Genomic DNA, 55,308 nt, shown 5'->3' on the forward strand with positions numbered 1-55,308 from the left:
CCAACAAGGTCGCTGTCTCTGACGATATACTCGGTACCGCCGTATTCGCTTGGACGTTCGACAATCTGATAATGTTCATGTTCACTATATTCTAATTTTCCAGTTTCTTTGTTTTCATCTATTAATTGTAAATCTGTTGCAACGCACATTGCATCAATAACAGATTCAGCAACAATGTCTTCGTCAGGACAATCCTCATGATTATATGGTTTTCTTGGACTCCACCAGCAAGGATTTATATTATCTAATATTTTGGTGTTTCTGTCGAAGCATTCAAGGTAGTCTATTAGTTCTCCAACTGTTTCAATTTTATCTTCCATTATTATACCTCCTTGGATATACGGCAATCTTTTTTACTGAATCTATAATGAACATGACGGAACATAGAAGTTCCTATCCAGTCATTTTTTAATGTTGGCATGTAATAGCCAAATTTATCGCAGAATTCCATTATTAATTTTGGTGGGATTGGATGTTCATATCTGCCTCTGACTTTTACAACATCTTGATCCACATCAAATTCTATCATATCTGCATGACCATTGAAGAATTCTTTTATTTTTTCCTCATATCTTTTGACATCTTTTTCATATCTTTCTTTAGCAGCATACAATTGATAGTGCCAGTTTTGATATTTGGTTGTTTCTTCATTGGCTTCTAATACTCTGAATTCTCTTAATAATGTTGCAATATCTTTACCGAACATTTCCGCCATTATCTCTTTATCAAAAGCATCAGGTATTTTCAAGATAGTTACGCGAACATAAGCATGCATTAATTGATTACTTATTTCAACTGCGTAATAGTCATCTGGTTCACCATCATTTGCTAGTCTTCCGAGATACATGCTATATAGGAATGCTATGAATGATTTGTCATCTGTTACTTCACTTAATTTCATTTAGATTCCTCCAATGGAATTGCAATTAAGGTTTTTTTAAAACCATTTTCTTTTAAGTGTTTAAATGCTTCTGATGGTTCTTTTATGCTTTGAGCGAAATCATCGAACATTACTCTTGTAAGGTAGGAACAAACACGTCCCATTATTTCTTCCACTTCTTTATCATCTTCTTTAAACATATGCTAATCTCCCCATTCTTGAAGTTCTTCTCCTTTATAATGGATTTCAAGTTCCGGATAAGCTTTTTTCAACTCTCTTAAATGTATAAGAGTCAGCATCTCGGCTTCATACTTATAAGATTTACTTAGATTAGTTAATTTCCATCCATAGAAATTGTCTATGATAAATTCACGAACAGTCATTAAACCTAAAAATATTACAACACTTGCTCCGATTATGCAGACTAATGCACCTATCCACATTAATACTTCAGAAATCATCATCCTCAACCTCGTCTGTTTCAGGAATTTCATCATTGTATTCAATCTTATTCAAGATTCTGACTTTCATATCATCTTCCACTAATTCCATTCCAAATGGTACAACCATAATATTTTCGAATTCTTTGCTGATTGCTTCTCCAAGTTGTTTGCTTATGTCCTCAATATCTTTGAAGATGTCTTTACCATCATTGCTTGGTAGTCTTAAGACTACTCCGCAAAGTACATCATAATAACTCATTCTCTAATCCTCCGGTATTGCAAATGGATAGTCTTTATGTCTTAACTCGAATTCTACAGATTTTGTTCCTGCGAAATAATTCTCAAGTGTACGTTTGTGCATTACTTGAAGATTGAAATCTTCACAGGCTTTATTAACAATATCCATATTCACTTTAGTTTCATGGAATCTGATGTAAACCATCTTTTTATCTTTAAAATACAGGCCAATTGTGAATTGCCCCATGTTTTCGTGTTCTTCTTCCCATTCGTCTAATTTATCACTAAAACTTGTCCATGCGTTAGTGTACGCTCTTTTTGCTTTGCCTATTTCTATTAAATAATCAGTCATAATTTTCACCGCTTCTTCTCTTTAAAAATGCTTCCAATTGGAGCATAACATTCAACATATGCAGGTAGACAATCTTCCACAAATTCACCCCAATTAGTGCATTCCATTTCTTCAGGGTAATACCAGTCACAATCTTTATGTTGTTTATCTGGTAAACAATGAAGATCATCTGCATCTATTTTCATAATCCCACAACTTTTTTAGCTTGCTCCAAATCTCCTTTGTAAATATGCAACGAACTTGAATTATAGGAAATCCCTTTAAAAGATAATAAAGGATACTCATCTCTTAATACATCAACTAATTTTAAACCTAAATAATTCAAAAATAGCATGTTACTTGGGAATGCTCCGTAACAATCGTTTGATCTGAAAAAACAATGAATGATTAATTCATTGTTTCTGATTGTTGCTTGAATAATTTGGAGACAAGGAATATCATTCATATCACAATCTCTTGTTGCTGAATAAATATTTGCTACTGCACGATTACTTCCAGAACTTCCACAGAATCTTTGACTTAATCTGTTTATCATTAATTCAAATTGATTTACCATAAAATCAGAATCTCTATCTGTCATGTTGAAGATACGATTTGGGTAAGTGTAAGTGAATTTATCTTCACCTGTTTCAAAATTTTTATTAGCTCTTATGCTAACATCATCAATTGAAGTTACATAATCATATAATGCAATGTCTTTCACAGGATACCCATCTATATTGAATACTCCTTGTTTTAACATGTCAAGGAACATTTCTGTTGTAATATTTTGTGCTCCGAATTGATTTAATACGTTAGGAATAAAACAATGATTGATTAATGATTCTTTGAGTATATCTCCATCATCTTTTTCATGTGTTTCCCCATTTTCTAAAATATCTTTTAGGAATGTTTTCCAGATAGTTTCAAGACTCATCTTCCAACCTCTTTTAATGTTAATGTTCGACCACCTATTAAACCGAGAATTAAAAACATTAGCCACATGGCCATTGCTGTGAAACCATTATTAGTAATGTTCCAATCAATGGAATAGGATAATATTGTTGTAATTACCCAGAATATGAATATTCCAAGGTATAGTTTGTCATAATCATTCATGATTTCACCTCACAAAATCTATGTTCATTTTTACCAGGTATTCTTTTAACACCTACTTTTTCACATATATTGTTCACTTGGTTTTGTTTCCAACCAGTACGGATTAATTCATCACGGACTAATTGTGCATCTTTTAATGTGGAGTATATTCCATAATAATAAGTTGACCTGTGTCTTTTCTTTTTAATGTAATAGTTTGCTCCTCTTTTTTCAATGTATTTCCATTTAGGGTCGCATCTTATTTCATCAGGATATTCCTTATCAAATAAAGTTTTGAGATTAGTTTCATGCTTTATTAAGCATTCCTCTAATCCCATACCATTTCTTAAATCTTCAGTTATTCCTAATGGAATCATGGCTCCCTCTCCCAATCACTACAATACTCATCTTGATTTGTTTCTTGCTGATGATGGTTACACCAAGTAATGCTGGAACCATCAGACTTCACTTGTGGAGATATATAGTCACATGATCCGCAGCAAGGAACTTCTGCTCTTTTAGCTTCTAATTCAATGCGATATTTTGTGACATGGATTTCATGATAATAACAATCCTTATGTTTATCACAGAATTCCCATGCCAATTCTTCATTGGTTACAAAGGCCACATGCTCATCTCGGTGGTCTAATTTGCGTTCGATTTCAAATACAACAGAGTGTTTAATGTTATATAATCGTCTGTTTAATTCACGAATTTTCTTATTTTTATCATTCAAAATTCTACTTAAGTCATTAGCCACCGCTTCTGCAGGACAGTAATATGTCCTGTCATGTTCTTCATCTACGATGATGTAGTGGTGGTTGTTTTCCAGTTCTGCATAGTATTCTCCAGTACTCATTTCATTTCACCACCTAAATCATTTAATTCAGTTCGGGTTTTTCCTTTAAGTCCAGGAATCAAACTTATAACCTCTTCACCTAAAGAAGTGATTTGATATAATCTGCCTTTGTGTGCTTCTTCATTAATACAAACCACAAGTTGTTTATCTTTCAATTCTCTTAAAGTTGTACTAATATGATTTCCACGTACATTGCAATGTTTAGCAATGTATTTTGGAGTCATATTCTCATTATTATGTAAGACAGTTAATGCTCGTTCACGATAACTTGATGTGATAACATATGCTGCCAAACCTAATTTTTCCTCTTTGCTTATCATACTTTATGCCTCAATTGGTTGGTCTAACCAACAATAATCATATTCATCAAATTCCACAATCCGGTTTATATCCCAGTTGCAAGCAAGACAAATGTCTCGCTCGTGTTCTGCTTCTTTAAAATCTTTAAAGAAACCAAAATACTCTCTTTTACCATTTATTATTTTCGCAACAAAATATCCTCCCTTGGCTTTTATGATGTATTGTCTTCCTCTGAAGCTTGGATTCACATTCCAATGTTTCCCAATATAATAGGCTCTCCATAGTTCAGCTTCTTCTAAACTATGGAAAGTACCCCAATAAGTTAATACTTTATCAATTCTTTTTCGTATCTCAAAACACCCATTCTTTTTAGGATAAATGTAATTAGGCATTTTTACAAATGTTTGAGTTGATTTTTGATAAATATATCTTACCATTCAATCCCCTCGCATGTTACTGTAATTATTGGTATTTCAACACCGTCTTCCATGAGCTTTCTACGTGTTGGTCTTGGCAGTTTTTCTGGCATTAAGTCCGCTACATTAACATAAACATCAGGATTCATAATCAACCTCACTTTTTTTCTCTGAAGTGGAATTTCCAAACATGTTTCACATTATATTCAATAAGAGCAACTTCTTCACCAGTTATTGGAGTTAATACTTCCTGATGGGTTATTCTGATACATTTAACTTGGAATGTTTCTTCAAAGTCACGTAAATGTTTTTCAAATGCCATTGTGGTTGTGATTGTGAAGTGATCCATTGTTAATGTGTCGATTAAGTCAATTGGTTGCATTAACATTAATCCTTCATGCTCTCTGAACCAGTCTTCTACTGCTGTTTTAAATGCTAAGTCTTTGCTTAGCAAGTCACTTTTCGCTTCTAAATATTCACTATATAAACTCATAATTTCACCTTTCATTCCACATCCAACAACAGCCTACTTTTTCTATTAAATCATCTCTCAGTACACATGTATTCTTGTCATAGCAATGTTTACAATTGAGACATGATTTTGAGTCATTATTCTTTTTCATTATTAACACCTGGAGTAATTCTTGAACCAAGGTAAATTCCATTATCCAGTTCAAACCATTCATCAGATTCACTTGCAAGGATGCTTTTAATAAAATTAGGACGGGTATTTCCCTCATATTTCACTTGAATATATTTTCCTTCAATCTGATTGAATCCTCTGATTTCCAATAATTCCAATAGCATTGGGATTTTAATTGGATTCAATTCAACAGTACATTCTGATTTAGTGCTTAATTCCAATTCCATTTTAAGTTTAAAATCTTTACCATCTGCTAAATCAGGCTCAAAAAAGCCAAGCAAACAACTGGTTATTCTTGCATTGCATATTGTGCTCATTGTTTCATCTCCAATTGTAATACGTACTTCTCAAAACTAATACGATTATCTAATAACTCTAAATCCTTACGGATAAGCGCAGTATTCTGTTTAGCTAATTCATAATCATCAGTTAAATCCTTATAGGTTTCATCGATGTGTGCTTGAATCTGCTTTTCAGTTGGAGCTTTAGATAACTCATATTCCTCTTTAACATTATTCGGATGTAATTTAACATCATTACTTTTATGCAAGAGTTCTAATTTCAATGATGTTTCACTATTCACCGCATCTTTTAACTCTTTAATTTTAGCTTCTTTCTCATCTAATAACTTTAAATAATCTCTAAATTTATCTACGTTAGACATCTTATATCACTCCACAAAGATGTAAACTATTCACAATTGCAATTATGAACATTATAACTGTAACACACATGAAAACAGTTAAAATAGAATCCCCATATTTATAATGGAAAGAATCTTCAAATTTCATTTCCATTATTTCCAAACAAATTGCAACTTTCTCATATAATGTTTTCTCCTGGTCTTTTGTGATGATCTCACGATATTCATCTGCTGCATCACTACCCAGATAGACCACTAATTCAGATGGTGCATTTTCCAAGTATTTTTTAGCATCACGTGCAAATACCATGAAACTTTTACAACCAAGACCACCATCCCATCCTAAAGACGCAAGAGTATTGGAAAGCTTATCTTGTTCTGGAGATAATAAAATTACACTTTCCTCTTTTTTAGAGGATGGATTGTAACTAATTATCCCATAGATTCCAGTATTGAATTTAACAAGTTTGAATGCAAGGTTGTCATTCATTTCCTGTAATTCAATTATCTCATACTCATTTGCATCGTATTCAATTTTCATAGTCATATGGATCAACTCCTTCAACATGATATTTTGGGAAATCTTTCAGTTCAACAAAACCATAATCGTTGATTAACACTTTTTTGATGTCAAGCATTAAGGCCATGCTAATGCTGTATTCCCAGATGCTTTTAACACCATTAAATGTGTCCATTATCTCATGATTTTTACTAGTATAGTTGATTAGTTTGTTTCTGATAGTGTTGCAGATGTTTTCAAATTCTATTTCAGGGTAGTATTTTTCATGAGCAAGTAGTATTCTTTGGTTTTCATGAATGTCTCCTTCCCATAAGCAATATACATGCATTTATTCCACCTCGATGGCTTCTAAAAAATAATCTTCAAACAGATAAGTATTGTATCTTAACAGATTCTCAAAAGCTGAATCTAAAATATAAGTGACACAGTAATCTGTTTTGCTCCGTATACCTCTACCATAGGATTGCATGAGTGGTATGATAGTATGGAAATTGTACCATTCCTTATCTATATCACATCTTGCTTTGACTTCATCTTTGTATACTGGACGTGGTACTTTAAAAATGAGTTGGGCTGTGCAGAGGTCTCCTTTGAAATCAACTCCTTCTTTAATGGATGGGCTGATTAGGATATTGAAGTCATCTGAAGATTTGAACAATCCAATATTCTCATTCCTGCTTTCACCATAAGCAGGGATTACATCAAAGTTCATGTAACTTAATTCATTGCATAACCAATCTGTCTGTTCAATAGAGCTGGTGTGAATTAGGATTTTTTCATCCTGGTGTTGTTGTAAGATTTCACTAACTCCATTCAAGACTTTATCATTCATCCATGCTGGGATGTATTTGCCGTTGACTCTTTGATTATATTTGCTGTTGAAATTGCCAAGGTAATGTTTGTATATTGGCCTGTTTTCAACAGGATATGGTGATTTTTCATAGATGTAACAAGTTTCTGTTGGGCTAATTCCAACCCATCTGCAGAATGATTCGTGGTTAGGTAATGTTCCTGTGAAGAATAATCTGAACTCTCCTAAATCTAATAATCTTTGAGTATATTCTTTACCGTATAATGGTTTGAATTGAATATTATTGCGTTTACTGTCAAACCAATCGTCATGTTTTGGGAGTTTAATAAACCATTCACCAGAACTTAAGTTGGTGATTTTATGTTGGATTTTCAGTATTTTTTGTTCATATTCAGATTCAATTGCTTTGATGATGTTGTCATCTGCACGGCCTTGTAAGTTACCCACTTCTTTAGCTTTCTTTTCATTGAGTTTTGTGATTATGTCTTCATGTATTTTAATCCAGTAATCAATTGATTGTAAATCATCGCTTTCCGCATCGAAAACATAGATGTCATAGTTATCGTATATTTCATCTGGATTTAATGAGAATTGGATGATTCCTGTCATGATGTTTTCGAAGTTGTGGCATTCATCGAATATTATGATGTCTCTTTTTTTGAATCTTGGAATTACATGACTATTGAAGTATAAGCTGTGGTAGTTTGCGTTTACATAATTATTGTTTTGTGCGTTGAGGAGTGCTAATTTGTATGGGCAGTCGCTGCATTTCCAGATCATCATTTCTTCTATGATGTTATCGTATTCTTCTTCGGATATGTTGTCATGAAAGATGAATGATCTTCCATGTTCTCCGTTGAGTAATGCTTTTTTATCTGCAATTGTCCCATTTTTATTTACTTCTTCAACATAACAATTATCACATGAACGGTTAAAGAAACATTGGTAATGTTTTTTTCCTTTCAATTCCACAAGCATTTCTTTAAAATCTTGCATGTATTGTGTTTGAAGGTTGATTGTTTTGGTGCAAATATATGCCGAATAGAATAGATTTGCTATTGTAGTTGCAATTACACTTTTACCAATTCCAGTTCCAGCATTAACAATTATGTTTTTGTAACCGCTGCGAAATGCTGCATCTATTTTTTGCAGTATTCGTATTTGCTCAGGATATGGTGGATATGGTAATGTCCAGAATTCAGCATAGTTATTTTCAAACCAATCCATGTCATCTGCCATGTTTAGTAACCTCCTTTACAAGTCATACATTTTTACCATATCTTCAATTGTAATCTCTTCAGGAGGATGTAACACTTTAATCCCCTGACTTTCAAATTGGGAATCAAAACGAGAGTCTAATGTGAAAATATAATATTGATTATTCACATTATTCATGAATTTTTTATAAGAGTTTATTTGTCTTAAAACAGCTCCAAAACTTTCAATTTTTGGTTTTACTTCAATTACATGACTTATAAAAATATCTTTATAATCCACAAACTCACATTCATATCTTCCAGTAATTTTTAAGTCAGCATATCCTGCAATAAATGTAGGAGATGACATAATTGGTACCTCAGACAAAACTCTGGTCTCTGCTAAAGAATATTTTCTCTCCCATGACTTTACGACATTATCAAAACTCAAGTATTGAGAGTAATTATCTTTATCCATTAACCATAGTACCATTGCATCATGCTTTGGAGTTTTCAATTGTTTATCATCCAAATCCCATAACTTCTCAGTTGTTTTAAAACGATTCTTTTGTCCAGTCATTTAATAACCTCCTTTGTTTGTTTTTAAATCTTTTAACTCTGCGTAATGTTTTCGAATACTCCTGCGAAGAACACTTCTTTTGATTCTATTTGCTTTTGGTGTGAAATTCAAATAGAAGTCATCATATTCTCGTTCAGGATTTTCTCTTTTCAATTCTAAAGCATCTTCATAAATTTCTTTCAATTGTTTTTCCTCTGCTTTCTCAGATTGAATTTTTCCACGTAATCTTTGGAATTCTTTATCTAATATGCAATGCTGTGGATGAGTGCATAACTCATGACCAACTCCAGGACAATAGTAACAAGTGAATTCATCAACAGTTTTGTTCTGAATTCTATCCCACTTCTGCTGGGATATTTCCTTGTTGATTTTTTTGTAGTCAATCATGATCTTCACCAAAATATCCTAATTTTTTTCATTGCCATTTCATTGCCAAAAAAATTTGGCAATAAAGAACTCTTTTCATATTGCCCAGTTTCGCAAAATAAGTCAAGAGAAACCTTGTTTAAAAATCATTGATTTTTCATTGCCAAAATGGATTTTTCATTGCCAAATCTGAAACAAGACTTCACACAAACCTACAAGCCAAACCAGACCTTCTCAATGCTTATTCAAATTTTGATTGCCACATTGCCAAAAATATGTACACGAAGAATTAAAGTTAATTGTAATTTCACATACCTTGAAAAATCAATGACAATTTGGCAATGAAAAAAATGTCAAAAATTGAATAAGCAATTATCATCCTCCTTTAACATAATAAACCAATTTCCATGCTTTTTGTTATTGCCATTTTTAATTGGCAATGAAAAATGGGTTTTGGCAAAGTGGCAATGAAACAAAAAGACCATGAAAACAATACCCAAATTCAATAAAATCACCTCGTTTATTGCCACTGCTAAAACTAACCATTATCAAAATCCAACCAAAAAGGTTTCATAACATCATCACTCTGATTCAAAATACTGCAATCCTCATCATGAATAACATCATTTAAAAGAATATACTCAACAATATCATCAGGGTATTCAAACTCTAAACGACGCTTACTGTTTTCAGTTAACACCAACATCTCATTCTGATGAATCTCATCAACATTCTCAACCAGAGCATACATATTACTCTTCCCATGTTTACCAACAACTTTCAAAAAACCTTCCTGATTCAACTCCGTGAAGTACCGGTATAATGATCTCTTCGCAATACTCACATTACCCTCTTCAATATAATCATTAATAGTGAAACCAAAATCCTCACCAGAATCATATTTGAATGTGGAATCCGCCTGATAAATCCAGTTATCACTATTTTCAACAATATCATCAAGTAATTCAGCAGCTTTTTTAGATAAATTCCTTGTAATACTTGCCATATATGGTCTGAGTAAAGTAACAAAGTATTGTAAATCTTCAGGATTAGTGAAGATGACTTTTTCACCATTAATATTATGCACTTCGCGATTAGCACTATTAAAAGCAGTAATCACTTTCAATATTCCATTGTACTTGTCATAATCTCTTTTGTAATATTCAGATGCACCGATTAAATTTAGGATAGCGTCAGAATAAGGATTGACAATGTTAATGTCGCTGAATTTATATCTTAAACCAAGAACCATTTTCTGAATTTCTGTTTTAAAAGAAAGCATAGATTGATATATTTGTTCTGTTTTACCGCCTTTCAATTCCAAATAGGATTTACGAGCATTGAATACTGCTCGATTATTTGTTCTAGGTGTGAAAATAAAACTACGGGATAGTTCCTGTGAATCAAAACTATAATTTGGAACAGTAGTATATGTTAGACAAGGGAAACCTTTCAGGATTAGATCAACAACTTGGAATTCCCCATCGACTTTAATAGTAATTGGCCTTGCAAGGTAACCATCAGTCTGCAATTCTTTGAGAAGATTTTTTGTATCTTCAACTTCATCCTGGTCACTATTACCTCCAAGGTCACCATACACTACAATTTTCCCATCATAATATCGTTGATTTTCTTCAGCACGACGGAACATAGAAGCCATAGTAGGTTTCTTCTCATATCTTATGAACTCTTCAGGAATCATGGACAAGGCCACATTCTCAATATGAGTTTTACCGCTACTTCCATCACCCAAACCAATAACACTTATTGGATTTTTAAGGATAACTTGACTACAGTAACAAAGGAAAGTAATCATAATATTTGTTCTTTCTCCTGCAGTATACCAGTCAACTAATGATGCAGCATAAATCAAAGGTTTAACCTGATTGTTGAATAAATCCAAACCCTCCTCATATGATTGCTTGTTTTGAGCTAACTCTTCTTTTTCATTCTGTTTTTGAGCTTCGATTTCAACTTCAACGTACTCATCAACAAAACTATTCATCACAACCTTTAATTCATCGAATATTTGAGTAACACCCAATTTATTCAATGTATTTTGAGGATTGAGATGTTTTTTGATTTCAACACCTACGGTTGACCTTTCAGTAATACTGAGAGGAGCATCTCCTTTCAATTCATTAATCAACTTCTTTTCATCATTGAAAAAGTAATACTTGCAGCCTTTCTTAAAAGGAACTGGTTTGATGGTGAAACCATCTTCCAGTTTAATCCCATAGTCAAGACTCCACAACATTTCTGTTTCAGGTGCAGCTTCTAATCCCATACGCTATTTTCACCTCCTGGTCCAGTCAATAAAATAAACAAATAAACCACCAAGAAGAGGTTATTTATTCAATCTTGGTGATTTTGAAAGTAGGATAATCGCTGTTATCGACTTCTACTTGTTCAATAGTGACTCTTTTACCATCAATGAAATCTGCAACATTTTTCAAATTGATTTTTTTGAAGATGTTGATTTCATCACCAGTTTTTGGATCAATAAGTGACTTTGGGTCAATGATGTTCATGATTCCAGTTAACCAGTTCCAGAGGTTTCTGTGGAAGTCAAATCTTTCAGTTGGTTTTTGAACACGGGTTGCAATACCATTGTCTTTGAATTTAGGACAGTTAAGGTAAATGTCTAAGTATTCTCCAACTTCTGGTTCTTCATCTTCATCGAGTAATGGGTTTTCATGTTCGTCGATTAATCTGAACCTGATTTGTGAGTATTTTTTGACTTCGTCATCTCTTTCCACTATAGGGAATAATTCAACACTTGCTTCACCGCTGAAAGCTTGACCTGCTACCATGTCAGATAAGTAGTATCTTTTGTAGTCTTCTAAGTCGTTTTCTTCTGTTCCAGTTTCCATTCCAAATAATTTGTTTAAATCAGTTTTTGCCATTTATAATTCCTCCATTTATATCTCATTTATCAATTTAAAAAATAACTCTCTTGACAATCCATATAATGCAAATTCGCCATCTTTACTATTCCTATTTTTGAAATTAGTTTCAAATTGTGCAGGAGTTTGTGAAACATTATCGAGTATTATAATTGTATTATAGATTTCCTCAATTTTTTCTTCTTCAAAACTTCCTAAGCTTGTAGTGCTTTTATTTGGCCTTGTAAATATGGCTCGGTATTTCTCGGATTTATTATTTTTTTTAATCTCAAAACTTCCGTTTCTAAGCATATATGGTCCGTATATGTCACCAGTTTTATCTTGTCTTGATGGTTCCAATGTCATTGTTAATCAATCCTTAAATAATTTTTTTAAAAGTTCATTTCTTGTCTCAGTTAATTTTTCATTCATCAAATCCATGTCCATAACCATTATAGAGCAGATAGAATCTAAATCTAAACATTTAGTGGTTAAATGTTCATCAGATTCAATTAGAATATCTCCACCTTGATTGGTTATTCTGTCTTGATTATTGCATGGAACGTTAGTACCACTAACTAATTCGAAAACCATTATCTGATTTTCGTTTGTTAAGGTATTGTGCATTTTTTCAATGTTTTCATAGTCCATTTTACTTTCACATCCGCATAAAAAATTTAAAATAAAAAGGTTGGAAATTATTGATAGCTAGGCATTTCCTCCGCAGGAGTAGGTTCAAAACCAGCTAACTTCATAATCCAAGACAAAGCCATACGATACACTTTTCCTAATGCACGTGTCTGAGCCATTGAATATACATCAGGCTCATTTTTCTGGAATCCTGCACTAGTTGCTATTGCTTCCGCAGTCGCAAGTAAAGTTCCACTAACCAATTTACCATTTTCAATAATAGCATTTTGATAAAGGCTAACTCTTGCTTTGTATCCGTATTTTGCTTTGGTTTGAAAGGGTACCACACATTCTGTGATTGGAGTTATACCTAACATTGTTCCAAGAGTGTTCCATCCTTCAACAGTAACATAACCTTTTTCTTTATTAGATTTGTTTAATCCATAGAGTACAAGGTCTTGTTTTTCAAGGACGTTTGAGAGAATATTTGCAACATGGGTTGCTACTTCAATTTTAACATCCATTCCATAGTTTGGATTTAAAATATCCGCTTCTCTAATTGTTGGAACTGAAGAACTTTCTTCAACTGTTGCTGGTAGAACTACATTTGGTTCCGCTTTTTTAATTGGTTCTTCAATAAATTCTGCTTTAGCTCTTTTTGGAGCATCGTTTAATTCTATAATTTCTTCTTCTTTTTCTATTTCTCCCATTTCTTCCAAGGTTTCTTGAATAGTGGGATTTTGAGTTGGTTCTAAACCCATTCTAAAATTCCTCCATATAAATTTCTTCTTCACGTATCAACGGAGTTTCAGACTCCATTATACGATAACAATAAAATTCCAGTACAACATCTTCAGGGATAGTTTCCGCATTTTCAGGTAATCTACCCCCTGTTAAATGTACAATGAATAGAATATCTCCTGGTCTTAAAGTGAAAGGACTTGGATTATATGCAATTCCTAATATTTTAGCCAGACTTTTATTTTTCATATGAGAAAATGCATCCTCGCTTAAAAATTGGAACTCATCTTCAGTTAACTGATGACATTTCATATCCCAGTCCTTAAATGGAAACATATTCGGAGAATCGGAATTACTGATAAATTTCATTTATTTTCCTCCTAAAATCTTGTTCATTACTTCTTTGTCCATACCTTCGAGATTAGCAGTTTTTTCTGCTAATCTTTCATCGAAGGTTTTTCCATCGTTGGGATTGTTTTCATCCCAACATGATTCGATTAAAATTGTCATGTCTTCACATGATTGCTTAAAATTCTTCATTATTACACTCCTATAAGATATCCTTCAATACTGGTCCATGAATGGATTCCATTATCTGTTGGATATGATTGTTCATAGATCACTTGGGTAATTGGTAGATTGTTGTCATCTACTGCTTCTTCGATAGCATCATGACAGTTTCCTAATGTGAATTCATCAAGAGAGATTCCTTGTCTTTCAATGAATTTGCAAGTGGAATATGCATCGAATAATGAATCATGAGTGTTAACGTCTTCAAGGCAGATTGTTTTCATAGCTATCTACTTCCCAAATACTCTTATTCTTCTTTTCACAGAATCAATGCAATTATGAAAACCAATGATTTTATGGTCCACTACAGGCCTAATACTTCGAGTGTAGGTGTAGTCTTGATTCTTGGCCATGTAATGATACTTTGCATAGTTATCATAATGTTGAAATTTTTCAATGAGCAACTCATAGTATTTGACAGATTCATAGTCATCTGGATTATCTTGTTTTAATTGGTTGATTTCCATTTGGACTTCTTCTTCTTTGATTTTCCAGAACATTGCTTGCATTTCACAGTAGGTTTTCTTAAGTTCGCCTGCTGTGTTAGCTAATTCTTCATCATCATCAGATTCGATAAGTGATTGAATGTTCCTTTTTAATTGAAGATATCGTTCAGTTAACTCTTCATGCTCTTGTTTGTATTCATCAAGGTCAGTGATGATGAATGGTTTGAAATCTTCCATAAACAGCACCTCTCTCAAAATTAACATCCATTTGCAATGAAGTTTCGCATTCCTCCACTTTCTACAGCAGCATGACCTGTGACTGCGAAGATTAATGCTCCGCTGATTAAGATGCTGAATCCGATTGCAAGGAGTATTGCAGCTGGGTGTAGTAACACCCAACTTTCAAAATTCATTAATGGAGAAACTTGATCTTCTACTTTGCCGAGTCTTGCAGGAGTTTTGTTCATGCTTCCACCTCTTCGTTACTGTAGTCCATCATGATTAAATGGCCTTTTTGAGATTTGCATAAGGCGAAGTCTCCGGCTTGTGCTCTGTTGCAGAATTCGTATTGTTTTTGAGCAGGTTCAATTCCACGATTGGTTTTAACAAAAACATGGGTACTGTCTGTTTCTGCTCTGAGGATTGGAAGCCATTTCATTATGCTTCCTCCTCAAAGTAACAGTCAAAAGAACGTAATAGTTGTTCTTCTGCTTTGTCAGCTGCTTCTTCGGCTTTCATGAAATCATCTTCTTCAAGGGGTTCCATGGTGTAGCCGAGGAAGTGTATGTTTTCGTCGAATAGTTTTGTGACTTTCATGCCTCCGATTTCTGCGAGTGCAGCGATGAATACTTCTGTATCTGCGATTGCATTATTAGGTTTTTCAGCTACGCATAATCTTTCGAATCCTGCATGTGAGTCTTCAATATCAATTGGTGCTTTGCTTGTTTTCCTTGCTTCTTGGATAGCTTCTGGAATTTCGTATGCTGCGCCTATAGTATTGTTGTCAGAATCTATGACGTGGAATTTACTGTCATCTTTGAATTCTAAAAAGAGTTTGTTTGGTGCTTGCATTGTTTAAGCACCTCCGAGTAAGGATTTGGCTAATAGATGGCCTGCTTCTTCTTGAGCTTCTGGGGATAAATCCCATAGGGTTACGTTTTGTAACTTTTCAGTTAAAGCAGCATTTTTAGCTTTGATTTGAGTGTTCTCGTGTTTTAGTTCTTCAAAAATAGGTTTGCATTCTTCGTACTTGATTGCTTTGTCAAGTAGTTCGAATACTCTTTCTTTGTCTCCGATGGCTACGCCATCGATGTATAATTTCTGATTTCTAATTTCCATGCTTTCACATCCGCATTTTTTGAAGTAATTTTTCATGTTCGCCAAAACATGAGTAATTGCTTCTTGTTTTAATATTGGACTTATTAGTATATAAACTTATTCATATATTCTAATATACTAATATTCTCATAAACTATTATATAATTATATGAATAACTATAAATAGTTTAAATTACAAAAATAACATTATAAAATTATTAAAAATAAGAATGGGGGATTTTTCAATATGGAAACTGATAAAATAACATTTATTACTGATGCAGAGTTAAAGAAAAAACTCAAGATAATTGCAGCCAAAAATGACACAACTATCACAAACATCTTGAATGATTTCATCAGATCATATGTTAGTGAAAACGAGTAATCTTGAAACACATTAAATTTTTTCAAAAACAACTACCTAAAAATCATTTAAAAGCCAAGCTAACACATTATAACTTCGCATTCTGTCTGCGACTATTTCAATAAAATTTAAATAGCATTTAAGATAAATATATCTAATGGTTATAAGAATACTTTCACATCCGCGTGACTTATTTTTAATAACCAGTGTTTAAGGGCTTGCGATGTGCGCCAACACAATGACCAAGTCCTCAAAACACAAATGTTACAATTATAATATCTATTTTTTCAAATATTTATAATCTTGTTTTACAATATATTTTGGGGCAATTATATTGTAGATTTTCACCACCAGGTTAGGTGATCTAAAAAAATAATTTTTTTTAATTGAGTACTGTTTTTGATGGTTGATTATAGTTTAGTAATTGAACTATTTAAATGTATTGTTTTAGTTTTATTAAGTTTTGTTTAATATTTTTTAATATTTTTATTAGTTTGTTTATCGATTTTTGCAAAAACACATGGGTCAAACATCCAAAAAAACAAATAAAAAATAGTGAAACGTACAAAAAAAAATAACACAAAAAATAGCCGAAAAAAAATAAAAAAAATAAAAATATGGAAACACTTATTCCATATCCAAATACTGATTTAAAACATTAAGAACACGTTCCTTATGAGTATACAAATCAGAAACATCTTCAATATCTACCTTCTCACCTTTCTTACCACCATTTGATGTGAGAGTGATTTCATCATAGAATTCAACTCTAAGATGATCCGGATTATTGAAGTGTAGACGTACAATAGGGAATCTTTGATTATCATCAAATAAAATATTGCAATAATGTTTTCTATCTCTCATTGCAACACGATTAACGTCCAAAATCTCTGAAGCAATAGACCTGACAATGAAATAAGCTTCTTTTTCGGAATCAGTAGTGATAATTCCTTCTTCATTAATTGACTCTTCAGCTTCCACCGCATTGTTATCTTCTTGCTGTGTTTCATTGCTTGCAACAGCATCAGATAAAGTTTTGTTTACTTTTTCATTAATGATTTCATTAACGGCCACAGAAATGATAGTACCGAATTTCTCTTTAACATTTTGAGTCAGTATACCATCATATACTTGTTTTGCAACAGCTTTAATGAATTCATCAGATGGTGCTTCGAATTCAGAGAGCAAAGTCTTTTTGATGAGGTTGCGGTATTTCAGATTGTCTGCACGTGAGACCACTTCATCCACATCAAAGTTCACTTTCTTGAATTTCTCCAATTCCTTGATGTCTTTCTTATTCAGACTTAGTAAGTTGATGTCCAGGAATGGTTTTTCATCCATTCTGTTGTTGTCATCTCCAGTTGTGAAGAATTTATATTCAACACCATTTGTGAGGATTCCAATTTGGATATCTGTTATGCTGAAATAACGATATAGTTGTGAGATGTTGTCTGTGTTCAGTTCATTTGCTGCGGATTTGCATTCAATGAAAACAATTGGTTCTCCTTCTTCAAGTATTGCGAAGTCAACCTTTTCGCCTTGTTTGGTTCCAACATCTGCAGTATATTCTGCTTTGACTTCTGCAGGGTTTGTAGTGTCATATCCCATCAGACGTAAGAATGGAGTAATCAAAGCAATTTTTGTTGTTTCCTCACTATCAATGTGTTCGATTTTTCTAGGTATTGTTTTTGTGAATTCTTTCAATTCATCTTCAAATGTCATGTGTGTCACTCCATACTATTTTTCTAGTATGTTAATATGTATATTGTTTGTGAATATAAATACTTAATAGAAATTTCTATCATTAATTCATGAATAAGTCTAGTTTAATAGAAAATTTCTATATTAAATATAAATTATTAAAGTTACACACATAATATCATCCACATCCATAAAGTGGATTATTAAAAAAATAGAAAATGATGATGTGAGAGCATGGGTTTATTCAGCAGAAACAAAAAAGAGAAAAAAATTAAGTGGTTTGTGAATAAAAAGGTTGGAAATTATCAATTAGAGGACAATTATATTAGATTATCAACAAAAATTCCAAAAATAGAGCATATTCTTTTTTATAAAGACATAATTGACATTAAAAAAGGAGCAAAATGTGTCAGGATTGCAAGTAAAAGTGAAAAATATACTATTTCTTCCCCGTCATCTGGTTGTGAAGAGGCTGTTGAAGAGTTATATGTTAAAATATTGGAAAAATTGAGCTAATTTCATATTATATGCTGCATGAAAAATATAGAGGAGTGATTAAATTTAGTTATAAGAGTGTACTTTATAGGAAATACCTCTATAATTTTCCCATGCAAACATATAATTCATAAAATGTTTAAACCAAGAGATGTAACCAGTAAAAAAAAGGAAAAAATATTAATTTCTTCAGAATATATGGAGTGATTAATGAAGATTTTTGAAAAAATTCACACATTTTTCAATATTTTTTCTTATTTACCAGTTACATTACCTATTTTGTACTACCGTTGACTTTTTTGTAACACTCTTATTTTGATGGTTCACCAATCTTTTCAAGGATACTTCTATGTGAAATTGGTCGACTATCTATATCTGATAATCTATCTTCAATACTTGATATTCTATCGTTCATTTCCTTGACTTCTGCTTCTTTCTGCTTATACTTGAACTCTAACTCTTGATATTCCGGACTCTTCAAATCAATATTATTGACTTTCATCTCAATAAGCAGACATTGGAAATGTTCAACATATTTCTTCAACAATATTGTTGGATCATCCAGGAAATATGCTGCACGAGTTGAAGATTTGGTCCTGCCCTGGAGTGCATCAATATCGGATTCACTCATACCAGATTTCTTAAGATGGTTGGAGTGAAACTTTCTCATCATGTGACTGCGGAACCTGTTGAATCCATCACTAGCTTTACCCATATCAAATTGGTCATTGCATCTGTAGAATGCAACTGGAAGATAGTTCTCTGCTTTGTTGAATAATTTATCCTCATCAGCTAAGTCAATTAACTTAACTTGGCCATCTTCTGTTGTTTGAATCCTATCAGTCAGCAAGTATTCAACAATCTTAGACACGGCTTCAGGGGTACAAAATGTATAATAATACTTGTTTGTTTTTTCCCTTTTAAGCTTGAATGTTGGAATAACATTCTCCATATCCTTTAAGACATGTAATGCTTCTACAATGTCATCTTTTTTATGGAATGGATATGTTGCTTTTTTGAATTGGCCTATGGTCATTTCAATTGTTTCTTTTCTTGCGCAACCTGAACTTGTCATGAAGACCAGGACTGCTTGGAACCATAATGGTGAAACATGCATGATTTTTGATATCTCTTCATGAGTTGGAAGTTCATCAAAAGTTGGGTCTCCTGGTTTGTTGAAGCTGCGGCTATTTGGTTTGGTAAGGTCTCCGATTTCAATTTCATAATATTTGTACACGGATTTTACTTCAACGAAATATTGTTGTGCGGTGTTTTTCCGGTATTTCTGTATTAGATGGGAACGGTAGTTTAATAGTCTTTTTTTGAGTTTTCTTCGTTTCCATATAATATTATTGTCTTCTTCTGTCTCTGCTTCTTCAATGAGTTCTTGCATTGTTTTTCCACAGAATTTAGAGTAATGGTTTATTGACCTGATGTATGACTCTTGGGTTTTTGGACTGTGTCCTTTGACAATGAAGAAATCTTGAAGAAATTCTTTATTGTTCATGTTCATAATTTCTATCTCTCATTTCTATTTTAATGTTGAGAGAGAGCATTTGAAAAGTATTATCATATTTCAGGTCATATGGTATATATATTCTACGAAATATGATAAATCATCAAAAGTTTATCATATTCATAGTAATATAGTATAAATAGTTATTCTTAATCAAATAACCAGTCAACAGAGAGATATCTTTCACCGTTATCCGGTAAAATTGCTATTATTCTTTTACCTTTGTTTTCTTCTTTTTTAGCCAAATCAAGTGCAGCCCATGTTGCAGCTCCTGATGAAATACCGGAAAAAATACCTTCCTCTTTTGCAAGTGCAAGCAAAGTATTTCCAGCATCCTCGTTTGCAACAGGAATAATCTCATCAATGACATCAGCATCATAAATTGACGGTACGAATCCTGCACCGATACCCTGGATTTTGTGAGGTCCTTTTTCACCTTTACCTAAAGTTTGAGAGTCTTTTGGTTCGACTGCTACGATTTTAACACCAGGAACTTCCTCTTTTAAAACTTTACCGATTCCGGTGATTGTTCCTCCTGTACCTACACCACCTATGACAATGTCCACTTTACCTTCAGTATCCCTTAAAATTTCCTGAGCAGTAGTTTCTGAGTGGATTTTTACATTAGCAGGGTTGTCGAACTGACCTAAAATAATGGATCCTTCAGTTTCTTCGTTGAGTTCATTTGCTTTTGCAATAGCTCCTCCCATTCCGTCTGCACCCGGTGTCAGTACCAGTTCAGCGCCTAAAACACTTAGGAATTTTCTTCTTTCAATGGACATGGTGTCAGGCATGGTCAATATTAATTTGTAACCTTTGGCCGCTGCAGCAAATGCAAGACCGATTCCTGTGTTTCCGCTTGTAGGCTCAATTATTGTTGCGCCAGGTTTTAAAAGACCTTTTTGCTCTGCATCTTCAATCATTGCAACAGCAACTCTGTCTTTTACACTTCCTGTCGGGTTGAATGATTCAATTTTTACGTCTACTTCTGCTTCCATATCTTTTGTTAAATTGTTTAATCTTACGATTGGAGTGTTACCGATAGCATCAGTGATACTGTCGAGCACTCCTCTTTTTAATTCAGGTATATTTGCCATATTTTTTTCTCCTATATTATTTAATTGTTTTTACTGGTATATTAAAAGGGTTATCTTAAGAGCTAATATAACATTCGTTATAATAACTATTGTTATATAACATTGTTTTTATTTATAAATGTTTTGGAAAAAATAGACTTAACCGATGAAATTATCAATTAATGAAATTACATCATTTTTCTTTTCAAAAAATATAATATGGCCTGCGCCATCAATAATCTCCAGACGTGAATCTGATAAGGCATCATGGACTATTTGTGATTCTGATGGAGGATTCAGTCCCTCATATTGACCTACCAGAAGAAGTGCCTGAATTTCAACCTTATCAATATCGCTCATCATATCATAATGTGCAAGAGAGGCATAGATGTTTTTTCTCTCTTCATTGGTCAGTTCCACTTTGCCTCGGTTTCCTCTGTAATATTCCTGAATCTGCTGGGGAGTAGTGTTTGGGGGATAGACTCTTCTTGCAATTAGCCTTCCCATTTCCTTTAAATCTATATCCGCATTGCCGTCATTTTCCTCAACAGCCTTTTCCATTAGAGATATTTCCCCTTTGCCTCTGACTCCTATCAGGACAATTTTAGAAAGAAGTTTAGGATAGAGTTCTGCGGTTTTTAAGGTAATGTATGAACCCATTGAAAGGCCAACTACAACAGGTTTATCAAGATTGAAATAATCAATCAATGCTGCGAGGTCTTTTGCATAATCATCCAAATCAAATTTTTCAGGCTTGTCACTTTCGCCGTGGCCCCTTACATCATATGAGATTACATGATAATTTTTTTCTAATAGTCAAATAGAGGATTCATGATTTCCTTACTTACAAAGATTCCGTGAATTAAAACCATGTCAGGGCCGGTTCCCTCTTCCTTTAATGCTACATCAATACCGTTTATGCTGATTTTATATTCCATATTAATACCATTAAAACTAGACGTTTTCACTGTAATAGTCACAGATTTCAGTGCACGGACAGATTTCACATTGAGGTCCTATCGGTTTGCAGATGTTCTGGCCAAACTGAACCATCAGGTCATTCAGCTTAATCCACAGCTCCTCAGGAGCGATTTTGCAAAGCTCAACTTCAGTCTCTTCAGGATCTTTTGTATCGACAAGACCCAAACGGTTTGAGATTCTGTGAACGTGAGTGTCTACAGGTATTGCCGGAAGCTCGAATGCAAACACCATAACGCAGTTGGCTGTTTTTCTTCCAACACCCGGAAGCTTTACAAGTTCATCAACAGTATCAGGGACTACGCCTCCGTACTGGTCGATTAGAATCTGTGAGACTTCCTGAATACGTGCCGCTTTTACATTATAGAAACCTGCTGGCCTGATTAACTCCTTTACATCATCAATTGGAGCTTCAACAACGGCATAGATATCGGGATATTTTTCAAACAGATTGTTGGTGGCCTGGTCTGTGTTTTCATCACGGGTCCTTTGGGATAAAATTGTCCTCACCAACACCTTATAAGGGTCATGGTCGAGAAATGTCCTTATTTCAAATGTATTTTCAAGCTGATTGATAAGTTCAATTACGCGTTCTTCTTTATTCATCTTTTAACTCCAGTTCAAATCCTAGTTCTGCCATAGCTTCGATAAAATTCGGGAATGATACGTCAAAGACATCTCCGTTTGTTATTTCAATGTCATGCTTAAGGCCTATTAATGAAAATGCCATTGCCAGCCTGTGGTCTCCATGAGAATCGACACGGCCTGATGTTACGCCACCTGTAATGCTCATTCCATCCTCGTGCTCTTCGATTTTACATCCCAGTTTTTCAAGTTCCCTGCAAGTTGTATCGATTCTGTCAGTTTCCTTGACTCTTGCATGGGCAACACCTCGTATATGGGTTGTACCTTCTGCCATAGCTGCAAGAACTGCAACTGTTATCAGCAAATCGGGAGCGTTTGACAGATTAACGTCAATAGCTTTCAAATCGCCGTTGGAGGCGATTTCAACATAATCTTCGCCCCGAATTACAGTAGCGCCCATATGCTGAAGAATGTCAAGGATGAATTTGTCGCCCTGCTTGGAATCTCTAAACAGATTCCTCACAACAGCTTTACCTCCGTTGATTGCTACCAATGCCAGAAGGTATGATGCTGAGGAATAATCCCCTTCAACCGTATAGTCGCATGCAATGTAATCCTGTTTTCTGACAATGAACTCATCAATCCTGCAGCTTTGATGGTCCTTGTCGCAGGATTCATGCTTAAGATAATATCCGCTTAGTGTTTTAACGCCGAATTTCCTCATTATATCCAGGGTCATATTGACATAAGGCTTTGATTTGAATTCAGGCAAAACATAAAGCTTAACACCTTTTTTTGACAATGGTGAGGATATTATGATTGATGAGATAAACTGTGAGCTGACATTTCCCATGATATTGGTTTCACCACCCACATATCCTGGTTTTATTAAAATAGGTGCCTTTTCATTGTCTTTTAAAGATTCTGTTTCGATTCCCAAAGGTCTTACGGCATCCATCAAAAGCCCCATCGGACGTGTCTGAAGCGAATCATCACCAGTCAGAACAACATCATTGTCAGAAAGTGCTGAAACGCTTGTCATCAGTCTCAATGTAGTACCGGAATTTGCCAGATCAATCGGAGAGTCTGAAGAATTGTGAAGATTACCCCCCGTACCAACAACTTCCAGATAATTTTCTTTTTTGTTTATTTCAGCCCCCAATGCTTTGCATACCCTGATTGAAGCTAATGTATCTTCCGAATATAACATGTCATAAAGTTTTGAAGTTCCTTTAGCAAGTGATGCTAGAATTACTGCCCTGTGAGAATAGCTTTTAGAGGGAGGCGCCTTGACAACCCCTCCAATTTCTGAAATATTTTTTACCCTAAGAATCATTATATCATCCGAAAAGAAAGTAAAGTTATCTAATTTTCCTATAATAAAGTTTATTTAAGATTATTAATTAATCTTTTGGAACATGATTAAAATCCTTTAAAAATTAGTATGATTGTTTAAAAATAAGTGAAGTAGAAATCCAATGTCTACAACATGTTTGCACATGTTGGAACAGATAGACATTGAATAATATAATCATTTAAATTTTAGAATTTAAGTACCCGAAGTGGACTTTAAACTCTTTGCGAGAGAGGAGTTAATTAAAACAAATGTTTAAAATTCCCTCACAGGTAATATTATTTTGTTCTGAATAATACCGCCCTCAATTGTTCAAGAGTTTGATTAGATATAATATTAAATTTAATGAAATATATGCTTTTTATTTACGATATTCTAAAATCAAAATTGTTTTTAATTTATAATATCTATTTTTAAAGAGTTATGTGAAATTTAATCAACTTATATCAATATTTGAATTACATTCAAATTTTATATTATTTAGTATATCACAAATCATTATTAGAAATATCTCCGTTGATCTCAATTTTTCTTTAATTACACAAACATTTATCGTTTCAACCCGTCCAAAATTAAATTTCAAAGTTTTTCCAATATTAGATTTAATAGACTTCACAAAAACTTAGATTAATCATATACCAACACTTTTAATTAGAAATGATAAATAGATACATATGAACGAAATGGACAAAATGCTTTCCGGCCTTGAATACTGCTATGACGACGAAGAGATATCAATGATGAAACTGCATGCAATTGAAAATGCAAACATATTCAATTCCCTTGCTGAAGACGACCTGGACAAACAGCATGAAGTATTGAGTGAAATTTTAGGTTCCGTTGGTGAAAAAGTATGGATTGCAAAGAGATTCTGCTTTGACTACGGCAAAAACATACACATCGGAAATAACTTCACAGGAAACTTCAACCTCACAATACTTGACATCAATGAAGTGCATATCGGCGATAACGTTATGATCGGACCGAACACTACAATTACAACTGTTGGTCATCCCCTGTCTCCTGAAAAAAGACGCAGACATTTGGGACAGGCAAGCGAAATTAAAATAGGCAATGACGTTTGGATAGGCGCCAACGTTACAGTACTTCCGGGAGTAAATATTGGAAACAATGTCGTTGTGGGTGCTGGTGCGGTTGTTACAAAAGACATTCCAGATAACAGCCTTGCAGTCGGAGTTCCGGCAAAAGTAATACGAGAAATTGAAAACGATTTAAAATAATATGGAAAGGAGATGAGACGCACCCGAGAGGGTTTTTATTGAAAAATAGAAAATTAACCCCTTAATCATCACCATTGTATAAACCCTATAAATAACAAAAAATAGTATTTTTATCTCATCTCCATATTCTATATTAGTCAAAAGTTATATAAATACTTTTAATAGCTCTAAAACAATATTTAAATCAGTTTAGAAAGTTTTAAAGAGATATTAATCTTGTTTTGAACTTGAAATTTTCATGAAAATTGTAAAATACGAATCAAAAAAAGCTATTAATACTTTAAAAAATACTATTAATATGAACAAAAAACAAATAAACTCAGCCGCTTTAATAATTAATCTGACAATTATTGTTTTAGAAGTGATTGGGTTTGCATTGGCTATTAATGAACTTGGAATTGACACTATAATATATTATACTGAAGACAGCAATTTCCTCATTTTAATAGCTTCAATTCTTTTTTCATATTACCTCATAAAGCAAAAAGAACCACCAAAATGGCTTTCAATACTTAAATACATTGCCACAGTAAGTGTAACAATAACATTTCTCGTTGTAATATTCATATTGTCATGGATGTCACATTTCAGCTTCATTGAACTTTTAACAGAGGGTTCAATGCTGTATCACCACACATTATGCCCAATTCTTGCAATATTATCATTTACAATGCTTGAAAAATACAGCTTCACAAAAAAAGATACGATAAGAGCCCTATACTTTACCGTCATCTATGCTGCAATAATGATTCCGATGAATATTTTAAAAGTTGTTGATGGACCTTATCCGTTTTTAAAAGTGAATTCACAGCCGATTCCAGTATCGTTAATGTGGATAGTCATTATTTTCGGATTTGCCTTTTTGATAGCTTTAATTTTAAAAAAAGTAAATGAGAAAGTAATTATCTAATTACTTCCACAATCATATCCAAGTTTTCAGACTGCAAGATGTCAACCTTTTTACCGGATGCTCCTACAATCTCCTTTTTAATGTTGAGCATGTCTTCAGGAACTACAATATCGCCGACTGCAAGTTCGTGATTTTCCTCTAAAACAGAACCGATTTCATCAATGTCTGTTGATTTAAGATAACCGATGATTTTACCGGCATCTCCTTTAAATGTAGGTCCGATTTTTGACATGTCAGGTTCCACTTCAATGATTTTTTCATGGACTTCAGGTTTTCCGGAACTTATTGCCAGATTATTGATTTTTAATGTTCCTTTCAAGTCGTCCTCGAAGTCATTGAAGATTTCAACCAGATCATCATCTGAAGTGTAGACATTGACTTCGTTAAGCTCAGCGTTTAAAGGTATTTTTGAAGCGGACTTGAATCTTCTTACCTCATCAATAAGCTCAACAGTGGTTTCTCCTTTGTTTTCCATCTCTTCACTAATGAGTTCTTCATATACTTCAGGCCATAAGGTAGTGTGAATTGACTCGTCTGAGAAGTACTGATAAACCTCTTCGGTAAAGAATGGTGCGATTGGAGCTAATAATTTTAAAGAAGTTTCAACAACTGTCTTTAAAGTGTATTTTGCAGCACGCCTTGATTCATCTGAAACATCAGTGTAAAGTCTGTATTTTACCGCTTCAATGTATTCGTCACAGAAATCATGCCAGAAGAACCTTTCAATAGAGGTTATTGTGTCTGCAAAGTTGTAATCTGCAAATGCCTTGTCAACTTTTTTATTTAAGTTGTTGAGTTTGGATAAAATCCACAAATCGATTGGACCTAAATTATCCTTAACTTCATCGTATGAGACTTCTTCATCGAATATCTGCATGCTTATGAATCTGAATGCATTCCAGAATTTTCTGAGGAATCTGTATCCGTGCTTGATGTCTTTCCAGTCAAATATTACGTCAGACCCAGGTACGCTGTTTGCAGCCCATGTTCTAAGAGAATCTGCACCGTACTTTTCGATTACCTCTTCAGGTCCGACAACAAATTCAGGTCTTGATTTTGACATCTTGTTTCCGTCTTCACCGAATACCATACCGTTGATTACAATATCATTGAACGGTTTCTGGCCTGTTAATGCAAGGCATCTAAGTGTAGTGTAGAATGCCCATGTACGGATAATGTCGTGACCCTGAGGACGGATATCTGATGGGAAGTGATTAATGTAGTCTTCATCAGGCCATCCTGCAATAGATAAAGGTGAAATTGATGAATCCATCCAGGTGTCGAGCACATCCACTTCAGGGATAAATTCTTCACATCCGCATTCACATGCATGTTTAGGTTTGTCGACTGTCGGATCAATCGGTAAATCTTCCACATCAGGCAAAATGACTTTTCCGCAGTCTTTACAGTACCATACTGGAATTGGAGTTGCAAATATTCTCTGTCTTGAAATACACCAGTCCCATTCCATTGAATCTGCCCAGTTTACCATACGGGATTTCATGTGTTCTGGCACCCATTTCATCTCATCAGCTGCAGTTTTGGTTTTTTCGATTAAATCACGTACTGCAACAAACCATTGTTCTTTGAGAAGAATTTCAACAGGAGTTTTACATCTCCAGCACTGACCTACATTCTGGTCAACCTGTTCCTGTTTTAGGAGATATCCTTCACTGTCCAAATCTTCAATTGTCTGTTTTTTACAGCTTGGAAGGTCCATTCCTTCATATCTTCCGGCAGCTGCAGTCAGTATGCCTGAATCATCTATGATATCGATTACTTCCAAATCATATTTCTGAACCCAGCTTACGTCTGTTTTATCCCCAAAAGTACAAATCATTACTGCACCTGTACCGAATTCAGGGTCTACTTCTTCATCTGCAATGATTTTGACTTTCTGGTGTGATAAAGGCACTTCTACATATTTGCCTAAAAGGTGAGTGTATCTTTCATCTTCAGGATGTATTACAACCGCTACACATGCAGCCATCAGTTCAGGACGTGTTGTTGCAATGAGAATACCTTCATCTTTAGGATCTGCCTGTTTTCCGGACTCCTGTGAGGATGCAATGTCTTCATATGAATCTTCAACTGCAGGAGGGAAATTGACATAGTTTAAAAATGTGGTGTTGTCTGAGTATTCAACTTCTGCAAAAGCAATAGCTGTCTGACAGCGAGGACACCAGTTTACAGGGTGTTTTCCCTGATAAATCAGTCCTTCTTCATACATTTTCAAAAATGAATATTGGGTTTTTTTCATGTACTCAGGAGTCATTGTAACGAACTCACGGGTCCAGTCCTGTGAATAACCCATCGCTCTCATCTGTGATTTCATTTTTGCAATGTTTTCAGTAGTTAAATCAACACAATACTTTCTGAACTGAGTCCTGGAAACATCATTTTTCTTAATTCCGTGAGTTTCTTCAACTTTCACTTCAGTTGGAAGACCGTGGCAGTCCCATCCCTGTGTAAATAGAACGTCGTGACCTTTCTGTCTTCTGTATCTTGCATTCATATCAATATAAACCCAGTTAAGGACGTGACCTAAGTGGATAGATCCTGTTGGGTATGGTGGGGGAGTGTCAATAACATATCTAGGACGAGAACCATCTCCAATGTATTTGTAGATGTCTTCATCTTCCCATTTCTTCTCCCATTCTTTTTCTTTTTTAAAATCATAGTCTTTAGGAATCTCTTCGTTTGACATATATTTTCTCCTAAATAAATTAAGTAAAAATAATATTATTAATTATATAGTTTATTATTTAAAAAAGTAATTATGAAAAATGAGATTCGAGATTAATCATCTTAAAAATAATCAAACATTATCAAAGAGAAAGCAAAAAAATTAACTTTTATAGGAAAATAATGAAAAATCCAAGTTATCTATTTTTCCATCTAACCAGTCAAAATATATTTGTTTCAAATTAGGTGTTCTTTTCTCAACCATTTTTTTATATTTTAAAAAACTTGCGTATTCATTAGGAAAATCTTTTTTAAGATATGATTCATAACTTTCACGAGTTTCAAGAGATATTCTTTCTTTACGATATAATATTAACAAAATATCTATATCAATTAATCCTAATCCTCCATCAAATTTTTCCATTATTTCACTCATCATATCCTCCTTACAAATTTATATATAAATAATATAAATTATTTTTTAATAACTGACTCCAACAGTTCTTCCTGAGATGGAGGCTTTCGTATACTCTCATCTTCATCACCAAATCGAAATGACGGAATAGGATTTAACCTGCTGAGAATATTTTTTAATTTTAAAAAATTTCTAAAATCCACCATAACCAATACAGCAAATTAAATTTTAATTTTAACAATATATAAATCATCCAGTACTAAATTAAATCAATTTTACGCAGTTACAACAATTTTAATTAGTGAAAACAAATTTATTTAGCAAGAACAATGAAAAATAGATAACTATATTATACAATAAAATCATATTATTAATATTATCAATCTAATAAAAGGACTGTGAAAAAATGAACTTACTATGGTTTTATATTGCTGTTGTGCTGGCTTTAAGTGATATTTTGCACACACAATTAATGTGGAAAGTTTTAAACAATTTCTACATTATATTAGGTGGACTTATCCAGCAGACTACAAAAACAACATGGCAGACATGGTTAGCTCATGAAACAATGGAAGCGGGATTTCACTTTATTGTACTGTCAATATTATTCTTAAATCCTGTTATAGGAATTGAAGCAGCCCTTATTCATTTTTTCATTGATGTAAGTCACACCATATTAATACGCAATATGGGTGAATTAGAACACAGAGCTCTTCACTTTGTTATCGAGTCTCTGGTTTTCATGTTAATTTATGGATTATAAAAATAAATGATGGAGTTATTAAATGCCAGTTATTACATTTAAATATCAGGATTTAAAAGATTTAGGAATAGATATGGAAAAAGATGAACTTATAGACACCTTACCAATGATGTCCAGCGACATTGAAGATTACGATGATGAGGAAATCAAAGTCGAATTCTTCCCTAACAGACCTGACAACCTGTCTGTTGAAGGAGTTGCCAGATCTTTTAAAGGGTTCATCGGTCAGGAAATTGGTTTTCCGGACTATAAAGTAATATCTTCAGGAGAATACGTTACTGTCGACAGCGACGTTGCAGCAATCAGACCATATATAGGATTTGCAAAAATAGACAATGTTGACTTTACTGGCGATAAACTCAAATACATCATGGATTTCCAGGAAAACCTCCACTGGGTAATCGGAAGAGACAGAAAAAAAGTTGCAATCGGTATTCACAATGCAGACGTTGTTGAAGCTCCATTCAAATACATTGCAACACCGAAAGATGCAAACGCATTTGTTCCTCTGGAAAAAGACTTTGAAATGACTCCTGACGAAATCCTAACCAAACATGACAAAGGAGTAGATTATGCTCATTTAATCGAAGACTTTGATAAATACCCTTTAATTCTTGATAAAGATGACAATGTCTTATCCATGCCTCCAATCATAAACGGAGAGCTGACAAAAATTAAAGAAGACACCAACAATATTATTGTTGATGTAACTGGAACTGATGAAAGAGCTGTTAATCAGGCTTTGAATATCATCTGCTCATCATTTGCTGAAGTAGGAGGTCAAATCAAAAGCATGGAAGTCAGATATGAAGACAAAACCATTACAACTCCAGATTTGACTGCCCAGGAGATGAACGTTCACGTTGATACTGCAAATGAACTTATCGGCGGAACCGATTTAAATGCCGAAGACATTAAAGGACTGCTTTTAAAAGCACGTTTTGATGCAGAAATTCTAAACGACAATGAACTTAAAGTTTTAATTCCGGCATACCGCGTTGACATTTTGCATGAAGTGGATATTGTCGAAAACATTGCCGTACAGTACCACATCAATGAAATTAATGCTGAACTTCCGGACATAAACACTGTTGCTTATGAAAACAACTGGTTTAAGGCTGAAAGCACTATCCGTGAAGTTATGATTGCTTTAGGTTTCCAGGAAATTATGAGCCTTATGCTTACAAATGAGGAAGCACACTATGAAAAGATGAATCAGGAAGAAAAGCCTCACGTTCAGGTTGCAAGGCCAATTACAATCGACAGAACAATGATTAGAACAAGTTTAATAAACAGCCTCATGGAATTTTTAGAGGACAACAAGCATGAAGATCTTCCTCAGAAAATCTTTGAAATAGGTGACGTTTTATACCTGGACGATACAAAAGAAAACAAAACTGTTGCTTCTAAAAAACTAGCAGGACTGATTTGTCATTCAACCGCTAACTTTACTGAAATCAAATCCGTTGTAACAAGTGTTTTATCCAATTTAGGATATTCAATGGAAATCTCTGACAGTGAAAATAAAACATTTATCTCTGGAAGAGCTGCTGACGTTACAGGATCTGCTCAAAACGGTTCAGTTAAAGGATTCTTCGGTGAAGTGTCACCTGAAGTAATAACAAATTTCACTCTGGACTATCCGGTAATTGCATTTGAAATTGAATTTATCAACTAAATTCTTTTTCAATACCACAATTTTCTCATGTCAGTTTCCATCTGGGAGTAGTTATTAACAACATGAGTTCCACTGTAATCATAAAAAACAACTATAAATATTAACAGGATAATTATAACCGCTATTAAAATTATTGTCCATCGCCTCAATTATTCACCAACCATTGTCAAAGTTACTGTTCTTGAACGTCTCGGCCCATCTAATTCTATGAAAAATACTGACTGCCATGTTCCCAAATCAAGTTTTCCGTTTTTAACAGGCAATGACTCACTTGAAGAGAGAAGAAATGATTTCAAATGAGACCTTGCATTATTGTCAATTCGGTCATGAGAGTAGGAATATTTATCAGTGATTAAATTATCTAAAGTAAACTCCAAATCAGACAAAAGTCCGCTTTCATTTTCATTAACAACAATTGCGGAGGTGGAATGTCTGGAAAAAATAGAGACTATTCCCTCGTTGATGTCTAAAAGATCATTGATTTTGGAGGTAATGTCAATAATTTCAAAGTTTTTATTTGTATCAATTTTAAAAGAATTAGATTTAACTGTCATCGGTTAATTATATGTTAAAACTTATATAAAAAGAAAAAAAAAGAAAATGAAATTTTAATCAAATTCATTTTTTGTTCTGTAACCATATATCAAACATCCCATTAAAGCTACAATACTTAGCACAACAAGTCCTGATGTATCTGTAACTTCTTTTGAGATTTTACTTGGAGGAACTATTTCATATGCTTTTCCTTCTTCGGATACTTCACCCTCACTGGCATCTCCAGCATTTACATCACCATCAGTTCGAACATCCTGACCATTTTCAGATGAGTCCTGACGGGTTCCTGATGCATTAGTACCATAGACTCCGGAATTTTTATTATTGGAGTAATGTGCACTATTGGAAGTACCATTTTGTTGGTTTCCGTTTCCTTTTGCTGTTCCACCAGTATTTGAATCGGTTGAAATCTGTGAACTTGAACCGTCAGCTCCACGAAGACCATCAGTTGACTGTGAAGTTGATGAGTCCTGATTATCATCTTTTTCACCGGATGCTGTCCTATATGTAAATCTGACAGGTTCACCCCCAATCATGACGTCAAAATCATATTCCTTATCAGGATCCAGATTTGCATCAACAGTGGCTTTACCGTTTATGAATTTTGCAGCATACTCATTACCGTCAACATTTACGGTTGTATCAAATGTTCCAAATTCCTTTACGGCTTCCCCTTTAGAATCATACAACTGAAGACCAATACCCTTTTTAACTGATACTGTTCCCATTTTCATAATTCCTGAAAGAAGCATCGGGCAGACGAAAGTATTTGAATCATCAGTTGAATCAAACCAGTTGTCACCTAACTTGAATACAGGCAACTCCGGATTGTTTTTAGCCTGATACATTTCGTTATGCGCCAATACATTATATTTGACTTCAAGTCTGCCGGGAGAATTCCCCTTTGAGGTTTTAAAACCTGAACCGAAGAGCAATCCATTCCCGGTTTCATATACTCCACCAGTTTCTTTTATTGATGGATTTTTACGGTTGCTGGTAAATGAATTTGAATTGATAATGTCATAATTTGATGTGGAATTGATGAAAATACCGTTGAGATTCTCATAAACGTTATTATGCTTGATTATGTTGCCGTAAGACATGTTCTGTAAAGTTATTCCATTCAAAACATTATGATGGATATCATTATAAACAATACTGTTGTTGTTTATGTTGGAAGTTTCGATTCCGGATCTTGCATTATTGAATATTGTATTATTCTTAACAATGCTGAATCCAACATCCTTAAGCTGAAGTCCATCACTCTGGGATTTTGAAATTGAATTGAAACCTACAAGGACATTGTTAGAATTTTTAACAAGCATTCCCGCTTTGTTCCCACCTGTTATCACATTATTTTTAACTGCCGTATTGTCAGATGAATCAACAATAACCCCATAGTCACTGGAAGTGGATATGATTGTTATTCCTGATAAAATACTTCCACCACTATTTCCTGTGAAGTAAAATCCGAAGGTCTTGTCTATTCCCAGTTCCTGAGCCTTACTGCTGATTTTATCACATGCATAAATCTTAGTGTTAACTTTTGAAACGATATTCAACTTCTTATCTACTACTAAAGAGATGTTTTTGTACTCTTTTGAAGTAAATTCAAAGGCATCACCATCTTTTGCATTATCGAACAGCAACTGAATATCATCATTCGACAGTTCATCAGAAATTTGATATGAATTACCTTGTGAAGTTAAATTATTATTGTTTATTTCAGTAGCATTTACTGTTGAAACTAGTAATAAACTCATTAAACATATAAATAAAAGAATAATTGTCTTTTTATCCATATATAAAACCCTCATTACTATTTAATCAAAAATAAAATTTAAAATTATGAAGTGAATTAAATTTATTATTGATTAATATTTATTATATTTACATTTAACACATATAAAGTTTATTAAATTATCTATAAAGTATAATCTATTGTTATAATATATTCTAAACTACATTAACAATGTTATATAAAAATAGTTTAAATAATAAAAAATACAAACTATAATTGATTGCTTATCGATAAAAAGTCAATAAGCAATTTAGAATAATTTGAAAAAAGATGATTATATGAACAAAAAGGGTTTGTTTATTACTACATTATTAGTTTTCGCTATTGTTCTAGGTTCATCTGTAGCATTTGCAGAAGATACATCTGATATTGCTATAAATGATGAATTAGGATTAACTGAAAACTCTGACATAATTCAAAGTACAGAAGATTCAAAGTTATCTTCAAGCTACGACATTAAAGCAAATTCAGATAGTGCAACTATTCAAAATACTATCAACAATATGAGCGATGGAGATACTTTAAACTTCGAAGAAGGAACATATAACGACATTTGTATATATGTAGACAAAAGTATTACAATCAACGGAAATGGCGCAACATTAATCGGATATGAAAATCCTAACGAAAATACTACTCCAGATAAAGTTATCACACCTACACAGGCAGGAGGATACGGAATAGGAAATTATGCGACATTATATATTATGAATACCACCAATGTTGCAATCAGCGGACTGACCATAGTCGGCCAGAATGCTGCATACGGCCAGGCAGCAGTTTACGCTACCCAAGCTAAAAACTTGACAATTGAAAAATCAGTAGTAACAGGCGGATACTGGGGAATTTATTTAAACTCATGTGCTGACGGAAGCATAACCGGCAACACAGTTCAAAACCAGGAAGCAATTGGTATAATTAACTTCGGATCTGCAAAAACACTTATTGCAAACAACAAAGTAATCAACGCTAAAAACCACGGAATCGATGCAAGACACGGTACCGGACCTAATGTTCAAATTATAAACAATACAGTTATTGCATCCAAAGAAGGAATTTATTTAATGCATTCCAAAGGCCACACTGCAACTGGAAATACAATAATCAACTGTACTACAAGCTCTATCACATGTTACGGATCAGGTCAAATTACTATTTCAAACAACACCATGAAAAAATCCAGAATCGGAATTTTGCTTGGTGGAGGATACTATGACATCAACATTGAAGAAAACACCTACGCTTTAGACAATTTACCTTTCCCACCTACATTCGTTTACTATGTAGCTCAGGCGGACAGCACCCATCAGAGTGCAGCAAGTATTGTAGGAACATATACCGACAGTTCTTCAACAGATGTTCCTTACACTTCAGATGCTGAAATTGCAGTTCCAGTTAAAGTAAACCCTGATTATGCGGCAATTGTAAATCCAACAGGAACTACATACACAGCTGCAAGTGGAATGACCGCAAGTGAAATCCAAAGCATTATCGATTCAATGGCTGACGGAGACACCTTATCCTTTGAAGCAAATGCAGTATACAATGACATTTCAATTTATGCTGATAAAAACATCAAAATTATCGGTAACAATGCTACTTTAATCGGATACAACAACATCAACGCTTCTAATGTACCTGCAAAAATCAGAAACTCAACTGCTGATGGAGGATATGCAATCGGAGAATATGCAGTATTGTATGTTGTAAACACAACCGGTGCAGTAATCAGCGACTTAAATATCGTTGCACAGTATCCTGGATATGACACAACCAAAGCAACCACAAGTACCGAAGAATATAAAACCGTCGGATTACATATTGAACAAAGCAAAAAATTCTCTGCAGTCAATTTAGATATTACCGGCGCATCATGGGGTATTTTTTTAAGAAGTTCACCTGACGGCCTTGTAGCAAACAACAATATCCATGACGTCTACACTACCGGAATCATGAACTTCGGTTCAAGAAATACAACAATCATGAGCAATACAATTACAAATGCTTTTAACCACGGTATTGACGTAAGACACGGAACCGGACCTAACGTAGTTGTCTTGAACAACACCATCAGCGGCGCTAAAGAAGGAATCTATCTTATGCACTCCAAAGGCCACAGTGTTTACGAAAACACAATCAGCAACTACAAAATCAGTGCAATTACCGCTTACGGATCTGGAAATGAAGCTATCTTCAACAACACCATCGGCACAGGAAGACTACACTTCCTGCTTGGTGGAGGATACTACAATGTAACCATTGGAGAAAACAAATATCCTGCTTCATCAATGTACTACCCATTCCCACCAACATTCAGGGAATTCATCGCATTTGCAGATTCCAAATACCAAAGTGCAGACAATGCTGTTGGTCTTTACAGTACCAATACAACTACCAAACTTGCTGCTGAAGACATAAACATGACTTCCACAAAAGGAACTGTTAAAGTAACATTAACAGACGGTTCAGATAGGCCATTATACAACGAAGAGGTTATCCTATCATTAAATGGTGCAAATTACACTGCTAAAACAGATGCAAACGGTGTTGCATCCTTTGAAATCACTGCAAAAGACGGTGAAAACACAGCAACATTTATCTACAATGCAAAAAGCTATTTAACAAGTTCGAATGCAATCACAACAATTAATGTTGTAAGAAATGCAACTGCAATTACCGCAGCAAAAGTTACCAAAACATACAATGTTGCTAAAAACTTAGTTGCTACATTAAAAGATGATAACGGAACCGTTTTAGCTAATAAAACCGTAACTATTACCATCAACGGTAAAACCTACACAAGAACTACAAATGCTAAAGGTCAGGTAACATTAGCATTAGCTAATTTAGCTCCTAAAACATCATACACTGCAACAGTTAAATTTGCGGGTGAAGACAATCTCAAAGGATCAACTGCAAAAGTTACTGTCACAGTTAAAAAAGCAACTCCAAAATTAACTGCTAAAGCTAAATCATTTAAAGCAAGCGTTAAAACCAAAAAATATGTTGTAACTTTAAAAACCAACAAGAACAAAGTTCTTAAAAATGTTAAAGTTACTATTAAAGTAAACGGTAAAACCTACTCTGCTAAAACAAACAGCAAAGGACAGGCTACATTGAAAATTACCAAATTAACAAAAAGAGGTACTTTCACTGCTACTGTTAAAACCGTTAAAAACACTTACTACAATGCAGTTACTAAAAAAGTTAAAATTACTGTAAAAAGATAAAGAGATTGAAAAATCTCTTTTAAATTTTCTTTTTTTAAAAATTAAATATTAGCGCATTTTCAATTTTGAATATGCATAAAAAATTATAAATATTCCAATTACCAGCAATACAATCTGAGGAACTACAGCAAATATTATCCTTGGAATGAGTCCGAGCTCTGTCAAAAGCCAGAACACAGCATAAATAACAATCAGAACTCCGAATAAAATAGCTACTTTTAAAAGCAGTTCCTTTAAATCATAAATTGGAAGTCCACCATTGGGTGAAAAAGGCATCTAATCACCTCACAATTCTTTTGTGCCTTCAGGTGTTCCTACAATAACCTTGTCAACCATCTGTGAAAATATTCCATTTTCCACAACACCAGGAATTGAATTCAAATCGATTTCAAGATGTGACGGAGATTCTATTTCATCGAATTTTGCATCGATTACAAAATTGCCGTTATCGGTTATTACAGGACCGTCTTTTCTTTGAGCCATCCTTATTTCACAAACAGCACCCATATCTTCAAGGGTCTGAATTACCATACGGGACGCATCAGGCAGGACTTCTACAGGAACCGGAAAGTCTCCTAATGCCTCAACGCATTTTGACTCATCAACAATGACAATGAACTCCTTTGCAGCATAGTCCACGATTTTTTCTTTTGTATGTGCCGCTCCACCACCTTTGATTAAATTAAAGTCAGCGTCAACTTCATCGGCACCGTCAACGGACAGGTCAATATCATGCTCTTCAAGAGTGGTTATTGGGATATTCCACTGTTTAGCTATCAACAAGGACTGAAATGATGTTGGAATTCCCATTACATTAATTCCCTCATCTTTTATTCTCATTCCCACTTTTTCAATGAAATAATGTGTTGTTGAACCTGTTCCAAGTCCTAAAACCATTCCATCCTTTACATATTCAGCAGCTTTGTAACCTGCATTCTTTTTACTAGAATCATTACTACTCGCATTTTTCATCTATACCACAAACCCCAAAGTCAATTTGTTAAGCTTATAACCTTTTTTGCATTCATTATTATGTTTTCCTTCATGGTTTAAAACAATGCATTTGTCATTTTCCACTAAACCTTCAGGGAAACACAAATCCCTAAACTCACAATCCTCTTCATCACAATCAGGAGCGTTGAATGTAAATGTGGAACCTTCAAAGATACTTTTGGAAGTTGTAAGCAGGTCAATTTTGGCTCTGTCAACCTCAACAGGAACAACAATCCCGTCACCGTGAATAGGGCATTTCTGCTCATTGTCACGAACTTCAGTAATTACATATTTCCTGTTTTCCTCCAGACTTCCAATGCAGGAAGATTTAAATCTACATTCTTCACATTCATCAGCAGGACCTAAAAAAACAAATTCCTGACCTTCCTTTGCTAATTTTTTACCTATTAATGTAATCATTAAATCACCCCTGTTTTTTGTGCAAGTTCATATGCCGCTTCTTTTGAAATTCCGTTATCTCCTAAAATTGTATATCTTTCAGGCCTTATTTCATGAGCCATAACCAATGCATCTATGATATCTTCGTCAGAAATTCCAACTTCTTTTGCAGTTGTTGGAGCCTGTACTGCTTTTAGAGAATCTCTGATAGCTTTCCAGTCCCCTCCATGAAGATACATCATCATTATTGTTCCAATACCGCATTGTTCACCATGCAAAGCAGGTTTGTCCAGAATTTTATCAAGTGCATGGGAAAAGAGATGTTCAGATCCGCTTGCAGGTCTTGATGAGCCTGCGATGCTGATTGCCATTCCTCCGCTGAACAGTGATTTCATTACAATTCTTGCACTTGGTTCGAGATTAGGTTTTATATTAGCCACATTATCAGTAATCAGATGAGCTGACATTATAGACAATGCTGCAGCTGATTCACTGAATGATTCGTTTTTAAGCCTGTGTGCCAATTCCCAATCCTTTATTGCAGTAAAATTAGATATTAAATCCGCACACCCTGCAGAAAGCAGTCTGAAAGGAGATTGTGCGAGAAGTTCTGAGTCTGCTATAACAGCTATCGGTGAGTGTGCCGCAACAGATATTGAAGTATTAGGATTTTTAATTGATGCCATAGGAGATACAATACCGTCGTGAGAAGCTGTTGTCGGCATGGATACGAAATACACGCCCTGATTGAATGAAGACAGTTTAGCTACGTCAATTACTTTTCCGCCGCCGATACCTAAAACAGTAGTGTCAGAGGTAATCATTTCTTCGACTTCAGATATTGATTCGGCTGATGCATTTTTAACTTTAATTACATCATAATCAATATTTTCGACCTCAAGGCTTTCAATTACAGGTTTTGCACCTACATCATATGTATGGGAACCTGTAACGATTAAAATCTTTTTATCCAAGTGCAGAGATTTACAGATTTCTGCAGTATCCTTAATAATGCCCGGATCAATGTAAACTTCTCTCGGCATTTGTATTTTCCTATTACTCATAATATCTCCTAAAATTAATTATACAATATTATATATGTGAATAGTAATTATAAATAGATTTCTTATCAAGGAGATATTGATTAAAAAAATATAATACTTATTAAAAACAGATAATTTAATATTATAAAAAATTATCAGGTGATATGGTGGAAAATTTTGACGAATGGTTTCATGATATTTTAGAACAAGCGGATATAACTGATTCAAGATACCCTATCAAGGGAATGGCTGTTTGGAGACCTTACGGTTTTCAGATAAGAAAACATTCAATGAATATAATAAAAAAATTACTGGATGAAGATCATGATGAAGTACTGTTTCCTATGCTTGTTCCTGAAAGTGAGCTTGCAAAAGAAGGAATTCATGTAAAAGGATTTGAAGATGAAGTATACTGGGTTACAAAAGGCGGTCAAAGGGAACTGAATGAACAACTAGCCTTAAGACCGACCAGTGAAACTGCAATCTATCCGATGTATTCATTATGGATTAGAACTCACATTGACCTTCCAATCAAAATGTACCAGATTGTAAATACATTCAGATACGAAACCAAACACACAAGACCTTTAATCAGAGTAAGGGAAATTACTACATTCAAAGAAGCACACACAGCTCATGCAACCAAAGAGGAATCAGATGAGCAAATCCAGGACTTTATTGAAATGTATAAACAGTTCTTTGACGATCTGGAAATTCCGTACTTAATTTCCAAAAGACCTGAATGGGACAAATTTCCAGGTTCTGACTACACAATGGCCTTTGATGTAATAATGCCTAACGGTAAAACCCTTCAAATAGGTACAATACACAATTTAGGTCAGACTTTTGCAAAAACTTTCGACATTACCTTTGAAGACAAGGACGGCGAACACAAACTTGTCTATCAGACCTGCGCAGGAGTATCCGACAGAGTCATTGCATCAGTAATAGGAATTCACGGAGATGACAAGGGATTAAGATTACCACCGAAAGTATCACCGAATCAGGTTACCATAATTCCAATTTTATTCAAAAAAGGAAAAGAAGAAGTCCTGGCAAAATGTGCAGAAATTAAAGAAACTCTAGAGTCCAGAGGAATCAGAGTCAATATTGATGACAGAGACATAAGACCCGGTAAAAAATTCAATGACTGGGAGCTTAAAGGAACTCCGATTAAACTTGAACTTGGACCTAGAGACCTTGAAAACAACATTACAATTGCAATGGCAAGAGACACTGAAGAAAAAACAGAAATTCCACTGGATGACAATCTGGCAGATAAAATTATTGAATTATTAAATCAGTCCTCTGATAACCTATCTGCACAGGCATGGGCTTTCCAGGATGAACATGTCAAGTTTGCAAACACCTTAGAAGAAGTTCCAGAGCTTGTTGAAGCGGGAAATGTTGTTAAATTCTACTGGTGCGGAGAAGAAGAAGTAGGGCATGAAATTGAAGAGAAAACTGGTTATGATGTTTTAGGTATCCAGGAAGAAGTTTCAGAGGGCAAATGCATAGCCAGCGGCAAGGATGCAAAATACATTGCTTTAATAGCTAAAACATACTAGTGATAATATGGACAATATCTATGCAATAATACCTGTTACCACATTCAAAAATGCAAAAACCAGACTTTCCCCGTTTTTATCTGAAGAAGAAAGGGAAAATCTTCTAAAAGCAATGCTTCATGACGTAACAGATACATTGAAAAAATATGTGGATAAGATAATTATTATCAGCAGAGATGAAGACGTATTGAGTTATGCTGAAAGTTTAAATGTTAAACCGATGCTGGAAAATGAAAACTCCAATCTGAACAAGGCTTTAACACAGGCCATGAAGTACTGCAAGGGAAAGGTCAGGAAAGTAATTATTGTTCCTTCAGACATTCCACTGATTGGAAAAACAAACCTGAAAATGCTTATTGATGCATCAAAAAACCTTGATTTCATTATTGTTCCGTCCAAAGGCGGTGGAACAAACATGATTATCATGAAACCTATGGCGATACGCACAAGATATGAAGGTTTCAGCTATAAGGAACATGTCAATGCCGCCGAAAAGAAAAAACTGAATCCACAGGTTCATGACTCATTCTTTATGGCCCTTGACGTTAACACATCCCAGGATTTGGGCGAAATAATGATTCACGGTGAGAAAACCCACACCAGACAATACCTGAAAGAACTTAAAGTTTCAGTTGAATCTTCCCGTGGCGAACAGAGACTTGACGTTACAAGAGCTGATTAGATGATCGTAATGTCCATTGCAGGTGTTGACCCGTCAGCAGGAGCAGGAGTGTTTGCAGATTTGAAGACATTTCAGGCTATCGGAGTTTATGGAACTGGAATTGTAACTGCTTTAACAGCTCAAAATCCATACAAATTCTTTTCAACACTACCTGTCAGTGAAGCATACATTGAAGAGCAGATTGATGCAGTAATGGATTCATATGAAGTTGAATTTATCAAAACAGGGATGCTCTATTCACCGGAAATTATAAAACTGGTTTCTGGAAAAATTAAGGAATATGGCCTGAAAGCAGTTGTTGATCCGGTTATGGTTGCAACTTCAGGCGGAGACCTTACAAAGGAAGATATTGCAAAATCTCTGAATAAACATCTGCTTCCAAATTCCATTTTAACAACACCAAACATTGCCGAAGCCGAAAAACTGACAGGTATGAAAATCGATTCAAAGGAAAGTGCAGAGAAAGCTTCCAAACTGATTAAATGTGATAACCTGATTACCGGAGGACATCTTGACGGCCTTAACACTATCAGCATAAGCGGCGAAGTTACATTTAAAAAGCAGGAACTGATTGAAACCGAAAACCTTCACGGTACCGGATGTAACCTCTCAGCGGCAATTACTGCGTATCTGGCTCAGAACAATGATTTGAAAACCTCCATTTTAAAGTCACTTGACTATGTATACGAAGGCATTAAAAATGGAAACCACGGAACACTGATTGCTAAAATTTAACCATTATTAATCTCAAAGTAAGTTTGAAATTACTTATTTCTTTTTATACTCTTTTTTACAATATTATCTTTATGAAAACAATATTCGATAAATGCAAATTAGGGAATTTAAATCTCAAAAGTCGCATCATTAGAACCGGGCTTTGGGAGTCCCAGCAATGCGATTTGGATGCAATATATGAAAGATACGAAAAGATTGCTTCAAGCGGCGTTGGACTGATAACTTCAGAGTTATATTCAATATATCCTAAGGACAAATTCAGCGAACATTCATTTAAAATGAACAATCTCAATTTCATGACAATGGCAAGAAAACTGGCTGAAATTACACACAGCTACGACGTACCCATTCTGGGCCAGGTCGAATTCATCAAATATAACCGGGGACATGATTTGGATATTGCAGTAAATGATTTGACAATGGATGATATCCGCAAAATACAATCAGACATAATTGAAGCTGCTCAAAAACTTCAGGTTGCAGGTTTTGACGGTATACAGTTATCTATCGGAAACAATTTCTACTTATCCAAGTTCATCAACCCTTATTATAACCAGAGAAATGACAATTATGGAGGAAATGTCTTCAACAGAATGAGACTTGTTCTGGAACTGGTTAAAGTGATGAAAGACAATCTTGATTTGCACATTTCATGTAAGGTAAACACTTTTGATGAGAGAAAAGACGGATTTGATTCCCATGAAAGTCTTGAAGCATGCAAACTGCTTGAAAAGGTAGGTGTCGATTCAATTCAGGTAACAAGGCCTCTTTCACCATTATATTTCACAAAAAAATTATCCGGTGAAGATGAACTTATCAACTACACAAAAAAACTTATTGACAGTGTTGATGTTCCGGTTATTGTCGGCGGCGGATTCGATGACATGAACCACATGAACGACATACTGAACAGAACAGATATAGAATTCATGTCCATGTACAGGCCGTTTGTTGCAAAAAATGATTTTTTAAAAGACTGGAAAACTAATGCTGAAAGCAAATCAAGATGCCTCAAGTGCAATAACTGCTATAGAACTAAAACAAGCACATGTTATCATTACTAAAAAAAAAAGAATTATGGAGAATTAGTTTATAAACTATTCTTCCATGTTTAAATCTTTTACAATGGATTCCTGAAGCTTTATAAATTCAGGAGAGTCCCTTCTTCTTGGCCTTTCAATGTCAACGTCAACGACATAAGCAATACGGCCAGGATTTTTATCAAGAATCACTATTTTATCTGCAAGATATACCGCTTCATCCACATCGTGAGTTACAAAAACGATTGTATTTTCAAATCTTTTCCAAACTCCAATCAGCTGTTCCTGTAACTTATGTCTATTTTGCATATCCAATGCAGAAAACGGCTCATCCATAAGCAAGATAGGTGAATGGTTAAGCAAGGATCTAATAATTGCAACCCTTTGTTTCATACCACCTGAAAGTTCATGAGGATAGCTATCTTTAAAGTCAATTAAACCGACACTTTTAAGATATCTTTCTGCAGCAGCAATATTTTCTTCCTTGGAATTTTTAGTTGTCATCTCCAGACCGAAGGTAACATTCTGAAGAACAGTCAGCCATGGGAATAAAGAGTATTGCTGGAAAATAACCGCTCGGTCACCTGACGGTTTTTTAACTACTTCACCGTTAGCGACTATTTCACCGGAAGTAGGCTGATCAAGACCTGCAATCAGTCTTAGGAGAGTGGTTTTTCCACATCCTGAAGGTCCTAAAAGACAAACCAGTTCACCGTCATTAATAGTTAAATTAATATTTTCCAAAACAGATAATTCATCCTTCTTTTTACCTTCAAAGGATTTGTTAATATTTTTAACTTCAATTGCCATGATTTCACCTACCAGAATATCCTGTCTTGTGCTTTAGTAAATACGAAGTCAAACACTAAACCGATTAAACCAATAACCAGCATACCCACTACAGTAGTACCTGTATCGAATAAATTAGTTGCTGTTAAAATCATATAACCTAATCCGCTGCTTGAACCTATCATTTCTGCAGAGATTGTACACATTAAAGCAATACCAATACCCACTTTCAATCCGGAAACGATGTATGGAACAGCTGAAGGCACTACAATACGTTTTAAGACATTCCAATCATTAGCTCCTAAAGTCTGAGCTGATTCTACTAAAACCTTGTCGGTTCTTTTAACCCCATCAAGAGTATATATCAAAATAGGGAAAACACAACCCATGAATATAATAAATACTGCAGGAACTGTACCTATTCCAAACCACAAGATTGAAAATGGAATCCATGCAACAGGAGGAATCGGTCTTAATATACTTATTACAAAAGTAGCAATATCCTCCAAAGTCTTATACCATCCAAGAAGAATACCTAAAGGAATAGCCACAATTGAAGCCAGTATCAAACCTGCAAATACTTTAAATAATGTATCAATAGTATTTGTCAAAAGTTTTCCATTCTCAATAACAACCCATGCGGAATTTAAAACATCCAAAGGACCCGGTAAGATATATGCTGAAAATAATCCCAAACCGTTGGTGATTAGATACCAGAACAATATTAAAATTACCGGTAAAATTAAAGGAATGAATTTATTTTTATAATTTTCAAACATTTAATCACTTAATAAAATTTTTATACATAAATAGTTATGTTATCATATTATAAAAACTTTAAAAAAAATAGACTCAAACAAAAAAAAAGAAAAAAAGAAAAAAAATTAAAAAATTATGCTGTTGTTCCGAAGAAGAAAAATGTGAGTCCAAATGTAGCTACTATTATTATATCAATTATCAGCATAATTACTGCAATGATGATTATATATTTTGCGTGTTTTTTGATATATTCATCATCACCTTTAACAAAGTACAATACCAAACCGTAAATTAAACCTATAATCGGGAAAAATACTGCAAGAATATAACCAAGTATTGCAAGAACTGTTCTAGAATCCACTGTTTCACCTCCATATTTATAGATTATAATAAATTATGTAAACAATAACTTATAAAATTTATGAATTACAGCAATGCCATCAATTTTTTCTCTTTTTTTTGTTTGTTGGTGCTTTTATTTTTGTATAAACTAAGTCTTTTTTAGAAATTTCAAGTATTTCTTTCACAGTTCTGCTTTATCTCTTTTTGATCGTTCACAGTAGTCTTGGCCTTTCTTCTTTGATATTTCCGATGAGATTGTTAATATTGGTTTTGTATTTGTATAGAAAAATTAGAAAAAATTCTTAGCGTGACGGCATTGAAAAAATAGACTCAAACAAAAAAGAAAAAGAAAAAAAAGAAAATAAATTTTGGAATCACAGATTATTCTAAAATCTTACTGTGCCAATTTATAAGCATCATAAGCAGCGTAAATTGAGAAAGCTAAAGAAAGAATAGCTAATATTCCAGCGGTAAAGAAAGCTAAAATTGCTAAAATAATCCATATAACTATAAACTTTAATCCTTTTTGACTGTCATCAAGAAGAATTTGACCTAAACCCGGAATAATAAATGATAATATTGCAGCGACAATAGGACTTACCATGTGTTTTACCCCCATATAAATTAATTATTTATAAATGTGATTAACATCCTTAATAAATCTTTTTTAAAAATAAGCAAAACTGAATGTTTTTTGAAAAATAAATAAAAAAAGAAAAATTATGAAGCATCAGCTACTTCAATAGCTTCAACTTCAATATCATTTGAAAAATCACTGTCATTTAAAACAGATTTTGTACTCATCGCACCGAAAAGCATTGTGGATAAGTTATGTATCATTGAAGATGTTGACGGTGGAATAACACCCAATACCCCCAATACTAAAAGAGAACCGTTTACTGCTACAATATTGTGGTAGTTGGAGTTGATTTTATCAAGCATTCCTGTACTGAGTTTTCTTAAAGTTACAAGGTCGTATAAATCATCTGACAGCAGTGATATGTCTGCAACTTCACGTGCAATGTCGGATGAATGTTTCATTGAAACAGACACATCCGCAGCTGCAAGTGCAGGTGAATCGTTAATTCCGTCTCCGACCATGATTACGGTTTTACCGTCTGCTTTGAGTTCTTCAACAATTCTTGATTTGTCTTCCGGAAGGACCTGTGACCTATATTCTGTGATTCCAAGTGCTTTAGCTCCTGCTTTTGCACCGCTTTCACTGTCACCGGTAAGCATTATGACATTTTCAATGCCTAATGACTTAAGCTCTTCAATGACATATTTTGCCTCTTCCCTTACAGGATCATCAATGCAGATTAATCCTTCAAGTTTTCCGTCGATTGCAAGATATACTACAGAATGTTCAGCAACTTCTTTTTCTATCTTTTTCTCCTGACGTTTGGTGACTTTTACGTTTTCATCATCAAACAGGAAGTGTCTGGATCCTATTACTGCACGTTTGCCGTCATATTCTGTTACAATACCATGAGCAACAATGTATTCAACTTCACTGTGGTCTTCCTCATGCTTGAGACCTTCCTCTTCAGCCTGTTTTACAATAGCTGTAGCGATACTGTGTGCAAAGTGCTCCTCGATACATGCGGCCATTCTTAGAATATCATCGCGTTTGTATTTGCTTGACATTGGAATAACTTCAACAACTTTTGGAGTTGCATTTGTCAGTGTTCCGGTCTTGTCAAATACTATTGTATCTGCATTTGCATATGCTTCTAGGAATTTTCCTCCCTTAATCATCATTCTGTTGTCTGATGCTTCACGCATTGCAGAGATGATTGACAGAGGAGTAGTCAGCTTAATTGCACATGAGAAATCAACCATAAGTACAGACAACGCTTTTGATGCGTCTCTTGTAATCAGATATGTCAGTGCAGTTGCAAGGAAACTGTAAGGAACAATTGAATCAGCAAGCCTTTCAGCCTTACTTTGTGTATCAGCCTTAAGCTCTTCTGAGTTTTCAATCAGATCAATGATTTTGTTTAATCTGGTTTCCTTGTTCATTGAGTAAACTTCAACAATGATATTTCCTTCTTCGATAACAGTTCCGGCATGAACTGTTTTTCCTTCTGCTTTATGGACCGCCAATGGTTCTCCAGTCATGGAGGCTTCGTTAACCATTGCCTCGCCGTCAACTACTTTACCATCCACAGGAATTACATCTCCCATGTGGATTTTGATTTTATCTCCTTTTCTGATTTCCATTGCAGAAACCTGTTTTTCTTCACCATCGTCTCCGACTACCCAGACTGTATCAATATTTAAAGCTAAACTGTCTTTTAAAGTACTTTTAGCTTTCTGTACTGTGTAGTCTTCTAAAGCGTCGGAGATAGACAATAAGAACATCATTGAGCTTGCAGGCTGATATTGTCTTTGCAATAGAGCCCCTGCAACAGCCGCACCGTCAAGCAGTGCCACATCTATGCGGAAATCAGTCAAGCTGTCCAGACCTTCCCAGATATATTTTGAAGCACGGATAATTGTCAGTGCATTTTTAATAGGAAGTGGCAGGAACCATCTTCCAAGCAATCTGCGAGCGGTCATCTTTGCCAATTTTAAATAGAAGTCATCAGTGATTTCCTTTGAAACCTGAGTTTGTGTAGGTTCTCCTTCAACAAGATCATCCATTGTGAAGCTATTTAAAATTTCAAAAATTTTCTGCTTGTTTTCAGGGTTTCCATCATAATATATGGTTATACTACCGTTTCTATGAGAAGTAAAAACATCATGGATAAAATCATAATCCAAAAGTAATGAGGCAAGCCCGTAGCCTTCTTCTTTTGTGAAAGCCCATTGGCCGGCACGGACTCTTAAACGAGGCCCGTTATCATGCATTACTTGATATTTCATTTTAATAACCTTGAATAAGTTTATTTAATCTTTAGATTCAATGTAGATTTCTTTTTTATCTTCAGCGTGAGCATCATCAACAATATCTTCAGCGTTTTCTTTCATGTCCTGGAAGCATTCTTCAGCATCCTTTTTAGCAGACATTACAGATGCCATACCTTTGGTAGCTGCATCTTTAACTGTTTTGGATTCGAGTATTTTTTTACCGATTAAAGCGGTTGCAACTCCTGCTGCAAAAATTAAAGCATGTTTATGTTCTACACATTTGTCAATTATTTCATTACGTTCCATTTTTATACCATCCTTTTTTTAAAAAAAAATTGAAGCCTTTTAGACCCCAATATTAAATCAATTTATTATTTTATTACCGGTACAAAAACTTCCGCTCAGCATAAAAGTGATTTGAACCCGATGACAAAACTTATGCAAACCTAAAAATTATATTTATTTTACATGAGTTATTTGACAATATAAATTAAATAAATTATTATATATAAATAATTCGATTGATAAATTGGTTTTAGGCTAATAAAAGTATTTTTATTAGGTTATACTAAAAAATAATTTATGTAAGACAAAATAATTTTTAGTTTTTCCAAAAAAAATTACTGAAAAAATACTTTAAAAATCATAACCTCACTTGAGTTAAAGAACGAGACGGACATTTGACTATACACTCAAGACATTGCCTGCAACGCCTATTGTTTAGTGTCCAAGTCCTGTTGTGCCTGCTGACTGTTATAGCATTTACCGGACAGAGCATTTGGCATTTACCGCATAATGTGCATCTGTGAATATCATTTCCTATTCTCCATCTGGATTTATAAGATGATGCCAACAATTCTGAAAAAACAAATTTACCAATTTCAAGGCCAATTGAATGGCCTCCACCATGTCTTGCTCTCATAATACACTCCACAATTTTTAGGTATACCTAATTATATTGTCAATATTATATAAATATTTTGGAATACCTAAATTTTAGAAAATAAGTTTAAATAGGATGCAAATGTAAAGAATAGATATGGTGAAAACTTGAGTGAAAACAAGAAATTTTTCTCAAAAATAGGATTTAATTACCTGATTTTAGGTATTTCGGCTATAATACTGCAAGTAGTCCTGATGAATGTGGCATCATTAGCAAATATTGACATATTCAGCAATTACAACATCCTGACAATATTTACAGCAGTCTGCAACTACCTGCTGCCGTTGCCGATTATCATATATCTTATGAAACGGATTGAAAGTGAAAGCATTGAAAAGCACTCACTGAGCATCAAAACATTTCTGAAATACTTTGCTGTAACACTTACGTTAATGTGGGCCGGAAACATTATCGGACTGGTCATTACAATCCTTTTAGGAGGCCTAACACAGACAAGCATTTCAAATCCTGTTCAGGATATGATAAACTCAACAAACATCTGGCTGAATCTCCTGCTAATCAGCATAATCGGACCTGTATTTGAAGAGTTTTTCTTCAGAAAGCTTCTGGTAGACAGAACAATCAAATATGGTGCCCGAGTCAGCATAATACTCTCAGCAGTGATATTCGGATTTTTCCACGGAAACCTCAATCAGTTCTTCTATGCGTTTTTCATCGGAGGATTTTTCGCATATGTCTACATTAAAACCGGAAACATCATCTATCCCATTTTACTGCATATTGCTGTAAATCTTATGGGATCTGTTGTAAGCCTGTTTGTCACAACAAGCGTTGAGACAATAACTTCAGGAACAGTCTATCCCGCAGACCTTGCGATAGTGCTGATTTATATTTTAATTGTAGTAATTTCATTCGTGATTGGGATGGTTTGCCTTGCAAACTATGATAAATACAGATTCTACGGTCTTAAAACAAAAATAGGACTGACACATCCAATTAAAACAATGTTTTTAAACTATGGGATGATTTTATTTATAGTGTTTTGCCTAATTGAAATAATACATCAGTTGATAGGCTAAAAAAAATTTAAAAAGAAAAGATTATCAAGCTTTATCTTCTCTTTCTTCTTCGATTGCTTCAGTAACGCTGTTTAAAATCTGAAGTGATTTGGAAAATGCAGGCATACCTGAAGTTAAAAGGACAACTCTTAAAACGTCAACAATTTCTTCTTTAGTAATACCTAATACTTCAATAGCGCTTCTGATTTGTTTTTTGGTAGCTCTTGGATCTGCACGGGAAGCAGTAATACCAATGGCAATCAGTTTTTGAGTTTTATAATCCAATACTTTACCGTCCCAGACAGTTTCATTAATGTTGGATACCAAATCAAACAGGTCCGGATGGCTGTCTTTTAACTCTCTTATACCTTTGCCGTAATATACATCGCCTTTCATAAAGATAGTATGAAAGTTGTCATACTTATAGATTTTGTCGGAAAAATATTACTTTTCAAATGCTCTCTCTAACAATATTTAAAAAATAAAATACATAGGTGATAGCATGAATAACGAGCTCATTAAGAATATGTGTTTAAGTTGCAATCATTCAAAACAGACACAGAACAACTATAACCTTTCACTTCGGAAGTACTGTGAATATTTCGACATGTCACTTGAGGAACTTCTGATGGAAGCTGAAGAAGATGAAAAGAACAATGTAAGATGGAAAAATTGCCGTTTAAGAGCTAAACTGATTGAATTCAGACCCCACCTGTTACAGAATTATGCTGCAAGCACTGTGAAAAAACACATCTGGAGCATCAAATTCTTTTACAAATTCTATGACATTGAAATACAATCATTGCCTAGAGTTACCCAACAGTCTTTGAGAAAACCTCAGCCAATCTACTATAAGGATTTGCCTGACAAAGAAGTGATAAGGGAAGCATTTAAAATATCTTCACCATTGATGAAAGCCATAATACTGTTTTCATGTTCAAGCGGTTGTGCCAGAGCAGAAGCATTGAGTTTAACCATACAGGATTACATAGATGCAGTATCAGAATATATACCTAGGCGCAGAATGGACATTTTTGAGGTAATTGATTTCTTGAACGAAAAGGATGATGTCGTGCCTACCTTCAATCTCCGAAGGAAAAAAACAAACAAATATTATATCACATATTGCAGTCCAGAAGCAGTAAATGCAATCAATGCATATATTTTAACACGCACAGATTCAGTTAAAAATGACAGCCCCCTATTCGATGTAAGCCCAACACATCTTGGAAGATCATTTCAAAAAATAAACGATACATTGAATCTTGGAAATGTTGGAAAATATGCTAGATTCAGAAGCCACATGCTGAGGAAATTCCATGCAAGCGCATTATACAACGACGGCATGAGCATAGACAAGGTCAACGATTTGCAGGGAAAGGCTAAAAACGTAACTGATTCCGTTTATTTCATGACCAATCCTGAAGAGTTGAAATATGAATACATCAGGCATTTGCCTGCCGTAACAATCAATATGGATGTTGAAAAGCTATCAATCAAGTCTCCTGAGTTCATGCAACTGGAAAATGATAAAAAGAAATTGGAAACTGAACTAGAGGTCCTTAAGCGAGAAGTGGCAGATATCCGATCGATGAAAAAGGATTTTGAACTCCTTAAAGCACAGATTGGAAAATAATATTGTGATGGCATTTGACCCTGTTGGATGCCATTGCCAAACATTCCTAATACTTGATGCCAACCCTGATATAATCAATAGCTAATATTTTTCTTTTAATTTGATGAACTGGATTTGACATTAACGGTCGCCGTTTCGGATTTGGATTTAGATTTTACACTGGGATATATATGCAATGGTTTCGGAAAGTAAGTTTTGAATAGCTAATGGCCGATGTTAATGTTATTTAGAAATTATCCATACCATACTGGAAGAACATCATATCTAATATTTTCATTTGAGGATATCTAACACCATCTTTTTCAAATTCTCTTAATAACTTATTTAATTCATCTTCATTATCTTCATAAAATTTGGCTAGTGCTTCTATAGACTCAATGTTTGGCTTTTTTTCAGCAATTCCATATGCTGTAACAACATCAGTAAAATAAGTATCATATGCAGGTATGCATGCTAATGTTCCAAGTAAAATTTTTGTTGCTAAAGTATCACTAATACTTTTATTTTTCTTGTAAACTCTTTTAACTTCCTCAACTCTATTACCATATAACTCTTCTTTAATTTTAACTATGAGACCACTAATATTATCTTTTTCATTATTCAAGTTATCATATGTTATATTCCAAAGTTTATCATATTTTTCTTTCATTAATTCTTCAACTATAGGGATATGAATTTTATAATCTGTATATAACAACAGTGTTGAACCTCTATACATGCCCCAACTTGCTAAGTAAAAAGAAAGATGAAGTGCTAAGTAATCATATTCATCTTCGCTTAATTCAGAACCATTTTTTCTTTTTTCATGCTTTTCATTAAAAACCTTATTACAATGTTCCCATGAACGATATCTTGCATATTTATCTTCATTTCTTATACAGTGAAATTTTTCTGCTGATTTTATTAATCCCTTAATTGGATATGCATCACTCATATTACCACCAAATGATTCTTGTTATAATATTGATGGTAATGTTAATTAAATTAAATGTAAGAATTTTATTTGAATTATATGGATGAACTTTAACATTAACGACCACGATATTGGAATTTGAATCTGATTTTAAACCCCGATATATATGCAAGGGTTTCAGAAAGTGAGTTTTGAATAGCTATGTTGATTGTTAATGTTACATCCAATCGTTATCTTTACAACAATATCTTTTTTAACTCATTGCTCATTAATTCCTGTCTTTTCTCCATAAACTCTTCGAAATTAGAGAGATCATATGATATGCCTCTTGGAAGATATTTCACATTCTCTTCTCCATATTCCTCAAGCCAATCCGCAAGAGATGTTGCGTTTTTAGATTCATTTTTTGTTCCTTCTAACAATTGCAAGTTTGCCAATGTGTTTCTACGTCTACGCCAATCTTCTTTCACACTATCATCAATCACATTGCCATCTTTAAGTATTAAGTCCTTGATATTCTCCTCTTCAAAACTAGCATGTGGATGCATATGATCTTGATGGAATACAATTTCATCATAGTTCAAATTAGGATACAGAAGAGACAATATCATAAATGTATACGAACCAATCTCATATGTTTCAAACATGGAGTCAATCTCATCTTCAGTGTATCGTAGAGTTCTATCACCAGTAAATCTAATGTTATTAAGGTTGGACATGCTGAATGAATCGGTTGGTACTTCTTTTAATGCCCTTCTAATACTTGTCAATGCAGAATTAGATGCTGCACCAAAAATCTGTTTTAACTGTGCGATGACTATATATTTTCTTAACTCCATTTTATTACTGCTTGATTTAAAATCACCACCTTTAAATATATAATAAACTATGGGTGAAACAGCAACATATGAAATCATGTTTTCTGAATTAAATCCGAATTCATTTAGCAAGTCTACTGTGTCTTTGATAGATTTACTAATTGCATCCCAGTTATCTTTAATTTTCATGACACTATCCTTTTTGAATGTTTCTACTTTTAATGTCACAGGCATATCTAAAAGATAAAGGCATGTACGCATTATAAAATCATTAGAAAAGCTGAATCCTTTTCCCTTTTGGTTAATTGTGGAAAGTAACTTATCGATCTCATCTCTTGCATCATCCCAATGTGAAACAATAGTTGAAAAGAGCAAATCACTTTTTGACAGTACAGTTCCCCCTGAATTTACTCTTACGAAAATATCCAAGACCTTATCAATTGAATCTCCTTCAACTTCAAAATAATTGATGATATCATCACGAACTAATCTTGTATGTAGTAAAGCAAAATTTTTCCTTGCCACTTCATTTTGTGCAAAGTCACTTTTGAATATAACTTCTGTCAAATCTTCAGTTGAATATTGAAGAATATTTTTTACTTTATACCAAATCTTGCCATCATTATTATTCTCAGCTTCTTCGGTAGTCAAAAACTTAAATTTATAAGTGATATCCTCATCATCGATTTTTTCACTAGTTAAATCAAAATACAATTCTTTTTCTGGAAAAGCATCATCATTATTCCATCGTTTTCTAGGTAATTTTCTACTCATGGTTCCCTTAAGAGCAATATATAATGATGCAAGTCTCTGTTGTCCATCCAGAACGGCCCACATAGTTTCATCACCAGGTTCTGAAAATGGTAGTGGCGCAGGGTCATTTTTATTCCTGTCCCGTTCATGATAATCTTTGATAAATTCATACAAAGAATATTCTTTCTCATTTATAACTGCTTTTTTTACTTTCCAAAACAAAAATGTACCAATTGGGTATCCTAACATAATTGAGTCCAATAATTTTGTAATCTGAGAATCTTTCCATACATATTTTCTCTGAATGGCTGGAAGGTATATATCTCCACGCCTTATGTCTTCCAATATATCTTTAATACATTTTTTTGCATATGCCATAATAATCCTCCATCAATATTTAATTGGCATCTTTCATATTATAATTGATGTTGTTGTGAATATAATAATAGTTCAGTTTTTTCTTTTATTTTAATGCATTGACATTAACATTAACGGAGGCCTTTTCGAATATCAAATCTGATTTTAAACCCCGATATATATGCACGAGTTTTCAAAAGCAAGTTTTGAATAGCTAACATGACCGTTAATGTTATTTGATCCAGAATAATTAAATTCTGAATCAATCACTTCGTATAAAAACCAGATTATATGTCTCCAAATATTTCCTCGCCCTTTTCAGTTAATCTGTACAGTTTTCCTCGTTTTACTTCAGGGTTGATGCATTCGACAAGGCCCAGCTCTTCCAACCGATTCAAGGGATTGGA

At 34.1% G+C, this 55,308-nt stretch carries 76 protein-coding genes (1 of these 76 only partly in view); 14 read left to right on the forward strand and 62 right to left on the reverse strand.

Translation table 11 applies throughout. From position 1 onward, the window contains the following. The 22 genes from QZN33_RS03135 to QZN33_RS03240 form a co-directional block, all read right to left on the reverse strand. Positions 1-320 (reverse strand): hypothetical protein (locus QZN33_RS03135; protein WP_296789475.1); only part of this gene is annotated, 320 nt, incomplete at its 3' end. A gap of 2 nt (positions 321-322) precedes the next feature. Beyond that, positions 323-901 carry a hypothetical protein gene (locus tag QZN33_RS03140; protein ID WP_296789476.1) on the reverse strand — a complete coding sequence of 193 codons (579 nt, stop codon included), beginning with the start codon at positions 899-901 and terminating at the stop codon, positions 323-325. Further along, positions 898-1,080: a hypothetical protein gene (locus QZN33_RS03145; protein ID WP_296789477.1), complete on the reverse strand. Its 183-nt coding sequence runs from the start codon at positions 1,078-1,080 to the stop codon at positions 898-900. The genes QZN33_RS03140 and QZN33_RS03145 overlap by 4 nt, the downstream gene beginning before the upstream one ends. Before the next feature lie 3 nt (positions 1,081-1,083). Continuing rightward, the gene (locus QZN33_RS03150; RefSeq protein WP_296789478.1) at positions 1,084-1,344 is read right to left on the reverse strand and encodes a hypothetical protein; all 261 of its coding nucleotides are present in this window, start codon (positions 1,342-1,344) and stop codon (positions 1,084-1,086) included. Continuing rightward, a complete protein-coding gene (locus QZN33_RS03155) occupies positions 1,331-1,582 on the reverse strand; it encodes a hypothetical protein (protein ID WP_296789480.1) in 252 nt (83 codons plus the stop codon). The genes QZN33_RS03150 and QZN33_RS03155 overlap by 14 nt, the downstream gene beginning before the upstream one ends. 3 nt (positions 1,583-1,585) lie before the next feature. After that, the gene (locus QZN33_RS03160) at positions 1,586-1,912 is read right to left on the reverse strand and encodes a hypothetical protein (RefSeq protein WP_296789481.1); all 327 of its coding nucleotides are present in this window, start codon (positions 1,910-1,912) and stop codon (positions 1,586-1,588) included. A gap of 5 nt (positions 1,913-1,917) precedes the next feature. Beyond that, a complete protein-coding gene (locus QZN33_RS03165; protein ID WP_296789482.1) occupies positions 1,918-2,097 on the reverse strand; it encodes a hypothetical protein in 180 nt (59 codons plus the stop codon). Further along, complete coding sequence (locus QZN33_RS03170; RefSeq protein WP_296789483.1) at positions 2,094-2,828, reverse strand: thymidylate synthase; 735 nt, start codon at positions 2,826-2,828, stop codon at positions 2,094-2,096. Before QZN33_RS03170 ends, QZN33_RS03165 begins: the two co-directional genes overlap by 4 nt. After that, positions 2,825-3,010, reverse strand: a complete 186-nt coding sequence (locus QZN33_RS03175) for a hypothetical protein (RefSeq protein WP_296789484.1) — start codon at positions 3,008-3,010, stop codon at positions 2,825-2,827. The genes QZN33_RS03170 and QZN33_RS03175 overlap by 4 nt, the downstream gene beginning before the upstream one ends. Continuing rightward, positions 3,007-3,366, reverse strand: coding sequence for a hypothetical protein (locus QZN33_RS03180; protein ID WP_296789485.1), 360 nt, complete (start codon positions 3,364-3,366; stop codon positions 3,007-3,009). The genes QZN33_RS03175 and QZN33_RS03180 overlap by 4 nt, the downstream gene beginning before the upstream one ends. After that, the gene (locus QZN33_RS03185) at positions 3,363-3,848 is read right to left on the reverse strand and encodes a hypothetical protein (RefSeq protein WP_296789486.1); all 486 of its coding nucleotides are present in this window, start codon (positions 3,846-3,848) and stop codon (positions 3,363-3,365) included. Before QZN33_RS03185 ends, QZN33_RS03180 begins: the two co-directional genes overlap by 4 nt. Continuing rightward, positions 3,845-4,168, reverse strand: coding sequence for a transcriptional regulator (locus tag QZN33_RS03190; RefSeq protein ID WP_296789487.1), 324 nt, complete (start codon positions 4,166-4,168; stop codon positions 3,845-3,847). Before QZN33_RS03190 ends, QZN33_RS03185 begins: the two co-directional genes overlap by 4 nt. Before the next feature lie 3 nt (positions 4,169-4,171). After that, entirely contained in the window at positions 4,172-4,585 is a 414-nt protein-coding gene (locus QZN33_RS03195; protein ID WP_296789488.1) for a hypothetical protein, read from the reverse strand. Next, the gene (locus tag QZN33_RS03200) at positions 4,579-4,725 is read right to left on the reverse strand and encodes a hypothetical protein (protein WP_296789489.1); all 147 of its coding nucleotides are present in this window, start codon (positions 4,723-4,725) and stop codon (positions 4,579-4,581) included. Before QZN33_RS03200 ends, QZN33_RS03195 begins: the two co-directional genes overlap by 7 nt. Further along, a complete protein-coding gene (locus QZN33_RS03205; protein ID WP_296789490.1) occupies positions 4,722-5,057 on the reverse strand; it encodes a hypothetical protein in 336 nt (111 codons plus the stop codon). The genes QZN33_RS03200 and QZN33_RS03205 overlap by 4 nt, the downstream gene beginning before the upstream one ends. A gap of 116 nt (positions 5,058-5,173) precedes the next feature. Next, complete coding sequence (locus QZN33_RS03210; protein WP_296789491.1) at positions 5,174-5,524, reverse strand: hypothetical protein; 351 nt, start codon at positions 5,522-5,524, stop codon at positions 5,174-5,176. After that, complete coding sequence (locus QZN33_RS03215; protein WP_296789492.1) at positions 5,521-5,871, reverse strand: hypothetical protein; 351 nt, start codon at positions 5,869-5,871, stop codon at positions 5,521-5,523. Before QZN33_RS03215 ends, QZN33_RS03210 begins: the two co-directional genes overlap by 4 nt. Position 5,872: 1 nt before the next feature. Next, on the reverse strand, positions 5,873-6,397 hold the full coding sequence (locus tag QZN33_RS03220) for a hypothetical protein (RefSeq protein ID WP_296789493.1): 525 nt from the start codon (positions 6,395-6,397) through the stop codon (positions 5,873-5,875). After that, positions 6,381-6,698 (reverse strand): hypothetical protein, encoded by a 318-nt coding sequence (locus tag QZN33_RS03225; RefSeq protein ID WP_296789494.1) that lies wholly within the window; start codon positions 6,696-6,698, stop codon positions 6,381-6,383. The genes QZN33_RS03220 and QZN33_RS03225 overlap by 17 nt, the downstream gene beginning before the upstream one ends. Next, the gene (locus QZN33_RS03230; RefSeq protein WP_296789495.1) at positions 6,699-8,420 is read right to left on the reverse strand and encodes a helicase C-terminal domain-containing protein; all 1,722 of its coding nucleotides are present in this window, start codon (positions 8,418-8,420) and stop codon (positions 6,699-6,701) included. A gap of 15 nt (positions 8,421-8,435) precedes the next feature. Then, on the reverse strand, positions 8,436-8,957 hold the full coding sequence (locus QZN33_RS03235; RefSeq protein ID WP_296789498.1) for a hypothetical protein: 522 nt from the start codon (positions 8,955-8,957) through the stop codon (positions 8,436-8,438). After that, complete coding sequence (locus QZN33_RS03240; RefSeq protein ID WP_296789499.1) at positions 8,958-9,344, reverse strand: hypothetical protein; 387 nt, start codon at positions 9,342-9,344, stop codon at positions 8,958-8,960. Between the two features lie 147 nt (positions 9,345-9,491). Here QZN33_RS03240 and QZN33_RS03245 point away from each other — a divergent pair, with 147 nt between their 5' ends. Continuing rightward, on the forward strand, positions 9,492-9,668 hold the full coding sequence (locus tag QZN33_RS03245) for a hypothetical protein (RefSeq protein WP_296789500.1): 177 nt from the start codon (positions 9,492-9,494) through the stop codon (positions 9,666-9,668). A gap of 193 nt (positions 9,669-9,861) precedes the next feature. Here the strand turns inward: QZN33_RS03245 and QZN33_RS03250 are convergent, their stop codons facing one another. The 13 genes from QZN33_RS03250 to QZN33_RS03310 all read right to left on the reverse strand — a co-directional run bounded on the left by QZN33_RS03250 (position 9,862) and on the right by QZN33_RS03310 (position 15,969). Next, positions 9,862-11,610, reverse strand: a complete 1,749-nt coding sequence (locus tag QZN33_RS03250) for a hypothetical protein (RefSeq protein ID WP_296789501.1) — start codon at positions 11,608-11,610, stop codon at positions 9,862-9,864. A gap of 64 nt (positions 11,611-11,674) precedes the next feature. Further along, positions 11,675-12,229 (reverse strand): hypothetical protein, encoded by a 555-nt coding sequence (locus QZN33_RS03255; protein WP_296789503.1) that lies wholly within the window; start codon positions 12,227-12,229, stop codon positions 11,675-11,677. Positions 12,230-12,244: 15 nt separating this feature from the next. Beyond that, complete coding sequence (locus QZN33_RS03260; RefSeq protein WP_296789504.1) at positions 12,245-12,574, reverse strand: hypothetical protein; 330 nt, start codon at positions 12,572-12,574, stop codon at positions 12,245-12,247. Between the two features lie 6 nt (positions 12,575-12,580). Beyond that, positions 12,581-12,859, reverse strand: coding sequence for a hypothetical protein (locus QZN33_RS03265; RefSeq protein ID WP_296789506.1), 279 nt, complete (start codon positions 12,857-12,859; stop codon positions 12,581-12,583). A gap of 47 nt (positions 12,860-12,906) precedes the next feature. Then, positions 12,907-13,599, reverse strand: coding sequence for a hypothetical protein (locus tag QZN33_RS03270; protein WP_296789507.1), 693 nt, complete (start codon positions 13,597-13,599; stop codon positions 12,907-12,909). Position 13,600: 1 nt separating this feature from the next. Continuing rightward, entirely contained in the window at positions 13,601-13,948 is a 348-nt protein-coding gene (locus QZN33_RS03275) for a hypothetical protein (protein WP_296789508.1), read from the reverse strand. After that, positions 13,949-14,119 carry a hypothetical protein gene (locus QZN33_RS03280; protein ID WP_296789510.1) on the reverse strand — a complete coding sequence of 57 codons (171 nt, stop codon included), beginning with the start codon at positions 14,117-14,119 and terminating at the stop codon, positions 13,949-13,951. Positions 14,120-14,121: 2 nt separating this feature from the next. Beyond that, positions 14,122-14,373 carry a hypothetical protein gene (locus QZN33_RS03285; RefSeq protein ID WP_296789512.1) on the reverse strand — a complete coding sequence of 84 codons (252 nt, stop codon included), beginning with the start codon at positions 14,371-14,373 and terminating at the stop codon, positions 14,122-14,124. A 6-nt stretch (positions 14,374-14,379) separates the two neighbouring features. Next, complete coding sequence (locus QZN33_RS03290; protein ID WP_296789514.1) at positions 14,380-14,832, reverse strand: hypothetical protein; 453 nt, start codon at positions 14,830-14,832, stop codon at positions 14,380-14,382. Between the two features lie 20 nt (positions 14,833-14,852). Further along, positions 14,853-15,062: a hypothetical protein gene (locus QZN33_RS03295; protein ID WP_296789515.1), complete on the reverse strand. Its 210-nt coding sequence runs from the start codon at positions 15,060-15,062 to the stop codon at positions 14,853-14,855. Next, positions 15,059-15,253, reverse strand: coding sequence for a hypothetical protein (locus QZN33_RS03300; protein ID WP_296789516.1), 195 nt, complete (start codon positions 15,251-15,253; stop codon positions 15,059-15,061). Before QZN33_RS03300 ends, QZN33_RS03295 begins: the two co-directional genes overlap by 4 nt. Next, positions 15,253-15,666 carry a hypothetical protein gene (locus QZN33_RS03305; protein WP_296789518.1) on the reverse strand — a complete coding sequence of 138 codons (414 nt, stop codon included), beginning with the start codon at positions 15,664-15,666 and terminating at the stop codon, positions 15,253-15,255. The genes QZN33_RS03300 and QZN33_RS03305 overlap by 1 nt, the downstream gene beginning before the upstream one ends. 3 nt (positions 15,667-15,669) lie before the next feature. Further along, the gene (locus tag QZN33_RS03310) at positions 15,670-15,969 is read right to left on the reverse strand and encodes a hypothetical protein (protein ID WP_296789520.1); all 300 of its coding nucleotides are present in this window, start codon (positions 15,967-15,969) and stop codon (positions 15,670-15,672) included. Positions 15,970-16,159: 190 nt separating this feature from the next. Between QZN33_RS03310 and QZN33_RS03315 the strand changes: the two genes are divergently transcribed. Beyond that, on the forward strand, positions 16,160-16,297 hold the full coding sequence (locus QZN33_RS03315) for a hypothetical protein (protein ID WP_296789521.1): 138 nt from the start codon (positions 16,160-16,162) through the stop codon (positions 16,295-16,297). Between the two features lie 606 nt (positions 16,298-16,903). On the opposite strand, the gene QZN33_RS03320 is transcribed toward QZN33_RS03315, so the two are convergent. Further along, a complete protein-coding gene (locus QZN33_RS03320; protein ID WP_296789523.1) occupies positions 16,904-17,998 on the reverse strand; it encodes a type I restriction endonuclease in 1,095 nt (364 codons plus the stop codon). Between the two features lie 213 nt (positions 17,999-18,211). On the opposite strand from QZN33_RS03320, the gene QZN33_RS03325 reads away from it, so the two are divergent. Continuing rightward, entirely contained in the window at positions 18,212-18,493 is a 282-nt protein-coding gene (locus tag QZN33_RS03325; protein WP_296789525.1) for a hypothetical protein, read from the forward strand. Between the two features lie 289 nt (positions 18,494-18,782). Here the strand turns inward: QZN33_RS03325 and QZN33_RS03330 are convergent, their stop codons facing one another. The 6 genes from QZN33_RS03330 to aroA all read right to left on the reverse strand — a co-directional run bounded on the left by QZN33_RS03330 (position 18,783) and on the right by aroA (position 23,963). Continuing rightward, positions 18,783-19,985: a site-specific integrase gene (locus tag QZN33_RS03330; RefSeq protein ID WP_296789526.1), complete on the reverse strand. Its 1,203-nt coding sequence runs from the start codon at positions 19,983-19,985 to the stop codon at positions 18,783-18,785. Positions 19,986-20,137: 152 nt separating this feature from the next. Beyond that, positions 20,138-21,085 (reverse strand): cysteine synthase A, encoded by a 948-nt coding sequence (gene cysK / locus QZN33_RS03335; RefSeq protein ID WP_296789527.1) that lies wholly within the window; start codon positions 21,083-21,085, stop codon positions 20,138-20,140. 138 nt (positions 21,086-21,223) lie between these two features. Continuing rightward, entirely contained in the window at positions 21,224-21,856 is a 633-nt protein-coding gene (locus QZN33_RS03340; RefSeq protein ID WP_342764135.1) for an alpha/beta hydrolase, read from the reverse strand. Positions 21,857-21,873: 17 nt separating this feature from the next. Then, positions 21,874-22,002: a hypothetical protein gene (locus tag QZN33_RS03345; protein ID WP_296789528.1), complete on the reverse strand. Its 129-nt coding sequence runs from the start codon at positions 22,000-22,002 to the stop codon at positions 21,874-21,876. 16 nt (positions 22,003-22,018) lie between these two features. Next, on the reverse strand, positions 22,019-22,648 hold the full coding sequence (gene nth, locus QZN33_RS03350; RefSeq protein ID WP_296789529.1) for an endonuclease III: 630 nt from the start codon (positions 22,646-22,648) through the stop codon (positions 22,019-22,021). Then, complete coding sequence (gene aroA, locus QZN33_RS03355) at positions 22,641-23,963, reverse strand: 3-phosphoshikimate 1-carboxyvinyltransferase (RefSeq protein WP_296789530.1); 1,323 nt, start codon at positions 23,961-23,963, stop codon at positions 22,641-22,643. Before aroA ends, nth begins: the two co-directional genes overlap by 8 nt. A 692-nt stretch (positions 23,964-24,655) precedes the next feature. Between aroA and QZN33_RS03360 the strand changes: the two genes are divergently transcribed. Further along, complete coding sequence (locus QZN33_RS03360; protein ID WP_296789531.1) at positions 24,656-25,222, forward strand: sugar O-acetyltransferase; 567 nt, start codon at positions 24,656-24,658, stop codon at positions 25,220-25,222. A gap of 298 nt (positions 25,223-25,520) precedes the next feature. Continuing rightward, on the forward strand, positions 25,521-26,132 hold the full coding sequence (locus QZN33_RS03365; protein ID WP_296789532.1) for a hypothetical protein: 612 nt from the start codon (positions 25,521-25,523) through the stop codon (positions 26,130-26,132). On the opposite strand, the gene QZN33_RS03370 is transcribed toward QZN33_RS03365, so the two are convergent. Together QZN33_RS03370 and QZN33_RS03375 are read right to left on the reverse strand one after the other, a co-directional pair. After that, on the reverse strand, positions 26,125-28,839 hold the full coding sequence (locus QZN33_RS03370; RefSeq protein WP_296789534.1) for a valine--tRNA ligase: 2,715 nt from the start codon (positions 28,837-28,839) through the stop codon (positions 26,125-26,127). The genes QZN33_RS03365 and QZN33_RS03370 overlap by 8 nt on opposite strands. A gap of 141 nt (positions 28,840-28,980) precedes the next feature. After that, positions 28,981-29,253, reverse strand: coding sequence for a hypothetical protein (locus tag QZN33_RS03375; RefSeq protein ID WP_296789535.1), 273 nt, complete (start codon positions 29,251-29,253; stop codon positions 28,981-28,983). Between the two features lie 385 nt (positions 29,254-29,638). Here QZN33_RS03375 and QZN33_RS03380 point away from each other — a divergent pair, with 385 nt between their 5' ends. Continuing rightward, the gene (locus tag QZN33_RS03380; protein ID WP_296789537.1) at positions 29,639-29,995 is read left to right on the forward strand and encodes a hypothetical protein; all 357 of its coding nucleotides are present in this window, start codon (positions 29,639-29,641) and stop codon (positions 29,993-29,995) included. A gap of 22 nt (positions 29,996-30,017) precedes the next feature. Beyond that, positions 30,018-31,673, forward strand: a complete 1,656-nt coding sequence (gene pheT / locus QZN33_RS03385; RefSeq protein WP_296789539.1) for a phenylalanine--tRNA ligase subunit beta — start codon at positions 30,018-30,020, stop codon at positions 31,671-31,673. Between the two features lie 8 nt (positions 31,674-31,681). On the opposite strand, the gene QZN33_RS03390 is transcribed toward pheT, so the two are convergent. Genes QZN33_RS03390 through QZN33_RS03400 form a run of 3 tightly spaced genes read right to left on the reverse strand, consistent with a single transcriptional unit; the run spans position 31,682 to position 33,991 of the window. Next, positions 31,682-31,822: a hypothetical protein gene (locus QZN33_RS03390; protein WP_296789540.1), complete on the reverse strand. Its 141-nt coding sequence runs from the start codon at positions 31,820-31,822 to the stop codon at positions 31,682-31,684. Further along, complete coding sequence (locus tag QZN33_RS03395; protein WP_296789542.1) at positions 31,823-32,227, reverse strand: secondary thiamine-phosphate synthase enzyme YjbQ; 405 nt, start codon at positions 32,225-32,227, stop codon at positions 31,823-31,825. Between the two features lie 54 nt (positions 32,228-32,281). Then, positions 32,282-33,991, reverse strand: a complete 1,710-nt coding sequence (locus QZN33_RS03400; protein ID WP_296789543.1) for a right-handed parallel beta-helix repeat-containing protein — start codon at positions 33,989-33,991, stop codon at positions 32,282-32,284. A 316-nt stretch (positions 33,992-34,307) separates the two neighbouring features. Here QZN33_RS03400 and QZN33_RS03405 point away from each other — a divergent pair, with 316 nt between their 5' ends. Continuing rightward, positions 34,308-37,259: a right-handed parallel beta-helix repeat-containing protein gene (locus QZN33_RS03405; protein WP_296789545.1), complete on the forward strand. Its 2,952-nt coding sequence runs from the start codon at positions 34,308-34,310 to the stop codon at positions 37,257-37,259. 48 nt (positions 37,260-37,307) lie between these two features. On the opposite strand, the gene QZN33_RS03410 is transcribed toward QZN33_RS03405, so the two are convergent. The 4 genes from QZN33_RS03410 to QZN33_RS03425 are packed head-to-tail and all read right to left on the reverse strand — an operon-like array spanning position 37,308 to position 39,715. Beyond that, the gene (locus tag QZN33_RS03410; RefSeq protein ID WP_296789546.1) at positions 37,308-37,535 is read right to left on the reverse strand and encodes a hypothetical protein; all 228 of its coding nucleotides are present in this window, start codon (positions 37,533-37,535) and stop codon (positions 37,308-37,310) included. Between the two features lie 9 nt (positions 37,536-37,544). Continuing rightward, entirely contained in the window at positions 37,545-38,231 is a 687-nt protein-coding gene (gene rpiA / locus QZN33_RS03415; protein WP_296789548.1) for a ribose-5-phosphate isomerase RpiA, read from the reverse strand. Beyond that, on the reverse strand, positions 38,232-38,672 hold the full coding sequence (locus QZN33_RS03420; RefSeq protein WP_296789550.1) for a UPF0179 family protein: 441 nt from the start codon (positions 38,670-38,672) through the stop codon (positions 38,232-38,234). It lies immediately after the preceding gene. Beyond that, positions 38,672-39,715, reverse strand: a complete 1,044-nt coding sequence (locus QZN33_RS03425; RefSeq protein ID WP_296789552.1) for an NAD(P)-dependent glycerol-1-phosphate dehydrogenase — start codon at positions 39,713-39,715, stop codon at positions 38,672-38,674. The genes QZN33_RS03420 and QZN33_RS03425 overlap by 1 nt, the downstream gene beginning before the upstream one ends. A gap of 143 nt (positions 39,716-39,858) precedes the next feature. On the opposite strand from QZN33_RS03425, the gene proS reads away from it, so the two are divergent. The 4 genes from proS (at position 39,859) to QZN33_RS03445 (ending at position 43,743) form a co-directional block, all read left to right on the forward strand. After that, complete coding sequence (proS, locus tag QZN33_RS03430) at positions 39,859-41,262, forward strand: proline--tRNA ligase (RefSeq protein ID WP_296789553.1); 1,404 nt, start codon at positions 39,859-39,861, stop codon at positions 41,260-41,262. A gap of 7 nt (positions 41,263-41,269) precedes the next feature. Continuing rightward, entirely contained in the window at positions 41,270-41,944 is a 675-nt protein-coding gene (gene cofC, locus QZN33_RS03435; protein ID WP_296789554.1) for a 2-phospho-L-lactate guanylyltransferase, read from the forward strand. Then, complete coding sequence (gene thiD / locus QZN33_RS03440) at positions 41,945-42,679, forward strand: bifunctional hydroxymethylpyrimidine kinase/phosphomethylpyrimidine kinase (RefSeq protein ID WP_296789556.1); 735 nt, start codon at positions 41,945-41,947, stop codon at positions 42,677-42,679. Between the two features lie 71 nt (positions 42,680-42,750). After that, positions 42,751-43,743, forward strand: coding sequence for a tRNA-dihydrouridine synthase (locus QZN33_RS03445; protein ID WP_296789557.1), 993 nt, complete (start codon positions 42,751-42,753; stop codon positions 43,741-43,743). A 33-nt stretch (positions 43,744-43,776) separates the two neighbouring features. Here the strand turns inward: QZN33_RS03445 and QZN33_RS03450 are convergent, their stop codons facing one another. The 7 genes from QZN33_RS03450 to QZN33_RS03480 form a co-directional block, all read right to left on the reverse strand. Beyond that, positions 43,777-44,529 (reverse strand): ABC transporter ATP-binding protein, encoded by a 753-nt coding sequence (locus tag QZN33_RS03450; protein WP_296789559.1) that lies wholly within the window; start codon positions 44,527-44,529, stop codon positions 43,777-43,779. Positions 44,530-44,537: 8 nt separating this feature from the next. Next, entirely contained in the window at positions 44,538-45,287 is a 750-nt protein-coding gene (locus tag QZN33_RS03455; RefSeq protein ID WP_296789560.1) for an ABC transporter permease, read from the reverse strand. 113 nt (positions 45,288-45,400) lie between these two features. Continuing rightward, positions 45,401-45,628, reverse strand: coding sequence for a DUF4870 domain-containing protein (locus QZN33_RS03460; RefSeq protein WP_296789561.1), 228 nt, complete (start codon positions 45,626-45,628; stop codon positions 45,401-45,403). 375 nt (positions 45,629-46,003) lie between these two features. Then, positions 46,004-46,213, reverse strand: a complete 210-nt coding sequence (locus tag QZN33_RS03465; protein WP_296789562.1) for a hypothetical protein — start codon at positions 46,211-46,213, stop codon at positions 46,004-46,006. 116 nt (positions 46,214-46,329) lie between these two features. Beyond that, positions 46,330-48,477, reverse strand: coding sequence for a heavy metal translocating P-type ATPase (locus tag QZN33_RS03470; RefSeq protein WP_296789564.1), 2,148 nt, complete (start codon positions 48,475-48,477; stop codon positions 46,330-46,332). 24 nt (positions 48,478-48,501) lie between these two features. Next, complete coding sequence (locus QZN33_RS03475) at positions 48,502-48,768, reverse strand: DUF6110 family protein (RefSeq protein WP_296789566.1); 267 nt, start codon at positions 48,766-48,768, stop codon at positions 48,502-48,504. Between the two features lie 337 nt (positions 48,769-49,105). Beyond that, on the reverse strand, positions 49,106-49,384 hold the full coding sequence (locus QZN33_RS03480) for a 4Fe-4S dicluster domain-containing protein (protein WP_296789567.1): 279 nt from the start codon (positions 49,382-49,384) through the stop codon (positions 49,106-49,108). Positions 49,385-49,512: 128 nt separating this feature from the next. On the opposite strand from QZN33_RS03480, the gene QZN33_RS03485 reads away from it, so the two are divergent. Then, positions 49,513-50,445 (forward strand): CPBP family intramembrane glutamic endopeptidase, encoded by a 933-nt coding sequence (locus QZN33_RS03485; RefSeq protein WP_296789569.1) that lies wholly within the window; start codon positions 49,513-49,515, stop codon positions 50,443-50,445. A gap of 24 nt (positions 50,446-50,469) precedes the next feature. Here the strand turns inward: QZN33_RS03485 and QZN33_RS03490 are convergent, their stop codons facing one another. Further along, complete coding sequence (locus QZN33_RS03490; RefSeq protein ID WP_296789570.1) at positions 50,470-50,820, reverse strand: carboxymuconolactone decarboxylase family protein; 351 nt, start codon at positions 50,818-50,820, stop codon at positions 50,470-50,472. Positions 50,821-50,926: 106 nt separating this feature from the next. Between QZN33_RS03490 and QZN33_RS03495 the strand changes: the two genes are divergently transcribed. Continuing rightward, positions 50,927-52,060 (forward strand): site-specific integrase, encoded by a 1,134-nt coding sequence (locus QZN33_RS03495; protein WP_296789571.1) that lies wholly within the window; start codon positions 50,927-50,929, stop codon positions 52,058-52,060. A 226-nt stretch (positions 52,061-52,286) separates the two neighbouring features. Here the strand turns inward: QZN33_RS03495 and QZN33_RS03500 are convergent, their stop codons facing one another. The 3 genes from QZN33_RS03500 to QZN33_RS03510 all read right to left on the reverse strand — a co-directional run. Next, entirely contained in the window at positions 52,287-52,994 is a 708-nt protein-coding gene (locus QZN33_RS03500) for a hypothetical protein (protein ID WP_296789572.1), read from the reverse strand. Between the two features lie 215 nt (positions 52,995-53,209). Further along, on the reverse strand, positions 53,210-54,922 hold the full coding sequence (locus QZN33_RS03505; RefSeq protein ID WP_296789573.1) for a DUF262 domain-containing protein: 1,713 nt from the start codon (positions 54,920-54,922) through the stop codon (positions 53,210-53,212). A 266-nt stretch (positions 54,923-55,188) separates the two neighbouring features. Next, positions 55,189-55,308, reverse strand: partial view of a hypothetical protein gene (locus QZN33_RS03510; RefSeq protein ID WP_296789574.1) — the end only. The gene runs 375 nt beyond the window's last position; 120 of the gene's 495 nt are visible here — the last part of the coding sequence; the start codon falls outside the window, past its right edge — the gene reads right to left on this strand; the stop codon is at positions 55,189-55,191.

The organism is uncultured Methanobrevibacter sp., from assembly GCF_900314615.1.
Lineage (GTDB): Archaea > Methanobacteriota > Methanobacteria > Methanobacteriales > Methanobacteriaceae > Methanocatella.

Coding starts and splice junctions, on each gene's coding strand:
- QZN33_RS03320 (WP_296789523.1), bottom strand. CDS start 17,998: ATGACATTTGAAGATGAATTGAAAGAATTCACAAAAACAATACCTAGA.
- QZN33_RS03145 (WP_296789477.1), bottom strand. CDS start 1,080: ATGTTTAAAGAAGATGATAAAGAAGTGGAAGAAATAATGGGACGTGTT.
- QZN33_RS03450 (WP_296789559.1), bottom strand. CDS start 44,529: ATGGCAATTGAAGTTAAAAATATTAACAAATCCTTTGAAGGTAAAAAG.
- QZN33_RS03185 (WP_296789486.1), bottom strand. CDS start 3,848: ATGAGTACTGGAGAATACTATGCAGAACTGGAAAACAACCACCACTAC.
- nth (WP_296789529.1), bottom strand. CDS start 22,648: ATGAATAAAGAAGAACGCGTAATTGAACTTATCAATCAGCTTGAAAAT.
- QZN33_RS03275 (WP_296789508.1), bottom strand. CDS start 13,948: ATGAAATTTATCAGTAATTCCGATTCTCCGAATATGTTTCCATTTAAG.
- cofC (WP_296789554.1), top strand. CDS start 41,270: ATGGACAATATCTATGCAATAATACCTGTTACCACATTCAAAAATGCA.
- QZN33_RS03220 (WP_296789493.1), bottom strand. CDS start 6,397: ATGACTATGAAAATTGAATACGATGCAAATGAGTATGAGATAATTGAA.
- QZN33_RS03475 (WP_296789566.1), bottom strand. CDS start 48,768: ATGGAACGTAATGAAATAATTGACAAATGTGTAGAACATAAACATGCT.
- thiD (WP_296789556.1), top strand. CDS start 41,945: ATGATCGTAATGTCCATTGCAGGTGTTGACCCGTCAGCAGGAGCAGGA.
- QZN33_RS03375 (WP_296789535.1), bottom strand. CDS start 29,253: ATGAGTGAAATAATGGAAAAATTTGATGGAGGATTAGGATTAATTGAT.
- QZN33_RS03195 (WP_296789488.1), bottom strand. CDS start 4,585: ATGGTAAGATATATTTATCAAAAATCAACTCAAACATTTGTAAAAATG.
- QZN33_RS03470 (WP_296789564.1), bottom strand. CDS start 48,477: ATGAAATATCAAGTAATGCATGATAACGGGCCTCGTTTAAGAGTCCGT.
- QZN33_RS03325 (WP_296789525.1), top strand. CDS start 18,212: ATGGGTTTATTCAGCAGAAACAAAAAAGAGAAAAAAATTAAGTGGTTT.
- QZN33_RS03190 (WP_296789487.1), bottom strand. CDS start 4,168: ATGATAAGCAAAGAGGAAAAATTAGGTTTGGCAGCATATGTTATCACA.
- rpiA (WP_296789548.1), bottom strand. CDS start 38,231: ATGAAAAATGCGAGTAGTAATGATTCTAGTAAAAAGAATGCAGGTTAC.
- QZN33_RS03400 (WP_296789543.1), bottom strand. CDS start 33,991: ATGAGTTTATTACTAGTTTCAACAGTAAATGCTACTGAAATAAACAAT.
- QZN33_RS03315 (WP_296789521.1), top strand. CDS start 16,160: ATGGAAACTGATAAAATAACATTTATTACTGATGCAGAGTTAAAGAAA.
- QZN33_RS03480 (WP_296789567.1), bottom strand. CDS start 49,384: ATGAGAGCAAGACATGGTGGAGGCCATTCAATTGGCCTTGAAATTGGT.
- QZN33_RS03215 (WP_296789492.1), bottom strand. CDS start 5,871: ATGTCTAACGTAGATAAATTTAGAGATTATTTAAAGTTATTAGATGAG.
- QZN33_RS03445 (WP_296789557.1), top strand. CDS start 42,751: ATGAAAACAATATTCGATAAATGCAAATTAGGGAATTTAAATCTCAAA.
- QZN33_RS03205 (WP_296789490.1), bottom strand. CDS start 5,057: ATGAGTTTATATAGTGAATATTTAGAAGCGAAAAGTGACTTGCTAAGC.
- QZN33_RS03380 (WP_296789537.1), top strand. CDS start 29,639: ATGAACTTACTATGGTTTTATATTGCTGTTGTGCTGGCTTTAAGTGAT.
- pheT (WP_296789539.1), top strand. CDS start 30,018: ATGCCAGTTATTACATTTAAATATCAGGATTTAAAAGATTTAGGAATA.
- QZN33_RS03255 (WP_296789503.1), bottom strand. CDS start 12,229: ATGGCAAAAACTGATTTAAACAAATTATTTGGAATGGAAACTGGAACA.
- QZN33_RS03310 (WP_296789520.1), bottom strand. CDS start 15,969: ATGAAAAATTACTTCAAAAAATGCGGATGTGAAAGCATGGAAATTAGA.
- QZN33_RS03245 (WP_296789500.1), top strand. CDS start 9,492: ATGGATTTTTCATTGCCAAATCTGAAACAAGACTTCACACAAACCTAC.
- QZN33_RS03280 (WP_296789510.1), bottom strand. CDS start 14,119: ATGAAGAATTTTAAGCAATCATGTGAAGACATGACAATTTTAATCGAA.
- QZN33_RS03225 (WP_296789494.1), bottom strand. CDS start 6,698: ATGCATGTATATTGCTTATGGGAAGGAGACATTCATGAAAACCAAAGA.
- QZN33_RS03140 (WP_296789476.1), bottom strand. CDS start 901: ATGAAATTAAGTGAAGTAACAGATGACAAATCATTCATAGCATTCCTA.
- QZN33_RS03155 (WP_296789480.1), bottom strand. CDS start 1,582: ATGAGTTATTATGATGTACTTTGCGGAGTAGTCTTAAGACTACCAAGC.
- QZN33_RS03295 (WP_296789515.1), bottom strand. CDS start 15,062: ATGAACAAAACTCCTGCAAGACTCGGCAAAGTAGAAGATCAAGTTTCT.
- QZN33_RS03490 (WP_296789570.1), bottom strand. CDS start 50,820: ATGAAAGGCGATGTATATTACGGCAAAGGTATAAGAGAGTTAAAAGAC.
- QZN33_RS03150 (WP_296789478.1), bottom strand. CDS start 1,344: ATGATGATTTCTGAAGTATTAATGTGGATAGGTGCATTAGTCTGCATA.
- QZN33_RS03210 (WP_296789491.1), bottom strand. CDS start 5,524: ATGAGCACAATATGCAATGCAAGAATAACCAGTTGTTTGCTTGGCTTT.
- QZN33_RS03235 (WP_296789498.1), bottom strand. CDS start 8,957: ATGACTGGACAAAAGAATCGTTTTAAAACAACTGAGAAGTTATGGGAT.
- QZN33_RS03165 (WP_296789482.1), bottom strand. CDS start 2,097: ATGAAAATAGATGCAGATGATCTTCATTGTTTACCAGATAAACAACAT.
- QZN33_RS03250 (WP_296789501.1), bottom strand. CDS start 11,610: ATGGGATTAGAAGCTGCACCTGAAACAGAAATGTTGTGGAGTCTTGAC.
- QZN33_RS03290 (WP_296789514.1), bottom strand. CDS start 14,832: ATGGAAGATTTCAAACCATTCATCATCACTGACCTTGATGAATACAAA.
- QZN33_RS03300 (WP_296789516.1), bottom strand. CDS start 15,253: ATGAAATGGCTTCCAATCCTCAGAGCAGAAACAGACAGTACCCATGTT.
- QZN33_RS03175 (WP_296789484.1), bottom strand. CDS start 3,010: ATGAATGATTATGACAAACTATACCTTGGAATATTCATATTCTGGGTA.
- QZN33_RS03500 (WP_296789572.1), bottom strand. CDS start 52,994: ATGAGTGATGCATATCCAATTAAGGGATTAATAAAATCAGCAGAAAAA.
- QZN33_RS03260 (WP_296789504.1), bottom strand. CDS start 12,574: ATGACATTGGAACCATCAAGACAAGATAAAACTGGTGACATATACGGA.
- QZN33_RS03365 (WP_296789532.1), top strand. CDS start 25,521: ATGAACAAAAAACAAATAAACTCAGCCGCTTTAATAATTAATCTGACA.
- QZN33_RS03370 (WP_296789534.1), bottom strand. CDS start 28,839: ATGTCAAACGAAGAGATTCCTAAAGACTATGATTTTAAAAAAGAAAAA.
- QZN33_RS03465 (WP_296789562.1), bottom strand. CDS start 46,213: ATGGTAAGTCCTATTGTCGCTGCAATATTATCATTTATTATTCCGGGT.
- QZN33_RS03180 (WP_296789485.1), bottom strand. CDS start 3,366: ATGATTCCATTAGGAATAACTGAAGATTTAAGAAATGGTATGGGATTA.
- QZN33_RS03345 (WP_296789528.1), bottom strand. CDS start 22,002: ATGGAATATAAAATCAGCATAAACGGTATTGATGTAGCATTAAAGGAA.
- QZN33_RS03360 (WP_296789531.1), top strand. CDS start 24,656: ATGAACGAAATGGACAAAATGCTTTCCGGCCTTGAATACTGCTATGAC.
- QZN33_RS03395 (WP_296789542.1), bottom strand. CDS start 32,227: ATGACAGTTAAATCTAATTCTTTTAAAATTGATACAAATAAAAACTTT.
- QZN33_RS03505 (WP_296789573.1), bottom strand. CDS start 54,922: ATGGCATATGCAAAAAAATGTATTAAAGATATATTGGAAGACATAAGG.
- QZN33_RS03160 (WP_296789481.1), bottom strand. CDS start 1,912: ATGACTGATTATTTAATAGAAATAGGCAAAGCAAAAAGAGCGTACACT.
- QZN33_RS03285 (WP_296789512.1), bottom strand. CDS start 14,373: ATGAAAACAATCTGCCTTGAAGACGTTAACACTCATGATTCATTATTC.
- QZN33_RS03230 (WP_296789495.1), bottom strand. CDS start 8,420: ATGGCAGATGACATGGATTGGTTTGAAAATAACTATGCTGAATTCTGG.
- QZN33_RS03410 (WP_296789546.1), bottom strand. CDS start 37,535: ATGCCTTTTTCACCCAATGGTGGACTTCCAATTTATGATTTAAAGGAA.
- cysK (WP_296789527.1), bottom strand. CDS start 21,085: ATGGCAAATATACCTGAATTAAAAAGAGGAGTGCTCGACAGTATCACT.
- QZN33_RS03420 (WP_296789550.1), bottom strand. CDS start 38,672: ATGATTACATTAATAGGTAAAAAATTAGCAAAGGAAGGTCAGGAATTT.
- aroA (WP_296789530.1), bottom strand. CDS start 23,963: ATGATTCTTAGGGTAAAAAATATTTCAGAAATTGGAGGGGTTGTCAAG.
- QZN33_RS03425 (WP_296789552.1), bottom strand. CDS start 39,715: ATGAGTAATAGGAAAATACAAATGCCGAGAGAAGTTTACATTGATCCG.
- QZN33_RS03170 (WP_296789483.1), bottom strand. CDS start 2,828: ATGAGTCTTGAAACTATCTGGAAAACATTCCTAAAAGATATTTTAGAA.
- QZN33_RS03305 (WP_296789518.1), bottom strand. CDS start 15,666: ATGCAAGCACCAAACAAACTCTTTTTAGAATTCAAAGATGACAGTAAA.
- QZN33_RS03265 (WP_296789506.1), bottom strand. CDS start 12,859: ATGGACTATGAAAACATTGAAAAAATGCACAATACCTTAACAAACGAA.
- QZN33_RS03240 (WP_296789499.1), bottom strand. CDS start 9,344: ATGATTGACTACAAAAAAATCAACAAGGAAATATCCCAGCAGAAGTGG.
- proS (WP_296789553.1), top strand. CDS start 39,859: ATGGTGGAAAATTTTGACGAATGGTTTCATGATATTTTAGAACAAGCG.
- QZN33_RS03405 (WP_296789545.1), top strand. CDS start 34,308: ATGAACAAAAAGGGTTTGTTTATTACTACATTATTAGTTTTCGCTATT.
- QZN33_RS03495 (WP_296789571.1), top strand. CDS start 50,927: ATGAATAACGAGCTCATTAAGAATATGTGTTTAAGTTGCAATCATTCA.
- QZN33_RS03270 (WP_296789507.1), bottom strand. CDS start 13,599: ATGGGTTTAGAACCAACTCAAAATCCCACTATTCAAGAAACCTTGGAA.
- QZN33_RS03330 (WP_296789526.1), bottom strand. CDS start 19,985: ATGAACATGAACAATAAAGAATTTCTTCAAGATTTCTTCATTGTCAAA.
- QZN33_RS03455 (WP_296789560.1), bottom strand. CDS start 45,287: ATGTTTGAAAATTATAAAAATAAATTCATTCCTTTAATTTTACCGGTA.